The sequence below is a fragment of the Parvularcula lutaonensis genome (assembly GCF_014651915.1).
GTDB lineage: Bacteria > Pseudomonadota > Alphaproteobacteria > Caulobacterales > Parvularculaceae > Parvularcula > Parvularcula lutaonensis.
In genome coordinates, this window is record NZ_BMXU01000001.1 from 1 (window position 1) to 55,964 (window position 55,964).

57 protein-coding genes and 1 tRNA gene (1 of these 58 running past the window's edge) are annotated in these 55,964 nt (G+C 62.6%); 25 read left to right on the top strand and 33 right to left on the bottom strand.

The window, feature by feature from the left end; genetic code table 11:
- Positions 1-203: 203 nt before the first annotated feature.
- From IE053_RS00005 to IE053_RS00070, 14 genes are all read right to left on the bottom strand, one after another.
- Positions 204-425, bottom strand: a complete 222-nt coding sequence (locus IE053_RS00005; RefSeq protein WP_189570233.1) for a hypothetical protein — start codon at positions 423-425, stop codon at positions 204-206.
- Positions 426-1,436: 1,011 nt separating this feature from the next.
- Positions 1,437-2,096, bottom strand: coding sequence for a recombinase family protein (locus IE053_RS00010; protein WP_189570235.1), 660 nt, complete (start codon positions 2,094-2,096; stop codon positions 1,437-1,439).
- A 487-nt stretch (positions 2,097-2,583) separates the two neighbouring features.
- Positions 2,584-4,218 carry a tyrosine-type recombinase/integrase gene (locus tag IE053_RS00015; protein WP_189570237.1) on the bottom strand — a complete coding sequence of 545 codons (1,635 nt, stop codon included), beginning with the start codon at positions 4,216-4,218 and terminating at the stop codon, positions 2,584-2,586.
- A 21-nt stretch (positions 4,219-4,239) separates the two neighbouring features.
- Positions 4,240-4,315: transfer RNA gene (locus tag IE053_RS00020), tRNA-Thr, on the bottom strand.
- 48 nt (positions 4,316-4,363) lie between these two features.
- A complete protein-coding gene (pheT, locus tag IE053_RS00025; RefSeq protein WP_189570239.1) occupies positions 4,364-6,745 on the bottom strand; it encodes a phenylalanine--tRNA ligase subunit beta in 2,382 nt (793 codons plus the stop codon).
- A complete protein-coding gene (locus IE053_RS00030; RefSeq protein ID WP_189570241.1) occupies positions 6,742-7,137 on the bottom strand; it encodes an acyl-CoA thioesterase in 396 nt (131 codons plus the stop codon). The genes pheT and IE053_RS00030 overlap by 4 nt, the downstream gene beginning before the upstream one ends.
- Positions 7,134-7,748, bottom strand: a complete 615-nt coding sequence (locus IE053_RS00035; RefSeq protein ID WP_189570243.1) for a hypothetical protein — start codon at positions 7,746-7,748, stop codon at positions 7,134-7,136. The genes IE053_RS00030 and IE053_RS00035 overlap by 4 nt, the downstream gene beginning before the upstream one ends.
- Position 7,749: 1 nt before the next feature.
- Positions 7,750-8,808, bottom strand: a complete 1,059-nt coding sequence (gene pheS, locus IE053_RS00040; RefSeq protein WP_189570245.1) for a phenylalanine--tRNA ligase subunit alpha — start codon at positions 8,806-8,808, stop codon at positions 7,750-7,752.
- 276 nt (positions 8,809-9,084) lie between these two features.
- The gene (rplT, locus tag IE053_RS00045; RefSeq protein ID WP_189570247.1) at positions 9,085-9,444 is read right to left on the bottom strand and encodes a 50S ribosomal protein L20; all 360 of its coding nucleotides are present in this window, start codon (positions 9,442-9,444) and stop codon (positions 9,085-9,087) included.
- A gap of 14 nt (positions 9,445-9,458) precedes the next feature.
- A complete protein-coding gene (rpmI, locus tag IE053_RS00050; protein ID WP_189570249.1) occupies positions 9,459-9,659 on the bottom strand; it encodes a 50S ribosomal protein L35 in 201 nt (66 codons plus the stop codon).
- Positions 9,660-9,763: 104 nt separating this feature from the next.
- The gene (locus IE053_RS00055) at positions 9,764-11,098 is read right to left on the bottom strand and encodes a hypothetical protein (protein ID WP_189570251.1); all 1,335 of its coding nucleotides are present in this window, start codon (positions 11,096-11,098) and stop codon (positions 9,764-9,766) included.
- Between the two features lie 63 nt (positions 11,099-11,161).
- Positions 11,162-11,713: a Smr/MutS family protein gene (locus tag IE053_RS00060; RefSeq protein WP_189570253.1), complete on the bottom strand. Its 552-nt coding sequence runs from the start codon at positions 11,711-11,713 to the stop codon at positions 11,162-11,164.
- Complete coding sequence (mltA, locus tag IE053_RS00065; protein WP_189570255.1) at positions 11,710-12,831, bottom strand: murein transglycosylase A; 1,122 nt, start codon at positions 12,829-12,831, stop codon at positions 11,710-11,712. The genes IE053_RS00060 and mltA overlap by 4 nt, the downstream gene beginning before the upstream one ends.
- A gap of 24 nt (positions 12,832-12,855) precedes the next feature.
- Positions 12,856-13,512: a Tim44/TimA family putative adaptor protein gene (locus IE053_RS00070; RefSeq protein WP_189570257.1), complete on the bottom strand. Its 657-nt coding sequence runs from the start codon at positions 13,510-13,512 to the stop codon at positions 12,856-12,858.
- A gap of 167 nt (positions 13,513-13,679) precedes the next feature.
- Here IE053_RS00070 and IE053_RS00075 point away from each other — a divergent pair, with 167 nt between their 5' ends.
- Both IE053_RS00075 and secB read left to right on the top strand, forming a co-directional pair.
- Positions 13,680-14,072: an FxsA family protein gene (locus IE053_RS00075; protein WP_189570259.1), complete on the top strand. Its 393-nt coding sequence runs from the start codon at positions 13,680-13,682 to the stop codon at positions 14,070-14,072.
- Between the two features lie 85 nt (positions 14,073-14,157).
- Positions 14,158-14,667, top strand: coding sequence for a protein-export chaperone SecB (secB, locus tag IE053_RS00080; RefSeq protein WP_189570261.1), 510 nt, complete (start codon positions 14,158-14,160; stop codon positions 14,665-14,667).
- A 23-nt stretch (positions 14,668-14,690) separates the two neighbouring features.
- Here the strand turns inward: secB and IE053_RS00085 are convergent, their stop codons facing one another.
- From IE053_RS00085 to IE053_RS00100, 4 genes are all read right to left on the bottom strand, one after another.
- Positions 14,691-15,572: a CpsD/CapB family tyrosine-protein kinase gene (locus tag IE053_RS00085; RefSeq protein WP_189570262.1), complete on the bottom strand. Its 882-nt coding sequence runs from the start codon at positions 15,570-15,572 to the stop codon at positions 14,691-14,693.
- A gap of 63 nt (positions 15,573-15,635) precedes the next feature.
- Entirely contained in the window at positions 15,636-17,273 is a 1,638-nt protein-coding gene (locus IE053_RS00090) for a hypothetical protein (protein WP_189570264.1), read from the bottom strand.
- A gap of 301 nt (positions 17,274-17,574) precedes the next feature.
- Positions 17,575-18,216 (bottom strand): head GIN domain-containing protein, encoded by a 642-nt coding sequence (locus tag IE053_RS00095; protein ID WP_189570266.1) that lies wholly within the window; start codon positions 18,214-18,216, stop codon positions 17,575-17,577.
- Positions 18,217-18,326: 110 nt separating this feature from the next.
- Complete coding sequence (locus IE053_RS00100; protein ID WP_189570268.1) at positions 18,327-19,460, bottom strand: baeRF3 domain-containing protein; 1,134 nt, start codon at positions 19,458-19,460, stop codon at positions 18,327-18,329.
- Positions 19,461-19,710: 250 nt separating this feature from the next.
- On the opposite strand from IE053_RS00100, the gene IE053_RS00105 reads away from it, so the two are divergent.
- The 3 genes from IE053_RS00105 (at position 19,711) to IE053_RS00115 (ending at position 23,922) form a co-directional block, all read left to right on the top strand.
- Positions 19,711-20,949: a thiamine pyrophosphate-dependent enzyme gene (locus tag IE053_RS00105; RefSeq protein WP_229785987.1), complete on the top strand. Its 1,239-nt coding sequence runs from the start codon at positions 19,711-19,713 to the stop codon at positions 20,947-20,949.
- A 32-nt stretch (positions 20,950-20,981) separates the two neighbouring features.
- Positions 20,982-21,989, top strand: coding sequence for an alpha-ketoacid dehydrogenase subunit beta (locus tag IE053_RS00110; protein ID WP_189574565.1), 1,008 nt, complete (start codon positions 20,982-20,984; stop codon positions 21,987-21,989).
- Between the two features lie 325 nt (positions 21,990-22,314).
- Positions 22,315-23,922, top strand: coding sequence for a 2-oxo acid dehydrogenase subunit E2 (locus IE053_RS00115; RefSeq protein WP_189570272.1), 1,608 nt, complete (start codon positions 22,315-22,317; stop codon positions 23,920-23,922).
- On the opposite strand, the gene IE053_RS00120 is transcribed toward IE053_RS00115, so the two are convergent.
- From IE053_RS00120 to IE053_RS00130, 3 genes are read right to left on the bottom strand one after another with little or no spacing between them, the layout of a single operon-like run.
- A complete protein-coding gene (locus tag IE053_RS00120; RefSeq protein ID WP_189570274.1) occupies positions 23,919-24,458 on the bottom strand; it encodes a hypothetical protein in 540 nt (179 codons plus the stop codon). The genes IE053_RS00115 and IE053_RS00120 overlap by 4 nt on opposite strands.
- A 5-nt stretch (positions 24,459-24,463) precedes the next feature.
- Entirely contained in the window at positions 24,464-25,357 is an 894-nt protein-coding gene (locus tag IE053_RS00125; RefSeq protein WP_189570276.1) for a hypothetical protein, read from the bottom strand.
- 4 nt (positions 25,358-25,361) lie between these two features.
- Entirely contained in the window at positions 25,362-26,510 is a 1,149-nt protein-coding gene (locus tag IE053_RS00130; RefSeq protein WP_189574568.1) for an isovaleryl-CoA dehydrogenase, read from the bottom strand.
- A gap of 303 nt (positions 26,511-26,813) precedes the next feature.
- Here IE053_RS00130 and IE053_RS00135 point away from each other — a divergent pair, with 303 nt between their 5' ends.
- A complete protein-coding gene (locus tag IE053_RS00135) occupies positions 26,814-28,415 on the top strand; it encodes a carboxyl transferase domain-containing protein (protein WP_194570774.1) in 1,602 nt (533 codons plus the stop codon).
- Between the two features lie 11 nt (positions 28,416-28,426).
- Positions 28,427-30,385, top strand: a complete 1,959-nt coding sequence (locus IE053_RS00140) for an acetyl/propionyl/methylcrotonyl-CoA carboxylase subunit alpha (RefSeq protein ID WP_189570278.1) — start codon at positions 28,427-28,429, stop codon at positions 30,383-30,385.
- Positions 30,386-30,398: 13 nt separating this feature from the next.
- On the opposite strand, the gene IE053_RS00145 is transcribed toward IE053_RS00140, so the two are convergent.
- Entirely contained in the window at positions 30,399-31,574 is a 1,176-nt protein-coding gene (locus IE053_RS00145) for a hypothetical protein (RefSeq protein WP_189570280.1), read from the bottom strand.
- A 57-nt stretch (positions 31,575-31,631) separates the two neighbouring features.
- On the opposite strand from IE053_RS00145, the gene IE053_RS00150 reads away from it, so the two are divergent.
- Together IE053_RS00150 and IE053_RS00155 are read left to right on the top strand one after the other, a co-directional pair.
- Complete coding sequence (locus IE053_RS00150; RefSeq protein WP_229785990.1) at positions 31,632-32,390, top strand: SDR family NAD(P)-dependent oxidoreductase; 759 nt, start codon at positions 31,632-31,634, stop codon at positions 32,388-32,390.
- Positions 32,391-32,392: 2 nt separating this feature from the next.
- Positions 32,393-32,812 (top strand): DUF4149 domain-containing protein, encoded by a 420-nt coding sequence (locus IE053_RS00155; RefSeq protein WP_189570282.1) that lies wholly within the window; start codon positions 32,393-32,395, stop codon positions 32,810-32,812.
- Between the two features lie 406 nt (positions 32,813-33,218).
- On the opposite strand, the gene IE053_RS00160 is transcribed toward IE053_RS00155, so the two are convergent.
- From IE053_RS00160 to fabA, 6 genes are all read right to left on the bottom strand, one after another.
- Positions 33,219-34,040 carry an enoyl-ACP reductase FabI gene (locus tag IE053_RS00160; protein WP_189570285.1) on the bottom strand — a complete coding sequence of 274 codons (822 nt, stop codon included), beginning with the start codon at positions 34,038-34,040 and terminating at the stop codon, positions 33,219-33,221.
- Positions 34,041-34,273: 233 nt separating this feature from the next.
- Positions 34,274-35,155: a hypothetical protein gene (locus IE053_RS00165; RefSeq protein ID WP_189570287.1), complete on the bottom strand. Its 882-nt coding sequence runs from the start codon at positions 35,153-35,155 to the stop codon at positions 34,274-34,276.
- Between the two features lie 79 nt (positions 35,156-35,234).
- Positions 35,235-35,699: a hypothetical protein gene (locus tag IE053_RS00170; RefSeq protein ID WP_189570288.1), complete on the bottom strand. Its 465-nt coding sequence runs from the start codon at positions 35,697-35,699 to the stop codon at positions 35,235-35,237.
- A gap of 45 nt (positions 35,700-35,744) precedes the next feature.
- Positions 35,745-36,488 carry an ankyrin repeat domain-containing protein gene (locus IE053_RS00175; protein ID WP_189570290.1) on the bottom strand — a complete coding sequence of 248 codons (744 nt, stop codon included), beginning with the start codon at positions 36,486-36,488 and terminating at the stop codon, positions 35,745-35,747.
- A gap of 5 nt (positions 36,489-36,493) precedes the next feature.
- Positions 36,494-37,714 carry a beta-ketoacyl-ACP synthase I gene (gene fabB / locus IE053_RS00180; protein ID WP_189570292.1) on the bottom strand — a complete coding sequence of 407 codons (1,221 nt, stop codon included), beginning with the start codon at positions 37,712-37,714 and terminating at the stop codon, positions 36,494-36,496.
- Between the two features lie 95 nt (positions 37,715-37,809).
- Positions 37,810-38,343 carry a 3-hydroxyacyl-[acyl-carrier-protein] dehydratase FabA gene (gene fabA, locus IE053_RS00185; RefSeq protein ID WP_189570294.1) on the bottom strand — a complete coding sequence of 178 codons (534 nt, stop codon included), beginning with the start codon at positions 38,341-38,343 and terminating at the stop codon, positions 37,810-37,812.
- Between the two features lie 94 nt (positions 38,344-38,437).
- On the opposite strand from fabA, the gene IE053_RS00190 reads away from it, so the two are divergent.
- Positions 38,438-39,022 carry a thymidine kinase gene (locus IE053_RS00190; protein WP_189570296.1) on the top strand — a complete coding sequence of 195 codons (585 nt, stop codon included), beginning with the start codon at positions 38,438-38,440 and terminating at the stop codon, positions 39,020-39,022.
- Positions 39,023-39,341: 319 nt separating this feature from the next.
- The gene (locus IE053_RS00195) at positions 39,342-39,959 is read left to right on the top strand and encodes a glutathione S-transferase family protein (RefSeq protein WP_189570298.1); all 618 of its coding nucleotides are present in this window, start codon (positions 39,342-39,344) and stop codon (positions 39,957-39,959) included.
- Positions 39,960-40,028: 69 nt separating this feature from the next.
- On the opposite strand, the gene galU is transcribed toward IE053_RS00195, so the two are convergent.
- Complete coding sequence (gene galU / locus IE053_RS00200; RefSeq protein ID WP_189570300.1) at positions 40,029-40,892, bottom strand: UTP--glucose-1-phosphate uridylyltransferase GalU; 864 nt, start codon at positions 40,890-40,892, stop codon at positions 40,029-40,031.
- A gap of 429 nt (positions 40,893-41,321) precedes the next feature.
- Here galU and IE053_RS00205 point away from each other — a divergent pair, with 429 nt between their 5' ends.
- The 11 genes from IE053_RS00205 to IE053_RS00255 all read left to right on the top strand — a co-directional run bounded on the left by IE053_RS00205 (position 41,322) and on the right by IE053_RS00255 (position 49,749).
- Complete coding sequence (locus IE053_RS00205; protein WP_189570301.1) at positions 41,322-42,629, top strand: class I SAM-dependent methyltransferase; 1,308 nt, start codon at positions 41,322-41,324, stop codon at positions 42,627-42,629.
- A gap of 87 nt (positions 42,630-42,716) precedes the next feature.
- Positions 42,717-43,532, top strand: a complete 816-nt coding sequence (locus IE053_RS00210) for a TIGR00282 family metallophosphoesterase (RefSeq protein WP_189570303.1) — start codon at positions 42,717-42,719, stop codon at positions 43,530-43,532.
- Positions 43,533-43,554: 22 nt separating this feature from the next.
- Positions 43,555-44,007, top strand: a complete 453-nt coding sequence (locus tag IE053_RS00215) for a DUF2147 domain-containing protein (RefSeq protein WP_189570305.1) — start codon at positions 43,555-43,557, stop codon at positions 44,005-44,007.
- Positions 44,008-44,126: 119 nt separating this feature from the next.
- A complete protein-coding gene (locus IE053_RS00220; protein ID WP_189570307.1) occupies positions 44,127-44,546 on the top strand; it encodes a DUF2147 domain-containing protein in 420 nt (139 codons plus the stop codon).
- A gap of 9 nt (positions 44,547-44,555) precedes the next feature.
- Entirely contained in the window at positions 44,556-45,437 is an 882-nt protein-coding gene (locus tag IE053_RS00225; protein ID WP_189570309.1) for a LysR family transcriptional regulator, read from the top strand.
- A gap of 66 nt (positions 45,438-45,503) precedes the next feature.
- Complete coding sequence (locus IE053_RS00230; RefSeq protein WP_189570311.1) at positions 45,504-45,860, top strand: hypothetical protein; 357 nt, start codon at positions 45,504-45,506, stop codon at positions 45,858-45,860.
- 80 nt (positions 45,861-45,940) lie between these two features.
- The gene (locus IE053_RS00235; protein ID WP_189570313.1) at positions 45,941-46,687 is read left to right on the top strand and encodes a YebC/PmpR family DNA-binding transcriptional regulator; all 747 of its coding nucleotides are present in this window, start codon (positions 45,941-45,943) and stop codon (positions 46,685-46,687) included.
- A gap of 120 nt (positions 46,688-46,807) precedes the next feature.
- Positions 46,808-47,245 (top strand): FKBP-type peptidyl-prolyl cis-trans isomerase, encoded by a 438-nt coding sequence (locus IE053_RS00240; protein ID WP_189570315.1) that lies wholly within the window; start codon positions 46,808-46,810, stop codon positions 47,243-47,245.
- A gap of 152 nt (positions 47,246-47,397) precedes the next feature.
- Positions 47,398-48,468 carry a GIN domain-containing protein gene (locus IE053_RS00245; protein ID WP_189570317.1) on the top strand — a complete coding sequence of 357 codons (1,071 nt, stop codon included), beginning with the start codon at positions 47,398-47,400 and terminating at the stop codon, positions 48,466-48,468.
- Between the two features lie 103 nt (positions 48,469-48,571).
- Positions 48,572-49,135 (top strand): elongation factor P, encoded by a 564-nt coding sequence (gene efp / locus IE053_RS00250; RefSeq protein WP_189570319.1) that lies wholly within the window; start codon positions 48,572-48,574, stop codon positions 49,133-49,135.
- Positions 49,136-49,218: 83 nt separating this feature from the next.
- Entirely contained in the window at positions 49,219-49,749 is a 531-nt protein-coding gene (locus tag IE053_RS00255) for a hypothetical protein (protein ID WP_189570321.1), read from the top strand.
- Here the strand turns inward: IE053_RS00255 and IE053_RS00260 are convergent, their stop codons facing one another.
- Positions 49,750-51,222 (bottom strand): ArnT family glycosyltransferase, encoded by a 1,473-nt coding sequence (locus tag IE053_RS00260; protein ID WP_189570323.1) that lies wholly within the window; start codon positions 51,220-51,222, stop codon positions 49,750-49,752.
- A 187-nt stretch (positions 51,223-51,409) separates the two neighbouring features.
- Between IE053_RS00260 and IE053_RS00265 the strand changes: the two genes are divergently transcribed.
- From IE053_RS00265 to IE053_RS00275, 3 genes are all read left to right on the top strand, one after another.
- Positions 51,410-52,141 (top strand): glycosyltransferase family 2 protein, encoded by a 732-nt coding sequence (locus IE053_RS00265; RefSeq protein ID WP_189570324.1) that lies wholly within the window; start codon positions 51,410-51,412, stop codon positions 52,139-52,141.
- Between the two features lie 94 nt (positions 52,142-52,235).
- Positions 52,236-52,646, top strand: a complete 411-nt coding sequence (locus tag IE053_RS00270) for a hypothetical protein (protein WP_189570326.1) — start codon at positions 52,236-52,238, stop codon at positions 52,644-52,646.
- Positions 52,647-52,753: 107 nt separating this feature from the next.
- Positions 52,754-54,463: a GGDEF domain-containing phosphodiesterase gene (locus tag IE053_RS00275; protein ID WP_189570328.1), complete on the top strand. Its 1,710-nt coding sequence runs from the start codon at positions 52,754-52,756 to the stop codon at positions 54,461-54,463.
- A gap of 210 nt (positions 54,464-54,673) precedes the next feature.
- Here IE053_RS00275 and kdsB read toward each other — a convergent pair whose 3' ends face one another.
- The 3 genes in view from kdsB to galE are tightly spaced (each overlapping or abutting the next) and all read right to left on the bottom strand, a layout consistent with a single transcriptional unit that may run on beyond the window.
- On the bottom strand, positions 54,674-55,423 hold the full coding sequence (gene kdsB, locus IE053_RS00280) for a 3-deoxy-manno-octulosonate cytidylyltransferase (RefSeq protein WP_189570330.1): 750 nt from the start codon (positions 55,421-55,423) through the stop codon (positions 54,674-54,676).
- Positions 55,420-55,836, bottom strand: coding sequence for a VanZ family protein (locus IE053_RS00285; RefSeq protein ID WP_189570332.1), 417 nt, complete (start codon positions 55,834-55,836; stop codon positions 55,420-55,422). Before IE053_RS00285 ends, kdsB begins: the two co-directional genes overlap by 4 nt.
- Positions 55,817-55,964, bottom strand: the end of a protein-coding gene (gene galE / locus IE053_RS00290) for a UDP-glucose 4-epimerase GalE (RefSeq protein WP_189570334.1). The gene runs 833 nt beyond the window's last position; 148 of the gene's 981 nt are visible here — the last part of the coding sequence; the start codon falls outside the window, past its right edge — the gene reads right to left on this strand; its stop codon occupies positions 55,817-55,819. The genes IE053_RS00285 and galE overlap by 20 nt, the downstream gene beginning before the upstream one ends.

The window sequence follows — 55,964 nt, forward strand, 5'->3', positions numbered from 1 at the left end:
CTGATCTGGCCTCCACCATGTGAAGGTTCCGGCCAGATCAGCCTTCCATCGGGAGCAACGCCGTGGTTACATAAAGGGTGGCTGCGCCATCGGGGTCTCGTCAGGTCTCGTGAGATAGCAGGCATTTCAGGACCTCTCCTGCTGACGCATTCCCAACGGGTAGAACATCCTCGTTGTGTCTCTGTGTGTTCCGCATGATCGTCTCACCGAACCTTCGCCGGGTCGAACCTGCCGAGCAGCTCGGCGGATACCCCTAGGGTCTTCGCGTAGTACCGTGCCTTACCCAGAGTGATCCTATTGGGATCGTTGGTGTCGATCTCAGCGTGGAGGGCCGTCACGGCCTCACGGAGAGCGGTCAGTGCATTCTCGCAGTCAGCCAGCATACTGGCAGCTTGATGGGCGTAGACGCGTTCTGCGTCGGTCATTGTCATATCCTTTGTGTGGGTGGGTGAGGCCTCAGAGGGGCAATTGCCCGCATATATCTGTGCCCCATTCGGATGCTTCCCCGTGCTTACCCTCAGGTTCAACACGAGGTGTTTCCTGGACTTCAGTGGGGACAAACGCGCGGTGCTTCCCAAGACCTACTCGGGGAATGCGCGGAGCGTTCCTGCTTCGCTGTGGGGGGAAACACTGAGTCTACCGGTTGACCTCATAGCCGACTGTGATACGTCGGTATTCTCACCTGCTGTCTCAAGGAAACCCGTTAATTATGTTGTTCCGTATAGTTCTCGCCACCGTCCTGTTCGCGAGTTCCACTGCGTCCGCTCGGGTTATCATCGTGGATGTCACCGGAGAGATTGGACAGCTCCGAGAAGCGACCTTCACTGGCACCGATGACGATCGATCATGGGACAATAAGCAGGTGTCCTCATCGTCTTGGTACCCCGGCCAAACGTTTCACCTTGGCCAGCGCTTCCGGACGCGAATGAGAATAGACACTGAAGCTGGTCGCGGAGTGCTTTCGAAGGACGGTGTCCAGACGACTTACCTCGGCGGCGTAACCAGAGCGTCAGTAGCGGCAGGGTCGTATCGCTTCGACCTTGATAAGGACACCAATCCGCGTGCTGACGGTACGTACAGCGTCAGGCAGACTAACTCCACGGGTCTCCTAGTCTCTGATGGGTTTCACGACGCAGAAGGTGTCTTCAACTCCAGTAGCCTATTCTTCTTCGACCGCGATGGCTCGTCGTTCTCCGGGTTCGAGCTTCCTGGTGTCTCTAACGAAATTTTCTCGCTAATCTCTTCGATGACGCTGACGTTTGTTTTCGAGAACAGCGATCAGCTGTGGCTGCAAGGATCAAACCTGTCTGCCGTAGTGACAGAGCCAAACCTTCAACCAGTGCCTATTCCAGCCTCCGCGGGGCTCTTCGGTGTGGCCCTCGCGTTCATCCTGAGGAAAGCTTGGCGTAGCGCCAAGCCTGCCTCAGCGTGAAGCTTTAGGACACCCTATCCAGCACCCTCGACACGGCCTTAGCCGTCCAGCGTCCATCCCGTGAGGTCGGCTGACCAGCCTCGTTAAGTGCCTCCGCGATCTTCCCCAAGCTCATCCCTTGGTTCCGCATAGGGACAATCATCGGGCCAACCTTTCGGGCAAAAACATCGGCAGACGCGCGGGCAGCTTCGTTCGCCTCTCTGAGCGACCCCCTGTCGCCCCCGAGCTTCACCCCGCGTGCCTTCGCCTCGGCCAATGCTGCCTTGGTCCGCTTCGATATGAACTCGCGCTCCTGCTCTGCGAGGGCTGAGTAGATGTGGAGCTGGAAGGTGTCAGCATACGGCATAGATGCCACTCGGAACCGCACCCGTTTATCCTCTATGAGAGACGCGATGAACGACACCTTGCGGCTCAGTCGGTCGAGCTTCGATACCAGCAGCTCGCTCCCCGGCGTGCGCCTCACGAGGTCCAGCGCCTTGGCTAGCTCAGGGCGGTCATCGTGCTTACCACTCTCGACATCCTGAAATTCTCCAATGATCTCCCAGGGTTCTTCCGAGTACGTCTCTAGGAACAAGCTGATGTCCCGCTCCTGAGCCGCTAGGCCATGGCCTGACTGCCCTTGGCGGTCGGTAGAGACGCGGGTGTAGATTACATAGCGCTGCATCACGGGGTCCTCTCGGTGAGGCACTGAGATGAGTCAGTATGCGTCTATTGTCAATCCACATGGAAGGTTGTGCGCGACAAGAAAGAGGCGGCTAGCTAGCCCGTCGCTCAAGTTCGCTAACGATGGCTGACCGGGAGTTCGCAGCGTTCAAGCTGGCTCTAACGCTTGCGATGAAGCATCCAGCGACTGCGAGGGACAGGGGTCCGTCCAGCCATCGCGTTCCGAAGAATGCTATGTGTCCGCCATTGAACAAAAGGATGCAGAGACTGGCAGTCGCCCCCGCTATGCCGATGCCTGAGGTGACGTCCTTCTTGTGAAGTCGCTTCACCAGTGAGCCTACTGTTTCCTGTCCCATCGCAATCCCCCAAAGACGAATTAATTATGGGGCTGGCTCACGAAACGGGAAGGGGTACGGGGGAATTTGCCCAATGGGTCCCATCCAATGATCAGGACCAAGCATACCTCCCGGATTTCAATGACCCCACTCTCACAGCTCCTCGTAGTTCTCTCCGAGAACCCGCCAGCGTTTGTCGTCCAGAAGCGCTGAAACCTTCTCCATCGATTCCGCTAGGCCGTCCTGCATGCTTTGGTCAGCATACACCCGAGCCCATACTTTCTGGACCTTGTCTCTCCGCAGTCGCTCGACATGTTGTCCGACCCCAGACTGAATAACAGCGGTGGTGAAGGTATGGCGCGTTGAATGGAAGACTACTCTTCGTCGTATTCCTTGGTTCAGCCGTTCAGTGTCCGGGTGATCCTTTAGGGCCCTTCGGACTACCGTATTAAGCCTTCTACTGATGTTCTGGGTAAGCTGGCGTTCGTACAGAGCAGGCTTATCGATGTCGTGAGCAAACAGCTCTGCGGGTGAAAACAGGCGGTCGTCCTGACACTTGCCTTCTGCTCTTCTTAGGAGAACTTCGCGTACCTGAGGGCAGATAACTGGCATCCAGTCGGCAGCTGCATCGGTCTTCGTTCCAGCTGCGATCACGCGGTCAAGCGTATTCCCTTCGAATCTGAGGTGGTTCACAGTTAGGTTGGCGGCCTCGCTCAGCCTGAAGCCAAGTCTTGAACCTAGAACGAATAGGTCCGCATACGTTTCACTGATTTCGGCCATGTGCTGTTGGACAGCCTGATATTCGGAAACGCTGAACGGTCGGGTTTCGATCTCCGCCTTCTTGCTAAGGCCAATCTGCAATCCTTCCCAGATGTTCGGGAGGTCGCCTCCGTCAGCGGCTTTGACGCGTTCCTCATAGCGAGCCCACTTCCAGATACTCGAAAGGGCTGTGAGGTACTTCGCGATTGTCTTATCGGCAAGTGGTCGACCAGAGCGGCGTCCAGACGTCCGGGCTAGCTTCCTTTTAAAGGCGTGTGCGTCGTCCCCGGTCAATTCCCCGATCAACACACCCGGTTGATGTCGGCGCTCTGCCCATTCGATGAACGCCCAGAGCTTCTTCAGTTTCTCTTCGAGCGTCCGCTTGGTGATAGCTTCCGGCTTGTGTGCTCGGTCTTGTTCCCATCGTTCGTACAGAGCAGGAATTTCGTTCAACCGAAGCTCTCCCCGGGACTTGGCCTTGACCGCAGCATAGAAGGCATTCGCGACGCCATCCCCTGCCATGTGTTCGAGGGCTTCGCAGTACTCTGAGAGAAACGGGTGATCATCCGCCACGACATCAATGAATCGCTCCGGGTGACGCTTCCAGTCGCTCTCGGTGTTCGGATCAAAAAGAGCGGAGACGTCCACCTCGCCATCGGGAGTAGGCTGGCGTTCCCACCTGTTGATACGTTCGCTGCCACCCTCATACACGACGGCGTCGGCCAAGGGGATTTCTCGGTGGACTGGCTCCAGCGCTTCCCGAAGGATCTGTTCGAGAACCACCAGTTTGACCCGCTCCGCCTTCTGCCGATCAGACTCCCCGGTCGTCTTCACGATCTCGGTCTTGAGCTTCCCTGTCGTTGTACGCGGATGAAGCTTCTGAAGCCACTTTGGTAGCCTAACCCGAACAGACCAGTTGCGGGTGTTCGGACGCCGTCGCAGTTCTGCCCTCAAACCAAAAACCCCCATGAAGAACTGTACCCAATTGGGAACAGATTCGATGGGTACAGCCGACACTTCTTCCTGCATAATCAGAGACTTAAGGGATTATGGTGCCGCATGCCGGACTCGAACCAGCGACCTCCTCATTACGAATGAGATGCTCTACCAACTGAGCTAATGCGGCCTAGGCGGGCGGAGCTAGCGCATGGCCGCTCCGCCTGCAAGCGGGGTTTTAGCCCCGCAAGGTTGCGCCGAGTTTTTCGGCGGCGGCGACGATCTTCGCGGAGACAGCTTCGATGTCCTTGTCCTTCAGCGTCTCGCTGCGGGGTTGCAGCACCACCTCGATGGCGAGGCTACGCTGGCCTTCCGGCACACCTTTGCCGCGGTAGACATCAAAGAGCCGGACGTCGTCGATGAGCTGCTTCTCCGAACCCTGGATCGCCTTGATGAGGTCGAGAGCGGGTTTGTCCTCGGGGTAGAGGAAGGCGAAATCACGCCTGACGGGCATCAGCTCGGGCAGGTCCAGCGCCGGCTTCGTCGCCGACTTGTTCTTCGGTGCCGGGACCTTGTCGAGCTCGACTTCGAAGACCGCAACCGGCCCCGTGAGGTCGTAGGCCTTGGTCACTGATGGGTGCAACTCGCCGAAGCGGGCGAGGGTGTTCTTCGGGCCCAGGCGCAGTTGCCCCGAGCGTCCCGGATGGTAGCCTTGGACCTCGTCGGAAAAGACCATCAGCTTGTCTGCTGGCGCGCCGATGGCCTCGAGAACGGCGATCGCCATTTCCTTTGCGTCGAAAACCGACGGCGCGGCATTGCTGCTGCGCCAGTCGCGCGGACCTGCGCCCCAAAGGAGGCCGGTGGCGACGGTCCGCTGGCCCTTCGGCGTGTTATCCGTATACGCACCGCCAACCTCGAACAGGCGGACGCTTTCCGCGCCGCGAGCGGCATTCTTCGATGCCGCGAGCAGGAGGTTGGGCAGCGGGGTGGGACGCATGACCGAGAGGTCGGCGCTGATCGGGTTGAGGAGATGGATCTCCTTCGGCTGGGCCGCGAAGTGCGCGGCACCCACTTCGTCCGTGAACGCCCAGGTGACGGCTTCGAGCAGCCCGAGAGAAGCCATTGCCTGCTTCGCTGCTGCGACGCGGGCTTCTGACAGCGAAGGGTTGCGCCGCGGGGCGTCGCCCAAGCGGGGGAGGACCTCCGTCGGCAGTTTGTCGAGACCGTGAATACGCGCGACTTCCTCGGCAATATCGGCCTTGCCCTCGACGTCCGGACGCCAAGTCGGCACGCGCACGGACCAGGACCCGCCGCGCGAAACCTCGAAGCCCAGGGCTGAGAGGATCTCCTCCTGGCGGCTTTCAGGGACATCCATGCCGGTGAGCCGCCTTACCTCCGTCGGCGGATAGTCGATGACCTTTTCTTCGACAGGCGGCTTGCCGGCTACCGTGATGGTCGAAGCTTCGCCGCCGCAGGTGTCGAGAATCAGCTTGGCTGCGCGCTGCAGGCCGTCTTCGATCGACGCAGGATCGATGCCGCGCTCGAATCGGTAGCGTGCATCGGAGGTGAGACCCAGCTTGCGGCCGGTCTTGGCGATCGTGAGCGGGTCAAAATAGGCGCTCTCGACAAGAACGTCCGTCGTCGTCTCGTCACAGCCCGATGAAGTCCCGCCCATGATGCCGCCAAGGCCGAGAACCTTCTCGTCATCAGCGATCACGCACATGGTTTCGTCGACACTGTATTCCTTGTCGTTGAGAGCCTCGAAGCGCTCGCCCTCTCGGCCCATGCGAGCGTGGACGCCGCCGTTCAGCTTCTTGATATCGTAGACGTGGAGCGGACGGGCGGCGTCATAGCTGAGGTAGTTCGTGACATCGACGAGCATGTTGATCGGGCGAAGGCCGATGGCGGTCAGTCGCTTTTGGAGCCACTCTGGAGACGGACCGTTCTTGACGCCGCGGATAACGATGGCGCCGAAGGCCGGGCACGCCTCTGGAGCCTCCGTGGTGACGGCGACGGGTTGGTCGAACGTGCTGCCGACCTCGGGGATTTCCAGCGGCTTCAGCGTGCCGATGCCTGCTGCAGCGAGATCGCGCGCAATGGCGCGGACGCCATTTGTGTCCGGGCGGTTCGGCGTGACCTCGAAATCGATGACGGGGTCGAGCGGGCCCACGAGGTCCGCGAGTGGCGTTCCGACTTCGGCGTCCCCGTCCAGCTCCATGATCCCGTCATGGTCGTCGCCGAGCTCGAGCTCGCGGCTGGAGCACATCATGCCAAGGCTTTCGACACCCCGGATCTTGGCTTTTGTGAGCGTGGTGTCGATGCCGGGTATGTAGGCACCGACCGGCGCATAGGCGACCTTGATGCCTTCGCGAGCATTAGGGGCACCGCAGACGATCTGCATCTCGCCATCCTTGGTGTCGACCTTGCAGACGCGCAGGCGATCAGCATCAGGATGCTTTTCCGCATGTTTGACGTAGCCCACGCTGATGGGGGCCAAGGCTTCGGCGGGATCGATGACCTCTTCTACCTCGAGGCCAATCTTGATCATGGTCTCGACGATTTCGTCGAGGCTCGCATCGGTATCGAGGTGATCCTTCAGCCAGCTAAGTGTGAATTTCATTCCGGACTCTCCGTAGGGAGCGGTGTGGGTTGGCCCTCTTTGTCGAGGGCGACGAATGTGAAGTCGGCCTGGGTGACCTTTTCGAGATCGAACGTACCCTGACGTTCGACCCAGGCCTCGACGCGGATGGTGACAGAGGTGCGGCCCTCGCGCACGATCCTGCCATAGCAATTGAAGAGGTCTCCGACCCGGACGGGCCTGACGAAGTGCATGGCATCGACCGCGACTGTCGCGACGCGACCACCCTGGGCGCGGCGCACGGCCAGGACCGAGGAACCGAGGTCCATCTGGCTCATCACCCATCCGCCGAAAACGTCACCGGCAGAGTTGAGGTCAGCAGGCATCGGCTGCACACGGACGACGAGCTCGCCTTCGGGTTGTTCGTCGCTCATGTGGCCTCGCCATCGATGTCGCGTGTCTGCCAGTAAACCTCGCTGGGGTCGTCGCCTTCGGGGCAGGAGCGCACGCGCTTCGGCTGTGCACTACCGAGAGAGGCCTGCTGCCAGCATTCATCGAACACGGAGCAATAACATAGGACCAATGACGTTTTCTCGGTCCTATCCGCCAGCTTGGTGCTGAGAAGCTCGCTCAGTGCTTCGCGGTTCTCTTCCGTGTCCTCCCAACGGAAGGAGAGGACCGGCTTGCTTTCACCTGCGATGAGAAAGCCCTCCATGCTGTACCAGCTGAGATCCGCGCTCCGGCCGAGTTCTTCGGTCAGGACCTTGCGGGCAAAATCGGAATAGGTACGAAGCGGTTCGCCGTCATAGCGAAACTCCGCAAACTGAACGAAAGCGGTGCCGTGGCCGGAATTCCTGATCGTGAAGCCGAGGCGCAGGTCGTTCGTGCCAAGGCTGAAGGAGGGCTGCGTTTCAAGGATTGGCATGAAGGTGGCGGCCTGGTTCTGGCGCTGCAGGCGCGCCTCGTCCCAGGCTATGAAGACCGCCACGACACTGGTCACCAGTGCCGCGACAGCCACGATGGTGTTGGTGTTGGCCTTTTTCACGTCAGACCTCTTCGGGCGCGAAGCCGTAATGCTCGATCCAGCGCTGGTCGCCGGAGAAGAAACCACGCAGGTCGGGTATGCCGTATTTCAGCATGGCGAGGCGGTCGATACCCATGCCGAAGGCGAAGCCCTGATATTCGTCCGGGTCCAGACCACATGCCTTCAGGACATTGGGGTGGACCATGCCCGAACCCAGGATTTCCATCCACTTGTCGCCTTGGCCGATCTTCACCACCGCGCCGTCGCGTTCGTAGCGGACATCCATTTCTGCGGAAGGCTCCGTAAACGGAAAGAAGTGGGGACGGAATCGGGTCTCGAGTTCCTTGACGCCGAAGAATTCGCGACAGAACGCCTCGAGGGTGCCCTTGAGGTGGCCCATATGGGTCGACTTGTCGATGACGAGGCCCTCGACCTGATGGAACATTGGCGTGTGTGTCTGGTCACTGTCGCAGCGGAAGGTGCGGCCCGGCGCGATGATGCGAATAGGCGGCTTTTCGGTCATCATGGTCCTGACCTGGACCGGGGAGGTATGGGTACGGAGGACCATCTTTTCGCCGTCTTCTCTCGGTGGGAAGAAGAAGGTGTCATGGATCTCGCGCGCGGGGTGCTCCGGCGGGAAGTTGAGCGCCGTGAAGTTGTGGAAGTCGTCCTCGATGTCCGGGCCTTCGCGCACCTCGAACCCCATGGCGGCAAAGATCTCAGCCACCTCATTGAAGACTTTCGTCAGTGGATGGAGGCGGCCGCGACCGGGGGCGCGCACCGGCAGGGTCACATCGACCCTTTCGGCTTCGAGCTGCCGGGCGAGGGCGGCTTCCTCGAGCACGTCCTTCCGCTTGGCGATCGCTTCGGCGATGCGGTTCTTGAGGCCGTTGAGGGCCGGGCCCGCAATCTGGCGCTCCTCTGGCGACATCTTGCCGAGCGTCTTCATCTTCTCGGAGACGACGCCTTTCTTGCCCAGCGCGGCGATGCGGATGTCCTCCAGCGCACGCTCGTCAGGAGCGGCGGAAATCTTGGCATTGAGGTCGTTTTCGAGTTCTAGGATGTCGGCTTCGAGGGTCATGGTCGCACTTGCGTTCAGAGCTGTCCGACGGCGTGTGCCAGCGCGCGCCGCCGCAATCAACCGAGCTTGCCTCTCAATCGGCCACCGTCATCGGACCTTCCGGAGAGGTCGCTCGGCACGCGGCATGATCGACCGACTTTGGCATCCGTGCGTCCATTCTTGGTTGTCGGGCACAATGGTTCATGCCCGCAACCAGGCCAGTCTTCTTGGCGCACGAAAAAGCCCGCCTGGCGGGGCCAGACGGGCTTCGGTGTTCTTGAGCTTCGGAAGCAGCGCTCAGGCAGCGAGGGCCTTTTTCGCTTCTTCGGCAATCGCTTCGAAGGCCTGCGGCTCACGGGCGGCGATATCGGCGAGCATCTTGCGGTCGACTTCGATGCCAGCCTTGGTCAGGCCGTTGATGAACTGCGAATAGGTCAGGCCGTGAAGGCGGGCCGCAGCGTTGATGCGCTGGATCCACAGCTTGCGGAACTCACGCTTGCGGTTCTTGCGGTCGCGATAGGCGTACTGGCCGGCCTTCTCCACTGCCTGGTTGGCGATGCGGAAGGTGTTCTTGCGGCGACCGTAATAGCCTTTGGCGGCCTTGATGATCTTGCGGTGACGGGCGTGGGACGCGGGGCCCCCTTTGACGCGTGACATGTCTCAGAGCCTCCTTAGCGTGCGTAGGGCATGTAGATCTTGACGATGCGCTGATCCGGCTTCGACAGAGGTTCCATGCCGCGCTTCTGGCGGATCTGCTTGTTGGTGCGCTTGATCATGCCGTGGCGCTTGCCGGTGTGGGCGGCCATGACCTTGCCCGTGCCGGTGATCTTGAAGCGCTTCTTGGCGCCCGATTTTGTCTTCATCTTGGGCATTTTCGTCTCCTTGTACTCAGGCGCGCCGAGGCAATGCCGTGGGCCAGGCACGCGCAGGAACGCGGCGTAAAGCAGAAGGTGGGAACTGAGTCTAGCCTGTTCGGCTAGCGCAGGACCGGGAACGCGAAGTTCAGGCCGAAGAGGGTCATCAGCATCACCACGGTGCCCATGGCGAAGTTGCGGCGCTTGTGCTCCGGGTGATCTTCCGGCTGCGAGAAGGCGAAGAGGAAGACCGGGATCAGCGCGATATTCGTCGCGATGACGAAGATCTTGAAACCGTCCGACGGGAAAGCGTCGGCGAGGCTCGAGCCATTGCCGGAAACGGTCTGGGCGAAGAGCGGCAAGCCGACGGCGAGATCGACCGAGACGACGATCCCTATGAACGCCTTCGCAAGGTCTTCCGCCGTGTCGATCACTGCACGGGTCAGGCGCACGGCCTCACGGGTCAGGGCGAAGCCGTATTCCCGGCCGGCGATGAGGCCGAGGAACACCCAGGTCGTCGACATCGGGATATCCGACAGCTCCTTGAAGAAGAAGAGGAGCGAAGCGTAGGCGAAGTCGATCAGCGTCGCAGAGCGGATGTCGATGACATTGGTCTTGGTGCGCAGGATGCGCTGCACCGGGCCGCCCGCATTGGCGAAGGTGAGGGCAAGGAAGAAGACGATCACCGCCACCGCGCCGAAGCCCTGGATGACGGACAGCTCCCGCGGCAGGAAAACGAAGATGTTGGCAAAGTCCTGGATCAGCCAGATCGACCAGAGATAGCCCGTGGTCGCCCACTGGGTGACGACCCAGTAAAGCCCGCGCCCCCTGTTGAACGCCAGCAGAAGGGCCACGGCCTCCACCGCAAGCGTGATGCCGATCCCGATCCACATGACGCTCGCGCGCTCGATCGTGCCGAAGAGATAGTATTGCGAGAGGAAGAAGGCCGTGCCGACCACGCCGATGAGGCCCATCGGCACGTGGCTCGCGAGGTCATTCTCCTCGAACCATTTTTCGAGGGTCTGGCTGATGAGCAGCCAGATGCCAAGCCCGACTGCGAAGGCGAGGCCATAGCCGATCAGCGACTTCTCGATCATCGAGCCAAGCCCGCCCACCGAGGCGAAGATGGTCAGCACCATGAAGGAAGTCGAAACCGGGATCCCGAGCCGGGTGATCAACACCAGCACCAGGGGCGGCAGGCAGTGATACCACTCGATCGCGATTGGCGGATATTTCGATGTGTTGGCGAGGCGGCCATAGGATGGGTCGCCACCATTGACGATCCAGCCATAGGTGAACGTCGCCACGAGGATCGCTGCGGCGAAGCCGAACAGCACGGTCCAGTGATGGCGACGGTTCGAATTGATGAACGTGCCGAGGGTTTGCAGCGCATCGTTCCCGACGACCGCATAGGCCGCGAGCGAAAATCCAACGATGGCCCAGATCCCGAGATCCATGGCGCCAGCCTCTCTTTTTGCGGCCCGCATAGGCCGCGTCAGCGAAGCTTTTGTGACAGCGGATCAGCTGCGGTGTTTCTCTTTCGGATTCTTGAGAAAAACGTAGAAGGCGCCGCCCCCGCCATGGCGCTGGTGGGCGGGTCTGACCGAGGTGATAGCCCCGCCATAGAGACCCATCTCGATCCCCGAGAGGAAGTTCTTCCGCAAGACGCCGCGGCCCTCTTCGCCATCCTTCGAGCCCTTGCCGGTGATGACGAGGAGCACGCGGTGCTTCCTGCTGACGGCGCGGGAGATGAAGGCGGAGGTGGCGCGGTCAGCCTCGGACTGGCGCATCCCGTGAAGGTCGAGGACGGCGTCGATCTCGATCCGCCCGCGGGCCACACGGCGCTCGCGCCGCGGGTCTCCTGCCTGGAAGGGCGATTGCTTGGGCGGCGTGGGCTGCGGCGTGGCGTGGCGGCCATCGTCGGCTTTTCGCGGTGAAAGCGCGAGGGGTGTTTCCGGCTTCGGTTCGAGCTCGGGCAGCTTTTTGTCAGGCAGCGGGGCTACGGTCCGCGCCACTGTGTTCCAGAGCGTTCGCTCGGCATCGGTGAGCTGGCGGCTCTTCTTCCGGCTCATGCCCCCGGTTCGGCGATCGGCAGGGCCGCTCCTTTGGGGATGAGGACCACGATGTCGGCGTCGAGCTTCAGCCGCCCCGCCGTCTCTCCTGCCTCGTCGCCGCGGCCGAGGAACAGATCGACCCGGTCCGGCCCACGGATCGCGCCGCCGGTATCCTGCGCGACGGTCAGCTTGCTGATCGAGAGGACGTCGTCTTCGCCGGAAATGAAGACCGGCGCGCCAAGCGGGATCGCGAACCGGTCCACCGCCACCGAATAATCCGCCGTCAGCGGAACGCCTGCGGTGCCAAGGGGGCCTTCGTCACCTTCAGCAGGGCCGCGGTCGGTGAAGAACACATAGGAGGGGTTGCTTGCCCGGACGCGCGCGGCGTCCTCTTCCGGTGCAGTCGCCAGCCACTGCCGGATCGACTGCATGGTGACGTCTTCGAGGGCCATGTGCCCTTCCTCGACCAGCGTCTTGCCGATCGCCTTGTAGGGATGGCCGTTCTGGGCGGCGTAGCCGATCCGGCGCGCGCCCTCGGGAAATTCGAGCACACCCGAGCCCTGGATCTGCAGGAAAAAGAGGTCATCGGCGCGCATGTAGCCCAGGATTTCCGCCTCCGCAGGAGGGCTCAACTCGATCGCCTCACGGTCCGCATAGGGAACAAGCCTTCCGTCTTCGATCCGTCCGGCGATACGGCGACCCTTGAGGTCATCGCGAAAGGCCCCGAGATCGACGGCGACAAGATCCTCCGGCCGGGCGAGCACGGGCTGGTCAAAGGCTTCGGTCCGCGCCGCCGACGCCTCGAAGACAGGCTCGTAATAGCCGGTGACGAGGGCGTGCCCGCCATGCAGCTTCACCGCATCGAAGCGGCTCGTGAAAAAGACGCGGGCATCCCCTTCCGTCGCAATAAATTCCGCCTCCTGACAAACGGGCTGCCAGTCTTCCTCGCCTCCGAGAACAGGGTTCTTCTCCGTCAGCCAGTCACAGCTCTTCACGAATGTCCGGACGGCCGGAAGAAGGGGGCTCTCGCCGAAGCCTTCGATCTCGGTCACGGCCATCCGCTCGAACGCCGGGGGCTCTTTCCCGAAGGGAGCGCAGGCCGTCAGCACAAGGAGGAAGGGGAGGATCTTGCGCATGGCGGGAGCCCTCTTCGCTGGAGTTTACTCCGTGTCGGTACCGTGGGTTGCCACGAGGGTCCAGTTCGGGTCGTTCGAGCGGACCGGACGGGAGAACGTCCATTCGTCGATCACGGTGATGACTTCTTCGGGATTGCCGTCGATCACCTCACCCTTCGCGTCGCGGACAGCGCGCACCTGCTCCGACTTGAAACGCAGCTCGGCACGCAGTTCGCCGCCATGCTCTTCCATCGACAGGACCTCCGGCGTCTCGACACCGACAAAGGTCAGGTCGACCGACTGGCCATGGGCCGTCCGCCCTTCGATTGCCACTTCGAAGCTCTTCAGGACCTCCGGATCGACGAAGCCGCGCACGGTGGAAAGGTCGCCATCGGCATAGGCCTGGACGATCATCTCATAGGCAGCGGCCGCGCCTTCGAGAAAGCGCTTCGGCTCGAAGTCGGGAATGCTCTTCCGCGCCGTGACAGCCCATTCGGGCAGGTCTTCACTTGGCGTCGTCGGCTCGGCCTCGAGGCCAAAATCGTCCTCCTGCTCCTCGGACGGGTCACGAGACGGGACCGGCCGGAGCACGGGCCGCTCATGCTCTTCAGGCTCATGTCCCCCGCGTGTGCCAAGGACATTGAACAGCCGGTAGGCCAGGAAAAGCGCCAGAGCGGCGAAGATGATCAGGGTCGGTTCCATGGGGTGCTTTGTTGCAGCGCAGCGGGTGTGGTTCTAGTCCCTTAGCCATCAAACACATATGAATGAAAACCGGCACTGCCAGTTTTCTGCCTGCGTGGCGATGTCTCACCGCTTGGCACGAGGCCGGGTCGGCCCCACCTCTGGGCCAACGCTTTCTGGAGAACACCTTGGGACTGGTCCTTTTCATCCTGCTGATCGGGCTCCCGATCGTTGAAATCACCCTGCTTATCCAAGGGGCCATGATCATCGGCGTCCTTCCGGTCATCCTGCTCACCATCGGCACCGCCGCCCTCGGGACTTTTCTCATCAGGCAGCAGGGGCTGACCGCGATCCGGGCGCTCCAGCGCGACCTGAAGGAAGGCAGGCCGCCGGTGGCTTCCGTGGTCGATGGCGCAGCCTTGCTGGTCGCAGCGCCTTTGATGATGACCCCCGGCTTCGTCACCGACGCCATCGGGTTCCTGCTTCTTATCCCGCCGCTGCGACACGCCGCGGCGCGCATGGCGCTGCGCCGGATCAGGCGGGCGCAGGAACGCGGCAACATCGTCATCATCAGGCGCTGAGGGGCGGTTCTCGGGCTCGTCACTTGCCCCCGGAGCAAGCCGCGTGTAGCGGGCCCCTTTCACATGAATTCCCGACGGAGCCTCCATGTCCGAGACCCCCGAAACCCCGCAAGACGGTAACGATCAACAGCCGGCCCAGAACGGCGGCCAGCCGATGATGCGCCTTCTCACCCAATACCTCAAAGACCTGAGCTTCGAGAGCCCGGCCGCCCCGGCCAGCCTCTCGACCCAGGCGGCGCCGCCGAACATGGAAGTTTCCGTGGACGTCAATGGCCGTGCGCTCGGAGAGAACCGCTTCGAAGTCGAGCTCAGCTGCTCGGCCACGGCCCGCCGCGACGGCAACATCGTCTATGTCTGCGAGGTGAACTACGCCGGGCTCTTCCATATTGAGAACGTGCCTCAAGACCGCATGGAGCCGATCCTCCTGGTCGATGCCCCGCATCTTCTCTTCCCGTTCGTGCGCCAGATCGTGGCACAGTCCACCCGAGACGGCGGATTCATGCCGCTGCTTCTCGAGCCGCTCGACTTCGTCGGGATGTACCAGCAGCAGCGCATGAAGGCGGCGCAGGCCGCTGCTCCGGAGGGCGTCGCCTAGGACGCCTCCCCAGGTTTTTCGCGTCAGTCGGCCGTGCGGGCGAGACTGACGCCTTTCGCCTTGTTGAGGATGGCGCTGAACCGCTTCTCTTGCGGGATCAGGTTCACCGCCTCCTGCACCTCCTCGAATTTCGACTCGCCAGCCGCCGCGACGAGCACGACGCCGTCGAGCGACGGCATGATGGTCATCACGTCGTCCGAGCCGAGGATCGGCGGCAGGTTGAGAATGACCACCGTGTTCGGCGCCACGTTCTTGAACGCGTTGAGGGCGTGGGTCAGTCGCTTTGACGCCAGAAGTTCCGCCGACTGTGCCGTGGCCCGGTCGGACAGGAACAGCAGGAGGTTGCTGTCCGGAACCCGCGTCAGATAGTCTTCGGCACGGCCTTCGCCGCGGAAGAAACCGATCCCCGAGCGGAACTCCCGCGCATCGAGATAGCCCGCCAGCAGCGGGCGCTGCAGGTTGAGATCGGCAAGGACCACCGTCTGCTCCGAACGACGGGCACAGGCGCGCGCGAGTTGGATCGAACAGACGGTCTTGCCATTGCGTGCCGTGGGCGAGGTGATGCCAATCACCTGGCCGTGGTGCTTCTCCAGGGTCTGGAGGACATTGGTCCGAACAATGCGAAAGGCGCTGTCAAAGGCCGTGCGCTGGCCTTGGTCGATGCCAAAGCGATCTTCGAAACGCTGGAAATCCGCATCGGAAAGCGCGAAGCGCGACAGGTCGCGGTTGCGGTCCGAGGCACGGCGGCGCGGTCGGTCTGAGAATTCGTCGGCCTGGATGACGACGCCCGAGCGGTCTTCCCACGGCTTCTCGTCAGGTTCCTGGTGGGGCTGGCCGAAATCGGGCCGCGCCACCTTGGCCATCGCTTCTTCGAGCGGGCTCTTAGAGACCGGGTTTTCACTCATAGGAACCATCCCGGGCCGCGATCGCGACCCTGTTCAATACGCTTCTCACCGACACGGCCCGCATCAGACGAGCACCTTGTAGGCAACAAAACTGGCGATCGCGGCAAGAACGATCGAGAGCGCCGTAAGCCCCAGGAACACGGCCCGGCGGAACTTGGCCTCTTCCTCGTCAACGATTTCCGGGACTTCGACGACGGCGACGCCGGGCAGGAGTTGTCCGAGCTGGCGGCCCGTGTCGACGCGCGGGAAGAGGAAGATCGGAGCGAGGCCGATGGCTGCGGCAAGACCGCCGGCGACACCGGTGAGCAGCAGCGCGGCGCGGGGCTTGTCCGGGGCACTCGGCACGTCGGGCAGGGCCGGCGGCTCGACGACGATGACCCGTTCGGCTTTTTGCTGGGTCTCGAGGGTTTCGCTCCGCTCGACGGTGGCACGGCCCGCTTGCGTGTTGGAGAGAAGGCCCAGAAGGCGTTGCTCTTCCGAAGCGAGGTCATTGAGGACAGCCGCGACGGCCGGGATTTCGGCAAGGCGCTGCTCGGCTTCCGCAAGTTGTGCGCGCATCTCTTCGAGGCGCTCCTCATCGGCTTCGATATTGGCGAGGATACGGCGCTCGTTCGCCTCGAACTGGAGCCGCGGCAGGCTCAGCTCGCCGCCTTCGCGACGGACGCGGGCGATGTCTTCCTGCAGGGTATCGCGGCGCTCGCGCAGCTCGGCGAGTTCTTTCTGGGAAAGCCCGTCGCGCTCGGCGATCTGGCGGTTGAGGTCGCTCAGGAGGCGTGCAGCGCGGCGCTCGAAAGCGGCCGGTTCGAGTCTCGCCTCGAGGTCGAGAACTTCGTTCGTAACGAGGATCACCTCGGGGTAGTTGTCTGTGTATTGGGCCCGCAGGGCGGCAAGCTGGCGGCGTTTGTTGCGCAGCTCGATACGCTCGGCATCGGCGCGCTCATTGGCGTCGATGATGATCGGTTGCTGCATGCGCAGCAGGCTGAGATCCTGGTTGGCCGCCTCGATCCGTTCCTCGGTCCGGGCGATGTCCGTGGTCAGCCGGGCAATCTGCGCCTGGATCAGCCCCTGGTCGCTCGGCGTGCGGCCGGGATTGGCTTCCCGGACATCGGCAATCTGCTTGCGGACATTCTCGATCTGGCGTCGGAGGTCGCGCTCTTCCTCCCGGAAGAACTCCGCCGTCCCCTCGACCGCCTCGATCCGCGATTCCACGTTCTCGGCGAGGAAGTCCGTCACCAGCTTGTTCGCGACACGGAAGGCGGTCTGCGGGTTCTCGTGCACGAAACCGATCTCGAAGGTGATGGTCGAAGGCTGCTGGTTGCGCCTGTTGCGCTGGGAATTGACGCTCTGGATCGAGATCCGGATGTCGTTCCGAATGTCATCCACCTGTTGGGAGAATGGCCTCGTGCTGTCGCGGTCGAAAAGCTGGAACTCCTGGCCGAGCTCGACGATGTTGTTGCGCGCTCGCATCTCGGCGCGGATCGTCTGCAGCCGGTCTTGGGCGATGGAGCGGATGGCCGACGGCACGAGAGCCTGGGAGACCTGTTGGTCCTCGACCATCAGGACGGCGGTCGACTGGTAGCGGGCGGGCACCTCGTTGAGGACGATCAGCCCGATCGTCAGCAGCACGCAGAAGGGGATGAAGACCCAGAAAAAACGGCGCAAGCCGAGTTTGATCAGATCCCCGATGCTGTAGCGTTCCATGTCGGTCCTCGTCTCTCGGAAGCCTCTGGTGTCAGTCCTCGTGGAGAGGTGCAATCCTCATGCCGCGAAACGGCTGACCCGTTTACCCCCAACGGTTGGAAAGTATTCGCCAACCTGAAGACGACCATACGCCTAAAATTGCTTACCGTCATTTGCGAAGCAGCAAAATGACTGCCTTTCCATTCATGAAGTTGGAGTGGCGAGGTTCACGTCCTCGTCCGGACACGCCGCTGGCGCGAGCAGGCCGCCCGCCTGACGGGAGCGGCATGTCTTGTCTACAGCGATCGGTTGCGGCGCTCGGTTAGTCCCGGAAGCGCACCGAGCCGCCGCTGGAAGCCTTGGTGTCGCGCCGTTCGGGCTTCCCGCGCACCGTGATGTCGGCGCCGCTCGAAGCGCGGGCCTTGATGCTGCGCGTTGCTGTCACCTCGATGTCGGAACCGCTCGACGCTTCGGCCCGCACGTCGGCACATTCGAGGTCGAACGCCATCAGGTCCGCCCCGGAGGATGCATCGGCATCGAGGCTGTCGCAGCTTCCCTCGGCTTCAAGGTCAGAGCCTGAACTCGAGGACAGTTCGATATCACCGCCATCGATACCCGAAATCCTGAGGTCCGAGCCTGCTGACGAGCCGGCATGGGTCAGCTCCGGCAGAGTCACCCGGTAGACGAAGCGGGCGGAGCGGCCGAAATTGAGGCGCATGCCCCGGCTCTCGCGACCGAGGATCAGGGTGTCGCCTTTGACCTCCACGCGGGCGGTATCGAAGTCTCCCTCGGTCTCGAGCTCGATCGAGTAGTCCGGTCCGACCTCGACGATGACATCAACGCCGGAGGTGGACTTCACCCCGTCAAAGCCTGTGAGGTCCCAGCTCTTGGTTTCGGCATAGGCCGTACTGGCAAGGATCGAAGCCGCCGAGGCGGCGCAAAGGGCAGTCCTGAAAGCGACCATGGCAGCGCCTCCTCCCGTTCCGAGACTCAACAATGGGAAGCATGTGAACCGGCTGCAATGAAGCCAAAGATGGACTTTCTGTCACATTGCAGCCGGCAGGTCGCCCAGGATCAGTCGTAGCGCGTGATCGCGATCGGGCCGTCGGCCGTGTGCTCGCGGGTGAGGATGAGCCGTCCACCATGCCGGACCGTGTACGAAACCGCTTCCGAGCGGGTGGCGAATGCCTCGTCCGCGTCTTCGGGCAGGCTCAGGCGCTCGTCGTCGCCGGGTAGGAATCCGGCGTGATCGGGGTGTAGCAGGATCGTGTCGATCCGGCCTTCAATGGCTGCCCGGCGAAGTTCGTCGCTGCCGCGAAGCGCGTTGCTGGTATCGAGTTCGCTGACCGTCTCGTGGTCAAGGGCCGCCTGACGCTCGTCCATCAGCGAAAAGGCCCGCTCGAGAAGCTCGTCTTGCTTGAGGGCCTCGCCCGCTGCCTGGATACCTTCGTCAAGAAGGTTCCGATGGCTGAAATGCTCCTTGAACGCGCCGATACGGGCAGGGTCCCCGGCAAGGATCAGAGGATCGTCTCCGCGAACGATGTCTGCGACCTGCTTACCGAAGGCTGTCAGCACCTGGCGAATTTCATCCTTGCGAAGATCATCTGCCGCGACGCCGAGGGCATGGTAAATCGGCTGCGCCCCGGAGCGGCGGACGGAGCTGGCGCTGTGCCAGACGATGTCGTCCATCGGCTCGCACTGCTTCAACGCATCGCTCAGTGTCATGACTTCTCGGGGCGTCTTGTCCTTCACGATGCCATCGACCACGTGGAGAAGCATCGGCTGCTCGACATCAAGCACGGCAATCCAGAACCGGTGGCTGGTGGCGGCGTCGGCAAGGACGGGTAGGGCCAGGGCGGATGTCCCCAACTGAAGCCGCGGCTGGGGACGCTTGGACAGTTCGACGAATGTCGTCTCCTCCCCCGTGGTGAAGATCGCAAAGCCGCCGGGGGGCAGGTCCGCCTGGCCAAGGCTCGCAACGATCTCGCGGATCGCGCCGCGCATGACTTCCGGCCCCGCATCCGCGTCTTCGAGGCGCGAGAGCAGGTTCCTCTTCACGATCTCGAACTTCTCGTGATCTCCATCGAAATCCGGCGTCGGGTAAAGGAGTGAAAGCACGCGGTCCTTGGCGAGTTTTCCCTCAGAGTCGGGTTCCGGCAGGAATCCTTTGATCTTTTCGAGGAGCTCTGTGGTTTTGGATGATTTCATGGTCAATCTCCTGCTGATTGGACGGATCATTTCTCGCGCGTAACACCCGTACCGCCCCTAAGGTTCGTGCTGCGGTGCGGAACAGTTCTATGCTTCCTCAAGGCTTTGCATCGGACGAAAGTCGCGCAGGTCGCGTGGATTTCACACGCTCTACCGGCTGACGAAACAGCAACGATCTGGCAAACCGGCACCATAAAAAATCCTCTTGAGGGAGGCCCTTGGTATGGACGGCTTTGCGAGAACGGACACTGTGACAGATCAAAGAGACCAAGGCCGCGGTTTTCGTGTTCCCAAGCCACCGGCGCGTCCGGGCGAGACGCCTGATTTCTCCGGAATCAATCTTGGCGAGCCCGGCAAGCTCCCGTTGCTCGATGCGGAAGCACCCGTGGAGGCCTTCGAGCCTTTCCATCACGACCTGCTTCGGGTCCTCGACATGGATGGCAAGGCGCATGGCGACTGGGCTGGCCTCGTCACTGATGACGACAAGAAAACAGCCCTCAAGGCGATGATCCGTACCCGTGCTTTTGACGCGCGGATGATGCGCGCGCAGCGCCAGGGCAAAACCAGCTTCTACATGCAGTGCCTGGGCGAGGAAGCGATCGCCGTCGGGGCAACCCTTGCAACCAGGGACGGGGACATGCAGTTCCCGACCTATCGTCAGCAGGGGATCCTTTTCGCCAAGGGTGTCGACCCCGAAGTGATGATGAACCAGATCTATTCGAACAGGAAGGATCCGCTCCAGGGCAAGCAGCTCCCGGTCCTTTATTCGTTCAAGGAGTATGGTTTTTTCACGATTTCCGGGAACCTCGGCACGCAGTGGCCCCAGGCGGTGGGCTGGGCCATGGCCTCGGCCATCAAGAACGACGACAAGATTGCGGTCGCCTATATCGGAGACGGCGCCACCGCCGAGGGCGACTGGCACCAAGGCAACCTCTTCGCATCCGTGTACAGAGCGCCGGTTCTCCTTTGCGTGGTGAACAACCAGTGGGCGATCTCGACGACGGCGGCCTTCGCTGGCGCTGACAAGAATACCTTTGCTGCCCGGATGGCGAGTTACGGTCTCCCCGCGCTCCGTGTGGACGGCAATGACCTGCTCGCCGTTCTCGCAGCCTGCCGCCTTTCGGCGCAGCGTGCGCGGGCAGGGCTCGGCGCGGTGGGGATCGAATTCCTGACCTACCGGCGCGGCGCGCACTCGACGTCGGACGATCCGACCAAGTACCGCGCCAAGGAGGAGGTCGAGGGCTGGCCTCTCGGTGATCCTATCGACCGCCTGAAGCAGCACATGATCGTCACGGGTCTGATGACCGCCGACGAGATCGACACCCTTGAGAAGGATGCCGAAACCGAAATGCGCGAGGCAGAGAACCGTGCCGAGGAAAACGGCCTCGTCCACGCCGGTCAGGGCGCCGAACCCGCCGCGATGTTCGAAGGCGTCTATGCCGAGATGCCCGGTCGCCTCCGTGAACAGATGAAAGAGGCAGGTTTCTGATCATGTCCGAGACGCTCTCCAACACCAAGACCATGAATATGATCGAAGCCATCCGCGACGCCCACGACGTCGCGATGGAGCGGGATGATGATGTCGTCGTCTTCGGTGAGGATGCGGGCTATTTCGGTGGCGTCTTCCGCTGCACGGCGGGACTCCAGGAGAAATACGGCACCTCGCGCTGCTTCGATGCTCCGATCGCGGAAAGCGGCATTGTTGGCGCCGGTATCGGCATGGCGGCCTACGGCCTGAAGCCTGTGATAGAAATTCAGTTTGCGGACTACATAACTCCGGCCTACGACCAGATCAGCCAGGAAGCAGCCCGCATCCGCTACCGGTCGAACGGCCAGTTCACCTGCCCGATCGTCATCCGTACACCCACCGGCGGCGGCATCTATGGCGGCCAGACACACAGCCAGTCGCCCGAGGCGATCTTCACCCATGTCACGGGCCTCAAGGTCTTGATCCCGTCCAACCCCTACGACGCCAAGGGCCTCCTCATTGCCGCGATCGAGGACCCGGACCCGGTCATCATTCTTGAGCCGAAGCGCCTCTATAATGGCCCGTTCGAGGGCTATCACGACCGCGCGCTCAAGGGCTGGAAAGACCATGAAGACGGCCAGGTGCCCGAAGGCTACTACACCGTCGAGATCGGCAAGGCGAAGACCGTCCGTGCAGGGAACGCCGTCACGGTCCTCTGCTACGGCAACATGGTCCATGTCTGCCAGGCGGCGCAGGAGGAGGCCGGCGTCGATGCCGAGATCATCGATCTCCGCTCGCTCCTGCCCCTCGACCTTGAAGCCATCGAAACCTCGGTGAAGAAAACCGGCCGCTGCGTCATCGTCCATGAGGCGACCAAGACCTGCGGCTATGGCGCCGAGCTGATGGCCCTCGTGCAGGAGCGCTGCTTCTACCACCTCGAAGCGCCGATCACCCGCGTCACCGGCTGGGATACGCCGTACCCCCACGCCCAGGAATGGACCTACTTCCCAGGCCCGACGAGGGTCGCGGCGGCGCTGAAGAAGGTTGTTGAAGCGAAGTGACAGTGGCGGAGCGTTCCCCATTTGGACAGCTCATGCGTAGGCTCTGTCCGGATCTTGGCCTCTGCGGAACGGTACGTAGAGGCAAGCCACTTCACGTCAGTATGCTGATTCCTCGCGAGGGCCGGATCTCAGCGGATGAGTTTGCCTGCTTGGCAATCCTCGCTGACGGTGGGAACCCATTCGACTCCAGAGCTAAGTCATCCAGACATCGCAGCCGGATAGCCCAGTACTTCGTTGAATGCTTCGATGCAGAATGGGCGCATGTCTCCGAGCTAACCTATTCCGACGCTGATCTGGCACGCCCAGATGAGGAAGAGACCACAGAATGAGCATCCACACCATCAAACTGCCCGATGTCGGCGAAGGCGTGACGGAAGCGGAGTTTGTCGAGCTCCATGTGAAGGTCGGCGATATGGTCGAGCCTGACCAGAACCTCGTCGACGTGATGACCGACAAGGCCACCGTCGAGGTGCCGAGCCCCCGCGCGGGCAAGGTCGTGTGGATCGGCGCGGAGCCGGGCGACACCGTCGCCGTCGGTGCCGAGATCATCAAGATCGAAATGGATGACCAGGCGGCCGAAGAGGCTCCGACTACTGAGTCTGCCCCTGCTCCCAAGCAAGAAACGAAAGCGGAGCCCGCTCCGGCGCCTGCGCCGTCCGGCGGAACCTCCGAATACGTCATCAAGCTTCCCGATGTGGGCGAGGGCGTGACCGAGGCCGAAATCGTCGAGTTCCACGTCAAGGAAGGCGACACGGTCGAGCCTGACCAGAATCTTGCCGACGTGATGACCGACAAGGCCACCGTCGAGATCCCGAGCCCCCGCAAGGGCACCGTCTCCTGGATCGGCGCGGCTCCGGGCGACACGGTCGCTGTGGGCGCGGAGATCATCAAGCTCGCCGTTGAGGGCAAGGGCGGCGAGGCGAAGCCCGCTGCTGCCGATGTCGCGCCAGTCGTCGATCAGCCTGCGGAGATTGCGCAGTCCGGCGCGGTCAAGGGCGCGGATCCTGTCCCCGCCGCCGTCTCGACCGCGCCGAAGCGCTCCGGCGGCAAGGTGCTCGCCGCGCCTGCCGTCCGTGCACGGGCGATGACCAAGGGGATCGATCTTGCCGAGGTGCAGGGCACCGGCCCCGAAGGCCGCGTCACCCATGAAGACCTCGACGCCTTCGTCAAAAGCGGCGGCCAGGCCAGACCTTCGCACGCTCGCCCCGTTGGCGGCACGGGCTCGGGACCCAACACGTCTACGGAAGAAATCAAGGTCATCGGCCTCCGCCGCAAGATCGCGGAGAAGATGCAGGCCGCCAAGCGCCACATCCCGCACATCACCTATGTCGACGAGGTCGACATGACGGCGGTGGAAGAGCTGCGCCAGCACATGAACAAGACGAAGCGGGACGACCAGCCCAAGCTGACGGTCCTGCCCTTCATCGCGAAAGCCATCGTCCGTGCGCTGGAAGACTTCCCGCAGATGAGCGCCCATTACGATGACGAAGCGGGCATCGTCACCCGCTACGGCGCGGCCCATATCGGCATCGCAACGCAGACGGACAATGGCCTCATGGTTCCTGTCCTGCGCCATGCCGAGGCGATGGACCTCCACGAGATGGCGAACGAGATCGCACGGCTGTCGAAAGCCGCCCGCGACGGTTCCGCCAAACGGGAAGAGCTTTCGGGCTCATCGATCACCATCACCTCGCTGGGTCCGATCGGCGGCATCACTACCACGCCGATCATCAACCGCCCTGAGGTCGCCATCGTCGGCCCGAACAAGATCCAGACCCTGCCACGCTTCAACGCGTCGGGTCAGGTCGAGGCGCGCAAGATCATGAACCTTTCCTCGAGCTTCGATCATCGCATCATCGACGGCTACGAAGCGGCGGAGTTCGTCCAGCGGATCAAGGGTTATCTCGAATTCCCGGCGACGCTCTTCATCTAGCGAAGTGCGCGCAGCACCGTCCCGTAATCGGTGTTGTCCTGCTCCATGAAGCCGAGCTTGCTCGCGATCTCGGAGCATTCCTCGTAGCTCGGCGACTCGAGCGCCAGCGTGTCGAGGCGCTTGCCTGCGACCATGACGGAAGTCGCCTCCACCTCGGACGTGCCGCACTGGAACAGCCGGCGGTGCTTGCGCACGTCGACGATAGCGATCGACCCGATCGCGGCCTCGAGCAATGCCTTGCCAAGCTCCGTCTCCTTCGCCTCGCCAAGGAGGCCATCGAGGGTGCGAGAGCCTGATACCGGCTGTTCCACGGCCTTCACCCAACGTTCGCAACCGCCGCGGTTCTCGAGCAGCTCCTTGACCTCGAACAGCTTGCCGCCGCGGATCTTGGCGCTGATATGTTCAGCCGGGGTCAGGAAATAGACGTCGGACCGGTATTCGGATTTCAGCTCCTGGCCAAGCAGGCTCGTGATCCGGGCCACCTTCTCGGCGCCGGATTCAGGCCAGATCCTGTATTCCCAACGATCGTCTCTCATGGCTCTCAAGCGGGTGGTTTGTAACCGTACCGCTCGTAGTCTTCACCATAAGCCTTAAAAAAATGAGCGATGACCGCAGCGTCTTCTGCAAGAACCTTCCGGTCGAGGGCAGGAGCCTTGCCGCGCCGGGGCAGGGCGATGCCCTCGTAGAGCACGCGCCGGAAGCCTTCCGGGTCGGCCGCCTTCGGCACATAGTGACCTGAAGCGCCGAGCGCTTCGAGCGCGCTCTTCGGCGTGCGCGGCAGGCCGAACCGCTCTTCGATCGCCGGCAGGGCCTCGGCGGTCTCCTCGAGCCGGATCAGTTGAGGCGCGCCTTGGGGTAGCTCTTTTTCGTAGAGGTTGAACTGCCGCGCCTCGTGCCCGTCGAGGCGGCGATGGTCCTCGCCCGCCACCCACGCGAGGAACGCCGCAAAAGGCATCTGCGCCTCCGGGCCCGCAAGCCCCTGCGACTTGGCGATCCTCCGCCTGATCCCGTGCCGGTGATCGCCGGGTGAGAGGGCATCTATACCCTGCAGGGCCATATAGCTGGAAAAGGCCCGGTCTGCGGGGTCACGGACAAGCTTCAAAACCGGCCGTTCCCGGATCGCCCGTTCAAGGTCGGCCATGTAGCCAGGGCGCATCAGGAACACTTCCTGCTCGTAGCGGTGGACGAACTCGTGATGCGCTTTCGCCTCGCTCAGAAGGCCAGCGTGCTGGAAGAACCAGGCAACCCCCAGCGTCGATCCTGCCTTCTGCGACGTGATAAGGATGAAGGGTACGTCGGGGTGGTAGAGAGGAACCCGCTGATGCTCGCGCAGCCCGTCATGGGGAAACAGCGCCCGCCAGCGCACTGACCAGCGGGCCAGCGCTTTCTCGTCGAGGCCGAGAAGGCGCGCCGTTTTCCCTGGAAGGCTCGGCAAGTCTTCAGGCCGTCAGCTTGAAGAGTTCACGACCGATCAGCATGCGGCGGATCTCCGACGTGCCGGCGCCGATTTCGTACAGCTTCGCATCACGCAGGAGGCGACCGGTCGGGTACTCGTTGATATAACCGTTGCCACCAAGGAGCTGGATCGCATCGAGAGCGACCTGTGTTGCTTTTTCTGCTGCATACAGAATGGCTCCGGCTGCATCCTGCCGGGTCGTCTCGCCGCGGTCGCAAGCGGCGTTGACGGCGTAGACATAGGCGCGGCAGGCATTCATCGTCGAATACATGTCGGCAATCTTGCCCTGGACGAGCTGGAATTCGCCGATCGGTTTGCCGAACTGTTCGCGCTCATGGATGTAGCCGAGGGAGACATCGAGCGCGGCGCGCATGATGCCCAGCGGGCCTGCGGCGAGAACCGCGCGTTCGTAATCGAGGCCGGACATCAGCACACGGACGCCCTCACCGACGCCGCCCATGACCTGTTCCTCGGGCACTTCGCAGTCCTCGAAAACCAGTTCGCAGGTATTCGAGCCGCGCATGCCCAGCTTGTCGAGCTTCTGAGCTGTCGAGAAACCCTTGAAGCCCTTCTCGATCAGGAAGGCGGTGATGCCCCGAGCGCCAGCTTCGGGATCGGTCTTGGCATAGACCACCAGTGTATCGGCATCTGGGCCGTTGGTGATCCACATCTTGTTGCCGTTGAGGATGTACCTGTCGCCCTTCTTCTCTGCACGGAGCTTCATGGAGACGACGTCGGAGCCCGCGCCCGGCTCGGACATGGCCAGCGCACCGACATGTTCACCGGAGATAAGCTTGGGCAGGTACTTGGCCCGCTGTGCGTCGCTGCCATTGAGGGCGATCTGGTTGACGCAGAGGTTCGAGTGGGCGCCGTAGGAAAGGCCGATCGAGGCCGAGCCGCGGCTGATCTCTTCCATCACCACCGCATGGGCGAGATAGCCCATTCCCGCGCCCCCATATTCTTCGGGTACCGTGATGCCGAGCACGCCAATATCACCGAGTTCTTTCCAGAGATGGGCTGGAAACTCGTTTTTCCGATCCGTCTCGGCGGCGATCGGCGCGATGCGGTCGTCGACGAAACGCGCGACCACGGTCCGGACCTCTTCGATCTCCTCAGGCAGGCCGAAATTCATGCCTTGGAAGCTGTTGGCAAGCATGGCGGGTCCTCCAGAATATTCGTCATTTCTTGCGCCGCTTGTGGCGCTTTGGAGCAGGCGTGGCAACTGTTCGAGGCGTGGCTTCGCGCCGCCGCATGGCGCGGCAGGAAGCTGCGCATTGCGCATGAACCGCGCCGGTTCAGGCCATCGAAACGGCCTCCTGAGGCTGCATTCTCCTATAGGCAAACCTGACCCGCAATGGCGGCCTGTCTCGCTGGCATTTCGCGCTGAATGCTTTAGTTCAGCCCGGAAAAAGCAAGACAAGAAGAGGGAGCGCCGGTGCCGATCATCGAGACGCAGCTCGACACCGCGAGCGAGGAGTTCCGCCGCCGCCTGGGCGAGATGGAACCCCTGATCGAGGAACTGAAGGCCAAGGTCGCCGAGGCGCGCGAGGGCGGTGGCCCCGAGCGCAACGCCCGGCACAAGAAGCGCGGAAAGATGCTGGCACGGGAGCGGATCAACGCGCTCATCGATCCGGGATCTGATTTTCTTGAGATCGGCCAACTCGCTGCGAACGGCATGTATTCTGGCGATATCCACTGCGCCGGGATCATCTCCGGCGTCGGCCAGGTCGAGGGGCGTCAGTGCCTGATCGCCGCCAATGACCCGACGGTGAAGGGCGGCACCTATCACCCGATGACGGTGAAGAAGCACCTCCGCGCCCAGGAAATTGCCGACGAGAATCGGCTGCCCTGTCTCTACCTCGTCGAATCGGGCGGGGCTTTCCTGCCGATGCAGGACGAGGTCTTTCCGGACAAGGACGATTTCGGCCGCATCTTCTACAACCAGGCGCGGATGAGCGCCAAAAGCATCCCGCAGATCTCCGTCGTCCACGGATCATCCACGGCGGGCGGTGCCTATGTCCCGGCCATGTCTGACGAGACAGTCATCGTTAAGGAGCAGGGGACCATCTTCCTCGCGGGCCCGCCCCTCGTGAAGGCCGCTACCTCCGAAGTGGTGAGTGCCGAGGAACTGGGCGGCGGCGATGTCCATACCCGCATCTCCGGCGTCTCGGACCACCTTGCCGACAACGACCGTCACGCCCTAGCGATCGCACGGGAGATCGTCGCGACCCTGCCGATGGGACCGAGCTTCGAACATTTCGAGTTCGACGATCCGCTCTACCCGGCCCACGAGCTTCGCGGCACGGCGGAGACGGACCTGCGCCGCCCGTTTGATATCAAGGAGATCATTGCGCGGATCGTCGACGGCTCGCGCTTCCACGAGTTCAAGGCCCGCTACGGCGAAACCCTTGTCTGCGGCTTTGCAGAGATCGAGGGCATGCCGGTCGCGATTCTCGGCAATAACGGCGTGCTCTTCGCGGAAAGTGCGCAGAAGGGCGCCCACTTCATCGAACTGGCCTGCGCCCGGAAGATCCCGCTTCTCTTCCTTCAGAACATTACCGGCTTCATGGTCGGCAAGGAGGCCGAACACGGCGGCATTGCCAAGCATGGCGCGAAGCTCGTCACTGCCGTCTCCTGCGCCAATGTGCCGAAGATCACCGTCATCGTCGGCGGCTCCTACGGCGCGGGCAATTACGGCATGTGCGGCAGGGCCTACGGCCCGCGCTTCCTCTATATGTGGCCCAATGCCCGCATCTCCGTTATGGGCGGCAGCGCGGCGGCGAACGTTCTCGCCACCGTCCGCGAGGATGCCATGGCCGCGAGAGGCCAGACGTGGACGGAGGAAGAGCGCAACGCCTTCAAACGTCCGATCGAGGAGCAGTTCGAGGAGCAGGGCTCGCCCTACTACTCCACCGCTCGCCTCTGGGACGACGGTATTATCGACCCGGCGGACACCCGCCACGTCGTCGGCATGTCTCTCCGCGCAGCGCTCAACGCCCCGATCGAGGAAACGCGCTTCGGCGTGTTCCGGATGTAGGAGGTCCACGGATGTTCAAGAAACTCCTTATCGCCAACAGGGGCGAGATCGCCTGCCGGGTCATCAAGACGGCGCGCCGCCTCGGCGTAAAGACCGTGGCCGTTTATTCAGACGCGGACAAACACGCCCTTCACGTGCGGATGGCGGACGAAGCTTACCACCTCGGCCCGCCCGCAGCTTCGGAGAGCTATCTCCTCTCAGGCAAGATCATCGAGGTCGCCAAGTCCTGCGGGGCAGAGGCGATCCACCCCGGCTACGGCTTCCTGTCAGAGAATGCAGGCTTCAGCCGCGCCTGTGAGGAAGCGGGCATCGCCTTCGTCGGCCCCAAGCCGCACACGATCGAAGCCATGGGATCGAAGGCGAAAGCCAAGGAGCTCATGGGCAAGGCCGGCGTGCCGATGCTCCAGGGCTATCAGGGTGAGGATCAATCCCTCGCCACCTTCAAGGCCGAGGCCGAGCGTATCGGCTACCCCGTCCTTCTGAAGGCGGCTGCCGGCGGCGGCGGCAAGGGTATGCGGATCGTCGAGCGGCCCGAGGACCTTGAAGGCGAACTTGAAAGCGCCAAGCGCGAGGCAAAATCAGCCTTCGGCGATGACCGCTTTATCGTCGAGAAATTCCTGGCAGCGCCGCGGCATGTGGAGGTGCAGGTCTTCGGGGACAGCCATGGCAATGTCGTCCACCTGTTCGAACGTGATTGCTCCGTCCAGCGACGTTACCAGAAAGTGATCGAGGAGGCTCCTGCTCCCAACATCCCTGATGCCACGCGCGCCGCGTTGCACAAGGCTGCCGTCGATGCCGCGAGGGCCGTTGACTATGTCGGCGCGGGTACCGTCGAGTTCCTTTATGACGGCAAGGACGGCGTCTACTTCATGGAGATGAACACCCGACTGCAGGTCGAACATCCGGTAACGGAGGAAATTACCGGCATCGACCTCGTCGAATGGCAGCTTCGCGCCGCCGCTGGTGAGCCGGTCCCCCTCAGGCAGGACGAGATCCAGCAGCGCGGCCACGCTGTCGAAGCGCGTCTTTATGCCGAGGATCCCGAAGAGAACTACCTGCCGCAAATCGGCCGCCTGACGCGCTTCGATTTCGGCGAACTTTCCGGTGAGAGCGGCGCACCCCTGCGGCTCGACACGGGCGTCGCGCCCGGCGATGCGATCACCCCCTTCTACGACCCGATGATCGCAAAGGTTATCACCTATGCCGAAACCCGTGAGGACGCCGTGGCAAGCCTCGCCAATGCCCTCGCAACGGCGGATATCGGCGGGCTCGTCACCAACCGCGACTTCCTCGTCCGTATCCTGCGGCACCCTGAGTTCCGTGAAGCTCCGCCTACGACAAAGTTTCTGTCCGAGCACGACCTCGCCACGGGAGAGAACGACATCTCGGACGCGGCGCTCATCGCTGCCGCTATCGTCGCGGCGTCCGACGGGGGCGATCCCGAAGACGCGCTCGGCTTCCGCCTCAACGCGGCCAAGGCACTAGCGATGACGCTCGTACGCAACCGCAAGCCGGTGGATGTCACCGTGCGCAAGGACGGCCGCGACTGGACCGCAAGCTTTGACGGCGAGGATGTGCCTGTCGAGGTCGCCATGGCCGGCGAAAGCTTCACCGTCATTTCCGGCGAAAGCTCGAAGGATGTCGAGTGGGGGTGGTCCGATGGCCATGCCGTCTTCCTGACGGCGGGCGGCGAAACCCTCCGTGTGCCGCTCTTTGATCCCTTTGTCGAGGCAGGCGCGGCGGATGCCGAGGCGGCAGCCCTTTCCTCGCCCATGCCTGCCACGGTGACAGGCGTCATGGTCAGGGAAGGCGACACTGTCTCCGCGGGCCAGCCGCTTGTCACCCTCGAGGCGATGAAGATGGAGACCGTCATCAAGGCACCCCATGACGGGACCATTTCGGCGGTGCACTTCGCAAAGGGTGAGAGTGCACCGAAGGGCGCGCAGCTCGCGGAGATGGCCACAGGGTAGGACGCGCTGCGTCCTATTCCAGCCTGTTCCGGTCACGGAAGGTGATGATCTGGAGCTTGTCTTCCCCGACATGCTCCGCCACCGCGCGGTCGAGCTCGAGGCGGCTGAACCGGAACCACTCATTGTCCTCGAGCACGCGCCGCGTTTCGCCCGCAACTCCGCCCATGGCACCGATATAGCCCGAGATCGCGAAGACAAGGCCCGAGCCGGCGGCAAGGAGGAATTCCTCGCTCGCGCGCTCCGGGAACAGCCGCGCGGAGACCAGCGCGCCGACCACGATGACAGCAATCGTCAGGACAAATCCGCCTGCGGAATAAAGGGTTGCGTTTCGGTTCGCCTGGTACATCTGGTTCCGCACAAGGCGCTCGGAAAGCAGGAGCCTTTGGGCCAGCCAGTGATAGGCCAGGGTCCAGATCGCCGCCTCTTCCTTCAGCTCCTCGACCTGGTTCATCCGCTTGTTGCGCTCGACATTGAGTGCCTGGCGCTTGGCCACCTGGAAGTTCTGGTTGAGCTGCGAGAACCGGCTGGTGATCGTGTTGTCAAAGCCCAGCAGGTTCCTCTGCTGGGCGAACTTGTAAGGCCACTGATAGATCAGCGTCAGCACGAAGACGCCAAGCAGGGCCGCCATCGGCCAGGCCAGCACCTGCGCCGAACGCGGGCCAATCATCGGGATCTCGATTGTCTCGCTCGGCATCAGGTCGTGGATACCGAGGGCGACCATCGCCGACAGAAGGGCGATCAACGGCGTGTACCAGAGAAGCAGGCGGCGTGCATTGTCATTGAGGACCCGTCGGAAGTCCGATGACCATTTGACGAAGCCCGCATCCTCGCTGCCCACATGGACGCCGAGGGAGGCTTCGAGTTCCTGCAGCTCGACTTCCTCGTAGAACAACGAACCCGGCGGGAAGAGCGAGAAGGGGTGGCGGAAATAGGTCTCGGAGTGCCCGACCATCTCGCGCGCCTTGTCGAGATTGAACTCCGATGCCGACACCACCGGTAGCTTCGGCCGCCCGATCTCGCGAAACAGGAAGGTGTAGGGCCTTGCCGGGGTCAGCTCGACCTTGGCAGCTTCGGCGTCACGCCCAGCCTCCGCGACAAGGCTGCCCGACGCTTTGCGCGCTGCGGTTCCGCCGAAAAGGCGGGCAACGAGGCGTGGGAAGAAGAGTAAAATTCGAATAAGCGCTGCCATGCTTAACAGATTGACATCTTGCGGGCATGAAACAAGGCAGAGCGTCGGAGAAAACGCATGACGGATACCATGAATGGCAGGCTCGCGCTGGTCACCGGCGCTACCTCCGGCATCGGCAAGGCCACGGCCGAGCGGCTGGTTTCACTGGGTGCCGAAGTGATCGGCACGGGCAGGCGGCTCGAAAGGCTCGAAGCGCTGAAGGACGAACTCGGTGAGCGCTTCCGCTACGCCCGGCTCGATATGACCGATGTGGATGCGGTGAAGACCTTCGTGGGCGATCTGAGCCGTACGCCGGATATTCTCGTCAACAATGCTGGCCTCGCGCTCGGGCTTTCAGGGGCCGATGAAGCGAGCCTCGAGGACTGGGACAGGATGATCGACACCAACATCCGCGGACTCGTCCACATCACCCGCGCACTCCTGCCGAAGATGAAGCCGATGGAGCGCTCGGACATCATCAACATTTCCTCCGTAGCCGGAAGTTACCCTTATCCCGGCGGCAATGCCTATGGCGCGACCAAGGCCTTCGTGACGCAGTTCTCGCTGAACCTCCGCGCTGATCTGATCGGCTCGAAGGTGCGGGTGACGTCGGTGGAGCCGGGGCTGACGGAGACGGAGTTCTCTGAAGTGCGCTTTGCCGGGGACAAGGAGAAGGCTGCCAAGGTTTATGAGAACACGGAGCACCTGACCGGCGAGGATATCGCACGGGTGATCTGCGACGTTCTTGCCCTGCCTGCGCATATCAACATCAACCGGGTCGAGGTCATGCCGGTCTGCCAAGCCTTCGGCGCTTTCAACATCGCGCGGGGGTGCTAGGGATGGAGCTGACTCAGGAAGTCATCCGGAACCTGCTGACCGCCTGCGTTTTCGGCAGCATTATCTTCTTCCCAACTGTTGTCGCGCCAGTGGTGTTCCGCGTCCTCGATGGCGACCAGGCAAGCGACGTCCTGCGCCAGCTTTTCCCGCGCTACTACCTGTTCCTGATCATCACCTCGGGCCTCGGGGCACTCGCCTCTTGGGGCGAGCCGATGCAGGCGGCGGGTCTCGCGTTCATCAGCCTGACGACGGTCTTTGTGCGGCAGGTCCTCACCCCGAAGATCAACGAATGGCGCGATGCCGAGATGGACGGCGACGCAGCTGCAGGCGCGAAGTTCAAGCGCGGCCACCGGATCTCGGTGGTGCTGAACCTCGTCCAGCTCCTGATCGCGGGTGCCGTTCTCGCGAGGGTGGCGGGTTAGTCAGTGCACGTCATCTAGATCGTCACGGCGATTGCAGTGCTCGCCCTCATTGCGGCCTGGCCGTTGCGTCTCGTTTTCGGCGACGGCGGTGAGCAAATCGTATTGTACTTCGGCGCTGGCATGGCAGTGACTTATCGAGTTATCGCCTTTTGGCGTGGGGAGGGGAGAGTATATCTCTGCCCTCCTCTCGATCCTTTACACGGCAGTCGTTTGCGTAGCCTTGCATTCGCTGAATATCCGAATGTCGTACGAGATCTTCGGCTCCCGCAGTCCTGACTTTCAATCCAAGGGAGAAATGGTCGTCCTGTGAGTATCAGTGGCCGCAGCGATCGTTGGGGTCACTGCGGTGCTGATAATCGTCATTACTTAGACTAATGTTGTTTGGTTTTTGTCTCGCAGGGATTGACTACTCCGACTTCATCACTTCCTCATCGGGAAAGCCCACAATATGGAACCCGGCATCCACATGAAGCACTTCGCCTGTGATCGACTTTCCGAGGGCTGACAAAAGATAGAGCGCGCAGCCCGCAACGCCTGCCGGGTCCGTGTCCTCGCGCAGGGGAGCCCACTTACGGCCTTCGGACAGCAGCGACCGCCCGCCCGAGATACCGCCCAGCGAAAGCGTCTTGATCGCACCAGCCGAAATCGCGTTGCAGCGGATGCCTTTCGGTCCGAGATCCCGCGCGATATAGCGGGTGGAGGCTTCAAGCGCCGCTTTCGCCACACCCATCACATTGTAGCTCGGGATCACGCGCTCGGAACCGAGATAGGTCAGCGTCACCAAGGAGCCACCGGGCGCCATCATCGGCGCGGCGCGGCGCGCGGCATCGACAAAGCTAAACGCGGAGATGTCCATCGAGCGGGCGAAGTTCGCGCGGGTCGTGTTCTCGACAAAGGAGCCCTTGAGCTCATCCTTGTCCGAGAAGGCGATGGCGTGGACGAGGCCGTGCATCTCGCCCCATTCGTCCTTGATGGTGCTGAACACCTTCTCCATCGACTCGTCGGAGGTGACGTCGCAGTGCAGCATCAGCTTGACGCCCAGCTCTTCGGCCAGCGGGCGCACGCGCTTCTCCATCGCCTCGATGTAGGTGAAGCCCAGCTCGGCCCCCTGCGCCGCCAGCTGCTGGGCGATGGCCCAGGCGATCGAGTTCTTGTTCGCGACCCCCATGACAAGGACCTTGTTGCCCTTCATCAGGTCACCGGTCGGGTAGGTGGTCTCGTCGCTCATCGGGTCTCTCCAAAGTCCTGTCCGCTGGGCAATACCGGAGTGCGCGGGTGAGGCCAAGTCGCGCCGGCGGTTCACTTGGACGCCAAGTTTCGGGACCCGATGTTCGCCGCGCTGGCGACCAATGTCATGCGCTGCATCTCCACCGCCTGCGCGAAGCGAGTGTCCAGGTCGCGTTCGGCGTGACGAAGCTCGAAGCCATTCCCGTAACTCCGGAAATGGACTTCGTCGCCTGATTAGGGACCTGAAGGGTCTGGGTTGAGGGCTGTTGCCCGCGCCTGGGCGATGACATCCGCAGCATCCTGGCCAGTTCGGTTGCGTCCGGACTGGTCGAAGGTGGCCGCGCCTTGCTCGACCATGTCGTAGAAGTCGCGCAGGCCTTGCGCGCTCAAATCATCCGACAGCGCCACATAGAGCTGGTCTAGTTGGCTCGTTGCGCCCGAGAACGCCGCAAGCACGAGTCCGAAGAAAACCTCGTCTGCCGCCGCATTGGCCGAGCTGTCGAGGGTCGCAATCGCTGGCACTGTGGTCATCGGGTCGAACTGCCCGCCCGCGGAAAACGCATCCGCCACCAGCCGGTAGCCAGACTCGACACCGCGGGAAGATATGTTCTGGACGACACCGCCCGCGCGGGCGAGGGCGACATTGAACGCCATTTCCGAAAGCGGGGTGACCGAAACGGTCATCTGGCCGCCGGTCTGCGGAATATCGATCGGTGCACGGAGGAGGGGCACGTCGTAGCGGTCGCCTGTGGTCTCGTCCTCGTAGGAGCAGTTGCTCGCTTCGATGATCGCCGGGCCGACATAGTCGTTAACGGTCAGGGTGAAGCGAACGTCTGCGGCGGTTGGCTGGGGGACGGGGTTGCCGTTGGTGCTGAAGTTCTGGCCCACCACGACACCCGCAGGACGGTAGGAGATATCTGTCAGGGCCGTGCCCACCGGCTCGCGGATGACCACGTCGCAATAGGCAAAGCCCTTGGCAACGACACCCGTCACCGTGGTCGAGACGCCCGGAATGTACTCGCCGCCGGGCTCGTCATCGAGAAGGTCTTCGTAGCAGCCGGTCAGGCCCAGCAACGCGACGGCCGCGATGCCAGTATTGCGAAACGTGCCGAACATTCTCTCTTCCTTTTCTGCCCCGTGCCCGGACTATCAAGAAAGTCTGAACCGCTGGCATCGCCGGAGAGAAGAAGTCGCATCACCTTGGTAAGGTTAAATTCGGTCTTGCTGCGTGGCCACCGAACCAGCCCCGGCGCCTTTTCAGGAAGAGCGCTACACTGACGATCAGGCCGGCGGCATAGGAGGCGATGCAGGCATCGACCACATAGGTCATCCAGCTTGCATGGACCCCGTAAAGGTCTGGCGCCCAGACATCGGGCGGCACCTGCCAGAGCGCCTGCGCCAAGTCCTGTACGACGCAGCGATTGCCTGCGACAAGGCGCTGCGCCTCGACCCCCAGGGGCAGGCTCGCGATGCCCCAATAGATCCAGTCCGCCCGGTCCTTCCATGCCCGCCACGCCATCACTGGCCCGCTGGCGAAGACCAGCGCTGTAAGAGCCGTATGGAGGCTGAGGAGGAGGTGGATCGCCCAAGCGTTCTCCGCCGGCATTTCGGGCGGCGTCATGAAGGGCCAGATGGTCGGCAGCGCCTCCGCCCCGGTCATGCCTGTGTCCCGCACCGATCGCGCAGCCCGTTCCGCATGGCCATGTCAGTCCTCGGTACTCGACAGCGGACGGTAGCCGCCCATCAGGTTGCGCTCCATGCCATTGCCCCAGCCCGCGCCGTGGTCGGAGGTCAGCTCCGACACTTGCTTTTGCGAAATTCGGTGGTCGCCATAGGCGAGAAGTGCCAGAACCGAGCCTGGCCTGAGATGCATGCTGGCCCAGCCGAGCGGGGTGTCGCCATGGGCGTCACGGCGCTCCTTGTCCGCTCCCCGGTCCAGCAGCAGGCGAATGATCTCCGGGTCGGCATAGGCGGCGGCACGGTGGAGTGGCGTCTCGCCCCGTGTCCGCACGTCCCGCATGAAGGCATCGGTGGGCATGTTGTCCGCCGTCTGCGCATTGGGGTTTGCCCCATGGTCAAGCAGCACGCGCACCGTATAGATGAAATGCGGCCTGTTGGCCTTGCAGAGCGCCGAATGAAGCGCCGTCTCCCGAGAGCGCGGAAGCTGGTGGTTGGGGTCTGCGCCAAGGCCGAGCAGGAAGTCGCAGACCTTCCAGTGTCCGAAGAACGCCGCGCTGTTGAGCCGCGCGCCGAGCGTCTCGAAAGGGATGGCGCCGCCCCGGTCATGGACCAGGCGCAGCGCCGTTGTGTCATTGTAATAGATGAACCAATCGATCGGGTTCGGAAACGGCGCTGCCAGGCTCTCCCGCCAGCCATCCTGTTTCATCAGTTCCGTGACGAGATCGGTCCGGCCATCAATGATCAGCCTCAGGATCTCGTCACGGGTCAAGGCCGTCAGCCCTCGTATTTCGCCACGGCGAGGGAGGCATTGGTGCCGCCGAAGCCAAAGCTGTTGGTCAGCGCTGCCTGAAGGTCGACACCTTCTTTCAGCTCCCGGATAATTGGCAGCCCGACAAATTCTTCGCCCAGCTTTTCAATGTTGGCGGAGGCGGCAAGAAAGCGCTCTTTCATCTGAAGAAGCGTGAACACCAGCTCCTGAGCGCCGACGGCGCCAAGCGAGTGCCCTGTGAGCGACTTGGTCGAGGCGAAGGGCGGGACATCGTCGCCGAAGACTTCCTTGATCGCGGCCGCTTCGCGGGTGTCGCCAATCGGCGTCGAGGTGCCGTGGGTGTTGATATAGCCGATCTTCTGCCGGACGGTTTCGAGCGCCTTTTTCATGCAACGCACGGCGCCTTCACCCGACGGCGCAACCATGTCGTAGCCGTCCGAGTTGGCCGCATAGCCGACGATCTCGCCCCAGATCTTCGCGCCGCGGGCGACTGCACGTTCGAGCGACTCGACCACGACGGTCGCCGCGCCACCCGCGATGACGAAGCCGTCTCGTGCGGCATCGTATGCACGCGAAGCAAGCGTCGGGGTGTCATTGTAGTCGGAGGACATCGCACCCATGGCGTCGAACATGTTGCACAGGGTCCAGTCGAGATCTTCGCCGCCGCCGGCAAAGATCACGTCCTGCTTGCCCATGGCCACCTGCTCATAGGCGTGGCCGATGCAGTGCACGGACGTCGCACAGGCCGAGCTGATCGAATAGTTGAGCCCCTTGATCTTGAATGGCACGGCAAGGCAGGCGGAGTTGGTCGAACTCATCGCCTTCGGAACGGCTGTCGGGCCGATCCTGCGCGGGCTGCCGGTCTCGCGTGTCTTGTCAGCGGCCATGACGATCGTCTCCGTGGACGGACCGCCCGAGCCCATGACGATGCCCGTCATCTCGTGGCTAACCTCGTCTTCAGTCAGGCCAGCGTCCTCGATCGCATCGCGCATGGCAATGTAGTTCCAGGCGGCACCCTCGCCCATGAAGCGGCGGGTCTTCTTGTCGAGCACTTCCTCGACATCGACATTCGGCTTGCCCCAAACGCGGGACTTGAATCCGTGCTCGGCCATCTCATCGGAAAAGCTGATGCCGGAGATGCCCTCACGGAGGCTCTTTGTCACTTCTTCGAGAGTGCTGCCAATCGATGAGACGATTCCCATCCCGGTGATCACGACGCGGCGCATAGGTTTCTCCTTACAATAGCCGGAGAGGGCGCCCGCAACATGCCGGCGCCGGCCTCCCTCGGGGTACGGCCCTCACCGGGCCTTTCATCAATGCCTCAGCCGAGGACTGAGCCTTCGAGCTGTTCCATCGGGAACAGGCCGACCCGCAGGTCCTTGGCCTCGTAGATCTGGTGGCCATCGACAAACATTTTACCGTCCGCGATCGCCAACACCAATTTGCCGCGCATGGCGCGGCGGATATCGATTTCGTAGCGCACGAGCTTGTTGTCCGGGCGGACCTGGCCAGAGAATTTCACTTGCCCGGCGCCCAGCGCCCGGCCGTGCCCCGGGCTGCCGCCCCAGGTCAGGAAGAAGCCCGTCAGCTGCCACAACGCATCGAGTCCGAGGCAGCCCGGCATGACCGGGTCGCCGGGGAAGTGGCACTCGAAAAACCACAGGTCCGGCTTGATATCGAGTTCGGCGATGACCTGGCCTTTGCCATAGCTACCGCCTTCATCGGAAATATGGGTGATCCGGTCCGCCATCAGCATCGGCGGAACGGGAAGCTGCGCCGTGCCCGGACCCCGAAGCCCGTTGCGGCCGCACTCAAGAAGCTCTTCGTAAGTGAAGGAGGATTTGCGCTCGGTCATAGCCCGCGGCGTAGCGGCGCTGCGGGGCAGGGGTCAATCGGGGAAGCGGGGAAGGCGGGTCTCCTCGCGCGGAATCGGCTAGAGCGGCATCACCATGTCCAAGCTCTACTTCACCTACAGCGCCATGAATGCCGGCAAGTCGGCGATCCTCCTGCAGGCGGCGCACAACTACCGCGAGCGCGGGATGCAAGTCATGCTGTGGACCTCGGGGCACCATGCCGTGGACGAAGCTGCGACGATGGGGAAGATCGAGTCGCGCATCGGGCTTCACGCTGAGGCCCACATCTTCCGTCCGGAGACGGATCTCTTCGCCGCTATCGGCAAAGAGATCCGGGCCAATGGCATCGACGCTGCCTTCCTCGACGAGGCACAGTTCCTGTCCGAGGCGCAGGTGTGGCAGCTTGCGAAAGTCGCCGACGAGCTGCGCATCCCGGTCCTCTGCTATGGTCTGCGCACGGACTTCCAGGGTCAGCTCTTCGAGGGTGCGGCGACCCTCCTCGCCATTGCCGATGATTTGCGCGAGGCGCGCACGATCTGCCATTGCGGCAAGAAGGCGACGATGAACCTGCGCCGGGACGATCACGGTGACGCCGTGCGTGAAGGCCAGCAGGTCGAGGTCGACAAGTCGGAGTACGTCTCCCTCTGCCGCAAGCACTGGCTCGAGAGCATGGGCCGGTAGCTGTCCGGAACTTGCCTCGGAATGCGCTGGATCGTCTAACATCAGCTTTCAGCAGGAGAAGGGCGACTGGTGCCGTTTCCACGCCGCCTGCTGGTCTTCGGAAGTCCGGCCGAGGGAGTGCGCTCCTGAGGCTGATGGTCCCTTACGGGCGTGAGCTGATGTTCGGCCGTTCGCAGGAGAGAGGCGCCGGAGGCGCCGCGCGGTGATCCCTTCACGGACGGTCGCCCCTGGGGAGCGCCGCGGATGACCTATGTCCGCTCTGCAGTCCCCGCTATCCCTCGCGCATGAGGCTGCTACACCTCTGCCAAAGGGAGGTCCCATGACCATCAAACTCCACCACCTGCGCGTCGGGCGCAGTGTTTTCACGGCCTGGCTGCTCGAAGAGCTTGGCCTCGACTACGATCTTGAGATCTACATCCGTAACGAGATGGGCCGTGCGCCGCCCGAGTTGAAAGACGTCCACCCCCTCGGCAAGTCTCCGGTCATCGAGGTCGACGGCTTCACCCTCGCCGAGAACGCCGCCATTGCCACCTATCTCGTGGAGAGCCACAACCCGGACGGCAAGTTTCTTCCGCCCAAGGAAGGCAAGGCGCGGGGGCAGTGGCTCCAGTGGCTCCACTACCCCGAAGGCTCGGCTTTCGCTCCTCTCCTCATCCAACTCCTCCTGTCGCGTACGGAGGACCCCAAGCCGATGCTGATCTCGATGTTTGCAGCCGGGGAGACGGCTCTGCACCTTGGCTACATCCGCGACCAGCTCGGCGATAACGACTTCATCCTCGGCGATGAGATGACGCTGCCGGACTTCGGCGTCACTTATATCTGTCACATGGCCGACCGTCTCGGTCTGCTGGCGGACTATCCGACGCTCAAAGCCTATGCAGAGCGCAACACCGCGCGCCCTGCCTTCCAGAAGGCAATGGAAAAGACCGGAGGCTGAGGCCCAGGCCGCACCTCCGGCACCTTAACGCATGAAATGGTGCGGAGGTTCGGATGGGACCGGTGCGTCCTAGTTCTGGACGTAGTCCTTGATGGCTGCGCCGATCTCCGGATTGTCCATGCCAAAGGCGATGTTCGCCTTCACGAAGCCCTCGATCGAGCCGCAGTCATGGCTTTCGCCCGTGAAGGTGGCGGCGATGAACTTCTGCTTGCCGAGCAGCTTGGCCATGGAGTCGGTAAGTTGGATTTCGTTTCCTGCCCCCGGCTTCTGGTCTTCGAGAAGGTCGAAGATCTCCGGCTGCAGGATGTAGCGACCGGTGATCGAGTAGTTCGACGGCGCCTCGGCGGGGTCGGGTTTCTCGACCATTCCGGTCATCTCGACCGCGCCGTTCGACCATTCACCCTTGGGCGCAATGATGCCGTATTTGTTGACCTGGTCCCGAGGCACCTCCTCGACGGCGATGACGTTGGAGCCGTCCTCATAGCGGTCCATCATCTCCTTGAGGGCCTTGGGCGCGCCCTTGATGATGACGTCAGGCAGGATCACGGCGAACGGCTCGCGGCCCACGATGTCCCGTGCGCACCACACGGCGTGGCCGAGGCCGAGGGCCTTCTGTTGCCGGGTGAAGGAGGTGCGGCCAGGTTCAAGGACGCTTTCGAGGGTCGCTTCGAGGATCTTGGTCTTGTTCTTCTTCTCGAGGGCCTGTTCCAGCTCGACCTGGTGATCGAAATAGTCCTCGATGGCGCCCTTGCCGCGACCGGTTACGAAGCAGAGATGTTCGAACCCGGCCTCCAGCGCTTCCTCCATGATGTAGTGGATCAGCGGACGGTCCACGACGGTCAGGAGTTCTTTCGGGATCGCCTTGGAAGCGGGGAGGACCCGCGTTCCGAAACCGGCGACGGGAATGACGGCTTTTCTCGGTCGAATGCTCATGGCTGCGTTGTAACGGCGCAAGCGCCCCTGCCAACCGCTTTTCCGCTTGCGATGCAGTTCTTCCGACCTCACGTTCTGATCAACGGAAGCAATTGTAAAGGAGGTGATCGGATGTCGAGTCAGATGATCCGTCGTTCGTGTGGGGTTCGTGGTCTTGGCGAGGGCTTTGAGCAGCCTCGGGCCTGATCCGTTCCACCTTCTGACATTTTGTCCGATGCCCGCGTGGGCGACGACACTGACGAAGCCGCGGGCAGCCCCCGCGGCTTTTTCCGTGCCCGCCGCTAGAAGCGGGGCAAAAATGGATCTCAGGTTACGGTGGGGATAACAGATTTATCCGTTTACCGATCTTAAACCCTTATCTTAGCGGGTCTTTTACCGTGGTTTGGCAGCTTGCGTCCCGTATTCGAGTATTCTGCCGGGAACGAGACCATGGGAATAGCAGCGGCCATCAGTTACTGCCGGGCCTGCCACGGAACAACGCTGACCCATGCGTTCGAGATCGGCGATGGTGTCGAGTGGGTCTATTGCGGCGATCATGACGGGCGATCGGGATGCGGTCTTCTTCAGCGTGCCGAAGTCTATGAAGAACGCCCCGCGCCTCTCGCCCTCGACACATCGTGGACGGATGAGTTCCGCCTGAAGGCGGCCGCCCATCAGACTCTCGAGATGCTGTCGACCCGCGAGGGGACGGCCCTGGACATTGGCTGCGGCTCGGGCACGCTGGCCCGCGCCTATCCCCGCTGGATCGTGCCGATCGGTCTTGACCCTTCGCTGCCGGAAACGGGTCCCCAGGACTGGGGTGTCGGTATCAAGGAAGACTTCCTTTCCGCTGACGGCCAGAACGCCCTCAAGAAGATCGGCGTCAAGAAGTTCGATATCATCACCGCGATCTCCGTACTCGGAGAGATGGACGACCCGCTTGCCTTCTTCCTTCGTGCCAAGACCTGGCTCGCCAAGGACGGCGTCATGGTGCTCGAGACGCCCTATGCGGCCCTCGCTCTCACCCGGACTCTTGCCGGTACGTTCCATCAGCGTGCGGAGGCTGTATACACCCTCGCCGTTCTCCAGCGCATCGCGCAGGCCACAGGTTTCTCGATCGTCCGCGGGTGCATGACCGAGACCCAAGGCGGCTCGCTCCGCCTGTTTCTCACCCATGACGATTATTCCGGTCACGATTACGCGCCTTGGCGCGAACAGCTTGCTCGCCTCTGGGATGAGGAAAGCGCCCTGTCACTGGTGGGGCCGTCCGCGTACCGTGCGTTCGAGATGCGCGTTAATCAGCGCACAGCAGAAGTCTATGGCTTCTCCGAGGCTCTCGCGCGCCATGGCCTCCATGCCTACCTTCTCGGCACCGGTCCGCGCATGGACATGATCCTCGATGCTTCGGGGTTCGACACCGAGGTCATCGCCGCCGCCATCGGCCTGCCTCAGGTAGCGACGCCCTTTGAGGTGATCTCCGAAGAAGAAGGCCGGGCCTGCCCGCCGGATGTTCTGATCGCCGATGGCGCCTACAAGCGCGAGGTCCTCGAGAACTGGCACCAGTTCGTCATGGATGGCGGCCGCATCGCCTTCCTCGAGCCAGAGCTTCTGATCGTCGACGGCACCAACTACCCCCGAGAGCTTGGCCGCACCCTTGCCGTCACCGACGGTCCGGGCAGCGTCGACACACTGCGCGCAGCCCTCTCGGCCATGCGCAAGCCCGCACAGCTGGTGGTGGTGTCGAAGAACCGCGCCTGACCGGCTCGCCATCCACTGCGGCCTTCGGGGCCCGTGCTTTCCGGTCGCGCCTCTGCTAGGGCGCGCCCGCTGTAGGAGAGCTTTGGCGTGCGGTTTCTGTATCTTGGCGACATCATGGGCCGATCCGGCAGAACGGCCGTGGTCGAGCGCCTTCCTTCCTTGAGGGTTGAGCTGAAGCTCGATTTCGTCGTCGCCAATGCGGAGAACGCCGCGGGCGGTTTCGGGCTGACCGAGCAGATCGCCGGCGACCTCTTCCGGGCAGGCGTCGACTGCATCACCACCGGCAACCACGCCTACGACCAGCGCGAGGAGATCCACCTCTACGAGAACGACCACCGGGTCCTGCGGCCAGCCAACTTCCCGCGCTCGAATCCGGGCAGGGGGGCAGGCCTCTACCAGAGCGAGGCTGGCCACCAGGTCCTTGTCATCCAGGTCCACGGTCAGCGCTTCATGAACCCGATGGACGACATCCCCCCTGCGATCGAGCGCGAGATGGAGGGCATCAAGATGGGCCGCGAGGTCGACGCCATCATCGTCGATGTGCACGCCGAGGCGACGTCCGAGAAGTATTCCGTCGGCCATTGGCTCGACGGTCAGGTGAGCCTCGTGGTGGGCACCCATACCCACGTCCCGACATCAGATACGCAGATCTTCCCCGGCGGCACGGCATTCCAGTGCGACGCAGGGATGTGCGGCGACTATGATTCAGTCATTGGCATGGAGAAGTCGGGCCCGGTGAACAGCTTCCTGACCAAGATGCGGGGGCCGCGCATGCAGCCGGCTGCCGGCCCTGCCACGATCTGTGGTATTATGGTCGAGACAGACCGCCGCAGCGGTTTGGCAGTGAAGGCCGAACCTCTCCGTATCGGCGGGCGTTTGTCCGAGGCCATCCCGACGATCTGAACCCCTTTCGCGAGAGAAACCCATGCTTCTTTCCATCCTCCTGCTCGCCCAAGCTGCCACCAACCCTCTCGACGTGACGGGCATCTGGTACACCGACGGGCAAGAGAGCCAGGTCGAGATCAGCGAGACCGAGACGGGCAGCGTCCGCGGCGAGATCATCTGGTATCTCGGTCACGAGGATGACGTGGTCTTCGATGAAAAGAACCCCGATCCCGATGCACGCGACGAGGAGATCCTGGGCCTTCCTATCCTCGAAGGGTTCCAGCGCGGCGATGATAAATGGCGCAAGGGTGAGATCTACGATCCGACCTCCGGCAAGACCTACCGTTCGGCGATCTACCGCATCGATGCCGAGACGCTCGGCGTGCAGGGGTGCGTCGGCTTCATCTGCCGCGAGTTGAAATGGCAGCGCGTGCCCAGTTCAGAGGTCATGAGGATCGACCGGGCTCCTATCACGGCGACCGCTGAGCGCTAGAGCTGTTGCTTTAGGGGCGCATCTCTCGTCCTTCTCGTCCCACCCGCTTGCGCTTTTCCGCAACGCACGCACATTCGCGGGACGCCTTTCGCAGCGCAAAATCCGAGGATCTGTTCCAAGTGTTGTTTCTTCTTCTGATGCTGCAACTCAGCCCGCTGGACGTTGATGGGGTCTGGGCGACCGAGAACGGGCGAGCCCATGTCGAAATCGTCGAGACGGAAGACGGAAGCATCCGCGGCCAGATCATCTGGTATGCGAGCTTTGAGGAGGATCAGGCCGAAGGTGAAACCGGGATCCTCGGCGTGACCCTGCTCGAGGATTATGAGCGCCGGGACGACGGCTGGCGCAACGGGACGATCTACAACCTGAAGAACGGAAGGGCGTTTCGCTCAGCGATTTTCCGCACCGGCGAGGACACCCTGAACGTTCAGGGTTGTCTTGGGCCTTTCTGCCGGGATCAGCACTGGACCCGGGTTCCCGAGGACCAGATCGTTCGGCTGCAGCGAAAACCGGTGGCCGATACCGCTGGGAAGGAATAAGTTCCCGGCATGGATGCTGCCCGCGACATGGCGACGTTCCAGGTGCTTGCCCGCACCGGGACAATTTCTGCCGCTGCCCACGAACTCGGTGTCGCCCCTTCAGCCGTTTCGCGCCGCCTGAAAGCGTTGGAGGCGAGGCTCGGAATAGAGCTGGTGCGCCGGTCGACCCGCGCCATGGTGCTGACCCCGGCCGGAGAGGCCTATCTCGCCCGATCGAAGGACCTCCTTCAGAGCATCGATGCCCTTGAGGAGGAGATGCGTAAAGAAAGCCTCGGTGTTGCTGGTCCGATCAGGCTCGCGGCGCCGCTCAGCTTCGGCCTGTGCGCCCTGCCGAAGCGGATCGACGGGTTCCTGCGCCAGAACCCGGACGTGACCATGGAGATCGATCTCCGGGACGACCAGGTCGATCTCGTACGCGAAGGCTTCGACCTGGCTCTCAGGATCGGGGACCTCCCTCCCTCGACGTTGATCGCCAAGAAACTGACGCCGATCGAGATGACCGTCGCGGCCTCGCCTGAATTCGTCGAGAAGCACGGGCCGTTCAGAAAGCCAGCGGATCTCGAGGGACTGCCCGGCCTCATTTACGCCAATGCGCCTCGGAGCGATGTCCTGAACTGGACTGAAGATGACGGGAGCGAGGGCCGGGTGCAGCTCTCGCGCGGCATTGTCGCCAACAATGGTGACATCCTTGCCGCCCTCGCCGCGAAGGGGCACGGCATCTACGGTGCGCCTCGTTTCATCATGCAGGAGTATCTCGACGCCGGGACGTTGGTGGAGATCCTGCCCGAGGTCGACTGGCCGACAAACACGCTGCACGCGATCTGGCCACCGACGGCGCATCTCCCTGCGCGAGTCCGGGCTCTCATCGACTATCTCGGCGAGGCATTTTGAGGGTCGTCAGGGACTTAACAAACAGTTAAGCTCCGTCCCATGGGGCAGTAAACTTGGGACACTTCCATGAACGACATCCTTTCCGACCTGTCGGAGGCCTTCGGCTATGCGCTGAACGCCGATCCGCTGACGGTTCTTCTTCCTCTCGCCATCGTCGCCATTGCGCAGGGGCTCCGCGCCGACGGTATCGGCGCGGTTTTCTCGAACACCACGCGGGGGCTCGTCTGGTTCTCGCTGCTCGTCGTTCTCGTGGGCGGGCTGATGGCCGATGACCGTTTCGAGGTCGCCGGCTGGCAAGCGCGGGCCGAAGACGCCTGGAACGAGTTGATGGGCATCCGCTTCATGGAGGTGATGGGCTTCTGGCTCCTCCTCTTCGCAGGGATCGTCGTCGTGTCGATCGTGCGATCGATTGTCCGCCGCTAGCTCTGGCGCGATAGCCACTTAACAGAAGGCCCCGGGCGTCTTAGAGGCTCGGGGCTTTTTCTATTTCTACCGGAGGTATCATGGCCGGCCACTCCAAATGGGCCAACATCCAGCACCGCAAGGGTCGTCAGGACGCCAAGCGTTCGAAGCTGTTCTCGCGCCTGTCCAAGGAGATCACCGTCGCCGCCAAGATGGGCGCGCCTGACCCGGCTTTTAACCCGCGCCTCCGCCTGGCTATCGCGAACGCCAAGGGCCAGTCGATGCCCAAGGACAATATCGAGCGGGCCATCAAGAAGGGTTCTTCGGGCGAAGGCGATGACTACGAAGAGATTCGCTACGAGGGCTTCGGCCCCGAAGGCGTCGGCATCATCATCGAAGCGCTGACCGACAACCGGAACCGCACCGCTTCGGAGGTCCGTTCGACCTTCACGAAGAACGGCGGCAATCTTGGTGAGACGGGATCGGTCAGCTTCGGCTTCGACCGGGTCGGGCTGATCGAATACAAGGCCGAGATCGGTTCTGAAGACGATGTTCTCGAAGCCGCTATCGAAGCGGGTGCCGAGGATGTCGTGTCCAATGACGAGACGCACACGATCTACACGGCAGCCGATGATTTCGCCGAAGTCCAGAAAGCGCTTGAAGAGCGCTATGGCGAGCCGGACACGGCACGGCTGTCATGGCGGCCCCAGAACATGATCGAGGTCAGCTCGGAGAAAGCCGAAACGGTCGTGAAGCTCGTCGACGCCCTCGACGATCTCGACGATGTCCAGATGGTCTACGCCAATTTCGAACTCTCCGAAGAGGATGCCCAACGCCTCGCTGGCTGAACCAGCACCCGGCAACAAAAAGCCGCAGACGGGCAAGGGTGGATCAAGAGAAATGCCGCGACCCCTTGCGTGGGCGCGCCGCATCATCAAGTGTCCGGCCACGCGAGAGAAAGAATTTCTATGAGCCAGGCCAAAAACGGCGACACCGTAAGCATCAATTACACCGGGAAGCTGGCTGACGGCACGCTGTTTGACAGCTCCGAAGGCCGCGAGCCGCTGCAGTTCCAGCTCGGTGCGCACCAGATCATCCCGGGCCTCGAGCGCGCGATCGACGGCATGTCGGTCGGCGAAAAGAAGACCGTGACGATCAGCCCCGAAGATGCCTATGGCGAACGCGACGAAAGCCGCATGCAGGCGGTACCGCGCGCGCAGCTGCCCGCTGACCTTCCGACCGAACCCGGAACCCAGCTTGCCATGCAGACCCAGGATGGCCAGACCCTACCCGTGACGGTGGCGGAATCGAACGAAGAGACCGTTGTTCTCGATGCCAACCATCCCCTGGCTGGTCGCGAGCTGACCTTCGACGTGGAACTGGTGGATATTAAGGCTGCGGCCTGAGCCCGACAGGCGAAAGCGCATGAGAAGGCGGAGCATCCCTCCGCCTTTTTTTGTGCCTGGCCCAGCCCGGCGCCTTTTTCCTGCTGACTACGGTTGTAATCGAAGCGCCTCGTCCTTATCTCGTTTTTCGATAAGGGAGGAGGACACCTGTCATGCGCATGATTTCGACCGGAATTCTTGCATCCATCGCCTTCACGGGCTTCGCCCACGCCCAGAGCTTTTCGGGCGCGGACACCATCGTCATCGAGGACTTTTTCGGCACCGTCGAACTCGAGCTTTCAGGCGGGGGTGCCATCACCGTGGCCAGGTCGGGGGCGAATGCCGACGAGCTGACGATCAGCGGCGGCGACACTGCCGTCATCCGCGGCGATCGCGAAATCGACCACCAGCGCTGGTGGCGTGCGTACCGCAAGGAGCGCGGCGACTGGCGAGGCCGACGCGCGCGGGACGAAGACCCTGCCTTCGACAAACTGCTCGAGGACCGTCCGAAGCTGATCATCTCAGCCCCGGCAGGCACCGATATCGAGATCCGCGATAGCGCCATCAAGCTGATAGCCGAAGGTGACGCTGGTGATGTGGAGATCAATGAGAACGTCCACCTGCTGGTCAAGCTCGGCGACATCGAAAGCGGCCATCTCGGCGTTCATGGCAGCGGCTACATGGAAGTCGGGAACGTCGCTGGCGAGCTCGATGCCGGTGTGCATGGCTCGGGCGACCTGATCGCAGGAAATATCGGCTCGGGCGAAGTGAATGTTCATGGCTCAGGCGATCTCGAGGTGAAGAATGTCGCCGGTGATCTCGACGCTTCGGTGCACGGCTCGGGCGACATCGAGGTCGAGCGCGTCGCCGGCGCGGTTGACGCCAGCGTCCACGGCTCGGGCGACCTCGTGATCGGGCGCGTTGGCCGCGGTCTTGAAGCCAGCGTCCACGGTTCGGGAGATCTTGAAGTCGGCCAGGTGACCGGAGGCGACATCGAGGTCTCGATTCACGGCTCCGGCGATCTCGAAATTGATGGCGGTTCGGTCCGCCAGCTCCGTGCCGCCGTGCGCGGTTCGGGCGAGTTCGAGTTCGACGGCACGGCTGAGTCCGCGCGCCTGCGCTCGATGGGCTCGGGCGGCATCCGCGTCGCCAAGGTTTCCGGCGAGATCGACGCCGACGGCAAGAACATCCGCGTGGCGGGCAAGAAGGTTGGGGACCGCGATCGCGATCGCTGGGACGACTGATCGCGTCTCGCGCGCCGGGGTGCTTGAAGCTCCCCGGCGTTGGTGCCACACGCTCGGCTCAGACGAACACTGGCCGCAAGGCCCCCGAGCGAAGGCACCTCCGATGAAGATCAACGGCAATGAAATCCGCCCCGGCAACACCATCAAGCACCAGGACACGCTCTGGCGGGCGGTGAAGGTGGAAGCCGTGAAGCCGGGCAAGGGGCCGGCCTACGCCCAGGTCGAGCTCAAGAACCTGATCGACAGGCGCAAGCTCAACGAGCGCTTCCGCAGCTCCGAAACCGTGGAGAGAGTGCGCCTTGAGCAGAAGGAACACACCTTCCTCTACGCCGAGGGCGACATGCTGACCTTCATGGATTCCGAGAGCTACGAGCAGGTGCAGATCCCCGAAGACCTGGTCGGCGAGCAGCGCGCCTTCCTTCAGGACGGCATGGCTGTCGAGGTCGAGATGTATGAGGGGCGCGCTATCGGTGTCGCGCTTCCAGAGCACGTGACGCTGACCATCACCGAGACCGAACCGACGGTGAAAGGGCAGACGGCGTCCAGCTCCTACAAGCCGGCAATCCTCGAGAACGGCCTGCGGGTGATGGTGCCGCCGCACATTTCAGGCGACACGGCGATCGTCGTGAACACCCAGACGATGGAGTACGTCAAAAGGGCCGATTAACCCTTCTCTGCCCTTCCCGCTCCCTTCACTGCCGAAAAGTGTTAAACTCGCGCTCAGGGAACATTGCGAGGGAGGGCAGCCCGATGAGTCTGGGGTTGCTAGGCATGGCCGCAGCGCTGGCCTTGGCCGCGCAGGACACGGCCGCGCCTGAAGAGCCTCCTGAAGAGGAGGCCGCCGAAGAGGGCGGGACGCCTGTCGGTAACGACGGCGAAGAGGAGCCTGTCGGCCAGGTTCCGATGGAGGTCGAGACCGTCGAGGTCGAGGAGGAGAGCCTCCCCACCGTGGAAGAGCTCGCCTTTCCCGAATTGAGCGGTGATTTTGACGGCGATGGCAGCGAGGACACGGCCACGGCCCGCGAAAGCGATGCCGGGGTGCAAATCGCCCTCGAGCTTTCGAGCCAGAAGGACACTTTCGTCGAGGCGCTGGGCGCGGATAGCCTGCGCAGTGTCGAATGGGACGTGCTCAGGGCGGAAGAGCTCTGCGAAGAGGCTGGCGACTGTCCAGATACGGAAGAAGCCGCGCGGGACGCGATCATCGTGACCTTGGACGGCAACGACACCTTCGTCCTGCGCTGGGACGGTGATGCGCTGGAGACAGTGTTCCTCGACGCGTGATCAGCGACGGACTTCGTAAAGGTCAAGAGTCCGGGCGGGCCTTCCCCTTGTTGTGGCACGCAGGTCGATGAAGATCGATCCTACCGGAACAGCCTCTCCGAGTGCGGAATAGTCCTGTCCGGGGTCGCCATAGCGTTCCGTGACGAGGAGGCGGCGCGCACCTTCTCTCGGTGCGAAGGGCATCACGTATTCATAGGTGTTGTCGCTGCGCCCATCGCGGTCGAAGACTTCGAAGGTGACGCCTGCATTCCTCAGCTCCCAGACGAGATGTGCGGCGATCTCCCGGTCATCGACGATGAACCCGTCATAGCCTTCGCTCCGCACAAGGATCGCTTGTGCCGTTTCGGGCCAGGCGCGCGTGCGCTTGTAGGCGTTGGAGAAGCCGAGCGCATCGGCGCGGTCGAAATCGCTGGAGACGACCGCCATCAAGATCCAGACAGCGCCGTGAATGATGATCGACGGGATCAGCACCCAGCGCGTGAGGCCGAGGCGCGAAAGCCACACGGGCAGCAGGATGCAGGCTGCCGGATAGGCAGCCATGGCCCAGTTCGCATGGGCCCTTGAGAGGAGCGCCTGCACCGAGATCACCACGAGGGGCGGAAGCACAAAGCTCAGAAGGAAGGCTTCCTTGCCTCTGTCCCGGAAGCCAAAACGGACCATAGCGAAGATCAGCACAGGGAAAAGGATAGGTCCCAGAACGCCAAGCTGGTTCACAAGGAATTCCACCATTTCTCCAGGATGGATGAGGGAGCCGTTCCAATTCGCATTATCTGCGGTGTGCTTCACTGTCTGGAGGCCATTGGCGAGATTCCAGAGGACATTCGGCGCCGCGACGATGACTGCGCCGAGGAGCCAGAGGACTCGTTCTCGCCAACCGAATCCGTCCCTGAACCACGTCGATGCGAGGAGCGCGATACCAGTGCCCATGAAGAGATAGAGCGCTGCGTATTTCGACAGGAATGTCGCTCCTGCTGCTGCTCCGGCAGCGAGCGCGAGAAGGGCCTTCTTCCCCGTGGTCTGTGCGGTCAGGGCAAGGAGTAACAGGCTGGCCGACAGGAAGAAGGTCATCGGGATGTCGGTCGCCATGACCGTCCCGCCATAAATGACGGCGGGCATGATCGACCAGATCAGGAGTGCCTGAAGCCCGGCGCGATCTCCGAAAAGGCGGCGCCCCGTCTCAAAGAGAAGGAGGCCCGTTCCGCCGAGGAGGATCGGGGATAGCGCCCGGACCCCGAACTCGGTCTCGCCGAACAGGCTCGTGGAAAGCCGGATCATCCAGGCAACCATTGGCGGCTTTGAATAGTAGCCCCAGTCGAGATCCCGGCTCCAGAACCAGTACTGGGCTTCGTCGGCCCCGAGATTGGTGTCGATGACCGCGAGGTGCAGCAGCCGCGCGATGACGAAGACCGAGGTCAACATCACAGCGGTCGCGGCCGGGCGCTGGTCAATCATCGAGAGTGCTCGGCGAAACATGAGTGATCCTGGGTGTTGAGAAGCAGATATGGCCCGTCAGGGTTGAAAACACTCGGCAGTGCTCGACCTCAAGGCGACGCAAAGCCGTTTTTTTGCAGCGCAGGCCTAAGAAAATCCTTTCGCAATCGCTAACTCATTCCGAACCGGAAAACCAAGGAAGCTGAACGTGCCATCCCAACGCCCCCGCATGACGAGCAAGCCGTCGATCAGCGTCGTCGTGCCGTTCATGAACGAGGCCGGCAATATTGCTCCGCTGATAGCCGAGATCGACGAGGCGCTGGCCGACCTGCCTGCCGAGATCCTCGCCGTGGACGATGGCTCGACTGACCAGAGCCTCGAGGAGCTCGACGCCGCCAGGGCCGAGCACCCGCGGCTGCGTGTTCTCAGGCATGTGAACAATGCCGGCCAAAGCCGCGCGATACGGACGGGGGTCCTTGCGGCGCGGGCGGACGTGGTCGCGACGCTTGACGGGGACGGCCAGAATGTTCCCGCCGACATTCCCGCGCTCTACCGTCAGTTGACCCGCAATGACGCTGACAGCAACCTCGCCATGGTGGCCGGCCAGCGTGAAGGACGTCAGGACCGGCGCTCCAGGGTCTTGGCCTCACGGCTGGCAACGGCCTTTCGGCACTTCGTGTTCGGCGATGACAGCACAGACACCGGCTGCGGATTGAAGGTTTTCCGCCGCGACGCCTTTCTCATGCTGCCCTTCTTCGATCACATGCACCGTTATCTACCAATTTTGATGCGCCGCGAGGGGTTTGTGGTAGAGTATGCCCCGGTGCAACACAGGGCGCGCCGGACAGGGGCGTCGAAATACACCAATTTGGGGAGAGCGGGGGTGGCGATCCGTGATGTCCTGGGCGTTTTGTGGCTCCAATCCCGCGCGCGCGCGACGGGCGGAGTCGAAGAATGGTGAGTGAGTGGGCAAGAACGACGTACCTCTGGCACCGGTAGCGGCGTTGGCCTACGCTCATTCAAAAGGGGAGGGGCGTGAGCCCTCAAGGCTGTCTATGTTCACGATGTTTCCGCTGCTGACGCTGAGCCTCCTGGTGTACGGCATCATGTCACTCGCCCTTGGCGGATCGGAGTGGACCGGCGAAGCGGTCTTCACCGTATCCATGATCTCGGGCGACCAGTGGCGTGTCTCCGGCGGCGACCTTTTCTTGATGTTCTCGCTGTTCCTCCTGTTCATTGAAATTTTGCGGGCGACAAAGACGGGGACGGATTCCATTCTCAACCACGCCTTTTCGGCGGTCCTTTTCGTCGCTTGCTTCGCCTGTTTCCTGATCGTTCCGAACTTTGGCTCCTCGACCTTTTTCCTCGTGACCTTGATGACTTTCATGGACTTCATGGCCGGGTTCATCGTCACCACCCTGGCTGCACGGCGCGATCTCGGGGTGAGCGGCGGCATCGGCGCCTGAGGTTTCGCCGCTTAAAACTCAGCGAAACCGACACTTCAGCGTTTTTTCATTCCGACCGACTACGAGGGTTATCCGGTGCGCAGCCGGGCATCTCGCAGGAAGTAGTCATGTCGTCTGAGAAATCGCTCTTTGCCGTTGGTCCCGATACGGTCCGTTTTGCCTTGGAGGCGGCCGGGCAGGCGATGTTCGAGTTCGATCCGGACACGGGCGCCGTCGCTTGGGCGGATCCTCGGCAGGCCGGCGAGCTGCTCGGCATGGAAGGCCCCGCAAGCGATACCTGCTACGAGCGCCTGATCGGCTCCGTCAGCCCCGAACAGGCTGCCGCGCGCGAGGCGGAGGTCCTCGCCGCGCGTGAAGCTCGCCGCTCCTATTGCGTCGAGTTCTGCGCCGGCACCGGCAGCGAGCAGCGTTGGTACGAAGAGCGCGGAACATGGATGCGCTTGGGCGGACGTGAGCGCATGGTCGGCGTCATCCGCCGCATCGATGCCCAGAAGAAACGCGAAGCCCAGCTTTCCTATCTTGCAGCCCATGACGAGATGACCGGCCAGCTCAACCGTGGCCGGACGAAAGAGGCGCTGCAGCGAGCGATCGACAATTCAGTCGACAGTTCTTTCTTCCTCGTCGCAATCGACAATGTCGGCGGGATCAATGTGAGCTTCGGCTTCGATGCGGCCGACCAGGTAATTTCAACGATTGCGGAGCGTCTTTGCGAAGGCGTCGGCGAAGGCTGCACGGTAGGCCGGGTTGCTGGCACCAAGTTCGGCATCATCGCGCCGGGCCGTTCGCCCGAGGAGATGCGCGAGCGTGCCATTTCGATCCTGAACCTTGTCCGCTCAGACATCATCAAAACGCGATCTGGCTCGATCGCAGCTTCAGTATGCCTCGGTGTTGCTCCGCTCACGGCGGAAATGGGTTCGGCGGACATCGCGCTCGCCCGTGCCGAGGCTGCGCTTGACCAGGCACGTCAGGCTGGCCCTTCGAGCTGGTCCGTCTTCAGCGAGATGACCGATCCCGTGTCCATGCGCCACCGCGATACGGAGATGTCGGACACGATCCTCACGGCACTGAACGACCGGCGGGTGACGGTGGCCTTCCAGCCCATCGTCACTGACGTCGATGCACCGTGGAACAAGTATGAATGCCTGATCCGCCTCGACAGTACCGACGGCGAAGAGATCAGTGCCCCGAACTTCATCGCTTCCGCCGAACGCCTCGGCCTCGTCCACCTTCTCGACCGTCGCGTGCTCGAGCTTGCGACGACAGCGTTGGCGCGGGAGCCGGACATCGAGCTTGCTGTCAACGTTTCCTGGGAGACCGTGAAGGATCCAGTGTGGGCTGACGGTTATGTCGGCCATCTGCGTGCCAATGCCCACGTCGCTGACCGTCTGACGGTCGAGCTGACCGAGACGCGGATCGTCGATGCCATCGAAGCCTCCGAAGAGTTCGTGGCGCGGATCAAGGCACTGGGCGCGAAGTTCGCGCTGGACGATTTCGGCGCGGGCTACACGTCGTTCCGGAACCTCAAGGCGTTGGACATCGATATCCTGAAGATCGACGGATCGTTCATCACGGGCTTGGCCCAGAGCAAGGAAAACCAGCTCTTCGTGCGGACGCTGATCGATCTGGCCCGGAACTTCAGCATGAAGACCGTGGCCGAATGGGTCGACAACGAGAACGACGCCCGCATCCTGAAAGCGCTCGGTGTAGACTACTTGCAGGGCTTCTTCATCTCGAAGCCGGTGCGCCGTCCCGACTGGATCATGCGCGAACGCCGTGACGATCAACCCGCCCTGCGTAGCCAGTCCGAAGCTTCCTGAATGCGCCGATATCAAGGCGTGGGGACAGTGGAGGGCGGCATCCTCCCGTGAAGGTCGGTGTGCGTGTCATGAATCGCGAACGTCGAGATTTCGACTGATTCTCCGAAGGCTGTAGTCACGCGGACTAATCCCGTCAGTTTACGGACGGCTATGCGCGCCTCCTCGGGCGAACCTTCGACGGGGTTCGCCTCGATGGGCGTCTCGAGTTCCTTACGATCCACTCTTCTGCCTGCTGACGAAAGCGGCATAGTCCTCGGCGGTGTCGATGCCGGGGGAGGCGCGCTCGACCATGATGACGGCAACGCGTTCCCCGGCCTCAAGGGCGGTGAGCTGCTCCAGGCTTTCCGTTACGGCAAGGCTGGACGGCTCCATGTTCGCGAACCGCGCGAGGCAGTCGGGGTGGAAGGCATAGAGGCCGATATGCATTTTCGGGCGATGCTCCCGCGTGCGCGGGAAGGGCATGATCGAGCGGGAGAAGTAGAGCGCGTCTTCCGCCGCGCCGCCGCGGTTGGTCGTGACTACTTTCACCGTATTCGGATTGGTAGCGTCGATGTCGTCTGGCCACGGACAGGCGAGAGTGGAGATAAAGGCCTGCCGCGGCTCGCGCATCGCGGCGTCGTGGCCTTCGATCAGCTTGCGGATGTTATCCGGCTCGACCTCAGGCTCGTCGCCCTGGCAGTTGATGACCATTGTCGCATCGCGGCCTTTGGCGGCTTCGGCGACACGGGCGGTGCCGGATGGGTGCGCGGGGTCGGTCATCACCACTTCGGCGCCGAAACCCTCGGCCGCGGCGACGATGTCGGTATGGTCGGTGGCGATGAGGACGTCGACGCCATCGACGCTCTTGCAAGCCTCCCATGTGTGCTGGACCAGCGGCTTGCCGGTCTCGGCGAGCAGCATCTTGCCCTTGAGGCGCTCCGATCCGAAGCGGGCGGGTATGACGATCAGAGGACGGCTCATCGGCTGGCTCCTAGAGGTGTGCGCGCGAGGATACTGGCGAGACCCCACCCGGCAAGGACGCCGAGAGTGTTGGCGAAAAGGTCCGCAAGGGAGGAGTCGCGACCGGGGACAAAAGACTGAAGTATTTCGAAAAGGCTGCCATACCCAACCGCTACCCCTGCAAGCAGAAGGGCCGGAATGCGGGCAAAGCCAAAAACACCCGCACCAGCCAGCGCGGTGTAGGCGACGAAATGGCCGACCTTGTCCTGCGCCTGCGGATCGCCCAGCAAAAGGCCGGCGATCCAGCGCAGGAAGAGCAGTCCTCCTTCCGGGTTCGGCTCGGTCGGTGTCAGGGAAAGGAAAGCGATCGCAAGGGCGAGCACGGGAACGGACCAGCGTGCAACGCGGCGCAGGTCAGGAAGCATCGTCACCATGGGTGCCGTGCTTCTTTTCCCAGTCAATTGCGGTACGGATTATTAGGTCGAGATCATTGTAGCGCGGACGCCAGCCAAGGATCGAGCGGATGGAGGCCGTGTCGGCGATAAGCTGGGCGGGATCGCCT

Excerpts from the sequence above, each read along its gene's own strand:
- IE053_RS00195 (WP_189570298.1), top strand. The coding sequence starts at position 39,342 with ATGACCATCAAACTCCACCACCTGCGCGTCGGGCGCAGTGTTTTCACG.
- IE053_RS00030 (WP_189570241.1), bottom strand. The coding sequence starts at position 7,137 with ATGAGCGACGAACAACCCGAAGGCGAGCTCGTCGTCCGTGTGCAGCCG.
- IE053_RS00205 (WP_189570301.1), top strand. The coding sequence starts at position 41,322 with ATGGGAATAGCAGCGGCCATCAGTTACTGCCGGGCCTGCCACGGAACA.
- IE053_RS00225 (WP_189570309.1), top strand. The coding sequence starts at position 44,556 with ATGGATGCTGCCCGCGACATGGCGACGTTCCAGGTGCTTGCCCGCACC.
- fabA (WP_189570294.1), bottom strand. The coding sequence starts at position 38,343 with ATGACCGAGCGCAAATCCTCCTTCACTTACGAAGAGCTTCTTGAGTGC.
- IE053_RS00150 (WP_229785990.1), top strand. The coding sequence starts at position 31,632 with ATGACGGATACCATGAATGGCAGGCTCGCGCTGGTCACCGGCGCTACC.
- IE053_RS00090 (WP_189570264.1), bottom strand. The coding sequence starts at position 17,273 with ATGGAACGCTACAGCATCGGGGATCTGATCAAACTCGGCTTGCGCCGT.
- IE053_RS00085 (WP_189570262.1), bottom strand. The coding sequence starts at position 15,572 with ATGAGTGAAAACCCGGTCTCTAAGAGCCCGCTCGAAGAAGCGATGGCC.
- IE053_RS00055 (WP_189570251.1), bottom strand. The coding sequence starts at position 11,098 with ATGGATCTCGGGATCTGGGCCATCGTTGGATTTTCGCTCGCGGCCTAT.
- rplT (WP_189570247.1), bottom strand. The coding sequence starts at position 9,444 with ATGTCACGCGTCAAAGGGGGCCCCGCGTCCCACGCCCGTCACCGCAAG.
- IE053_RS00245 (WP_189570317.1), top strand. The coding sequence starts at position 47,398 with ATGCGCATGATTTCGACCGGAATTCTTGCATCCATCGCCTTCACGGGC.
- IE053_RS00130 (WP_189574568.1), bottom strand. The coding sequence starts at position 26,510 with ATGAATTTCGGCCTGCCTGAGGAGATCGAAGAGGTCCGGACCGTGGTC.
- IE053_RS00270 (WP_189570326.1), top strand. The coding sequence starts at position 52,236 with ATGTTCACGATGTTTCCGCTGCTGACGCTGAGCCTCCTGGTGTACGGC.
- kdsB (WP_189570330.1), bottom strand. The coding sequence starts at position 55,423 with ATGAGCCGTCCTCTGATCGTCATACCCGCCCGCTTCGGATCGGAGCGC.
- IE053_RS00070 (WP_189570257.1), bottom strand. The coding sequence starts at position 13,512 with ATGGAACCGACCCTGATCATCTTCGCCGCTCTGGCGCTTTTCCTGGCC.
- IE053_RS00120 (WP_189570274.1), bottom strand. The coding sequence starts at position 24,458 with ATGAGAGACGATCGTTGGGAATACAGGATCTGGCCTGAATCCGGCGCC.
- IE053_RS00115 (WP_189570272.1), top strand. The coding sequence starts at position 22,315 with ATGAGCATCCACACCATCAAACTGCCCGATGTCGGCGAAGGCGTGACG.
- IE053_RS00165 (WP_189570287.1), bottom strand. The coding sequence starts at position 35,155 with ATGTTCGGCACGTTTCGCAATACTGGCATCGCGGCCGTCGCGTTGCTG.
- secB (WP_189570261.1), top strand. The coding sequence starts at position 14,158 with ATGTCCGAGACCCCCGAAACCCCGCAAGACGGTAACGATCAACAGCCG.
- IE053_RS00255 (WP_189570321.1), top strand. The coding sequence starts at position 49,219 with ATGAGTCTGGGGTTGCTAGGCATGGCCGCAGCGCTGGCCTTGGCCGCG.
- IE053_RS00140 (WP_189570278.1), top strand. The coding sequence starts at position 28,427 with ATGTTCAAGAAACTCCTTATCGCCAACAGGGGCGAGATCGCCTGCCGG.
- IE053_RS00260 (WP_189570323.1), bottom strand. The coding sequence starts at position 51,222 with ATGTTTCGCCGAGCACTCTCGATGATTGACCAGCGCCCGGCCGCGACC.
- IE053_RS00170 (WP_189570288.1), bottom strand. The coding sequence starts at position 35,699 with ATGACCGGGGCGGAGGCGCTGCCGACCATCTGGCCCTTCATGACGCCG.
- pheS (WP_189570245.1), bottom strand. The coding sequence starts at position 8,808 with ATGACCCTCGAAGCCGACATCCTAGAACTCGAAAACGACCTCAATGCC.
- IE053_RS00240 (WP_189570315.1), top strand. The coding sequence starts at position 46,808 with ATGAGCCAGGCCAAAAACGGCGACACCGTAAGCATCAATTACACCGGG.
- IE053_RS00190 (WP_189570296.1), top strand. The coding sequence starts at position 38,438 with ATGTCCAAGCTCTACTTCACCTACAGCGCCATGAATGCCGGCAAGTCG.
- IE053_RS00235 (WP_189570313.1), top strand. The coding sequence starts at position 45,941 with ATGGCCGGCCACTCCAAATGGGCCAACATCCAGCACCGCAAGGGTCGT.
- galU (WP_189570300.1), bottom strand. The coding sequence starts at position 40,892 with ATGAGCATTCGACCGAGAAAAGCCGTCATTCCCGTCGCCGGTTTCGGA.
- IE053_RS00100 (WP_189570268.1), bottom strand. The coding sequence starts at position 19,460 with ATGAAATCATCCAAAACCACAGAGCTCCTCGAAAAGATCAAAGGATTC.
- IE053_RS00145 (WP_189570280.1), bottom strand. The coding sequence starts at position 31,574 with ATGGCAGCGCTTATTCGAATTTTACTCTTCTTCCCACGCCTCGTTGCC.
- IE053_RS00275 (WP_189570328.1), top strand. The coding sequence starts at position 52,754 with ATGTCGTCTGAGAAATCGCTCTTTGCCGTTGGTCCCGATACGGTCCGT.
- IE053_RS00110 (WP_189574565.1), top strand. The coding sequence starts at position 20,982 with ATGAATATGATCGAAGCCATCCGCGACGCCCACGACGTCGCGATGGAG.
- IE053_RS00005 (WP_189570233.1), bottom strand. The coding sequence starts at position 425 with ATGACCGACGCAGAACGCGTCTACGCCCATCAAGCTGCCAGTATGCTG.
- mltA (WP_189570255.1), bottom strand. The coding sequence starts at position 12,831 with ATGCGCAAGATCCTCCCCTTCCTCCTTGTGCTGACGGCCTGCGCTCCC.
- IE053_RS00265 (WP_189570324.1), top strand. The coding sequence starts at position 51,410 with ATGACGAGCAAGCCGTCGATCAGCGTCGTCGTGCCGTTCATGAACGAG.
- IE053_RS00010 (WP_189570235.1), bottom strand. The coding sequence starts at position 2,096 with ATGCAGCGCTATGTAATCTACACCCGCGTCTCTACCGACCGCCAAGGG.
- IE053_RS00230 (WP_189570311.1), top strand. The coding sequence starts at position 45,504 with ATGAACGACATCCTTTCCGACCTGTCGGAGGCCTTCGGCTATGCGCTG.
- IE053_RS00155 (WP_189570282.1), top strand. The coding sequence starts at position 32,393 with ATGGAGCTGACTCAGGAAGTCATCCGGAACCTGCTGACCGCCTGCGTT.
- IE053_RS00060 (WP_189570253.1), bottom strand. The coding sequence starts at position 11,713 with ATGAGCCGGAAGAAGAGCCGCCAGCTCACCGATGCCGAGCGAACGCTC.
- fabB (WP_189570292.1), bottom strand. The coding sequence starts at position 37,714 with ATGCGCCGCGTCGTGATCACCGGGATGGGAATCGTCTCATCGATTGGC.
- rpmI (WP_189570249.1), bottom strand. The coding sequence starts at position 9,659 with ATGCCCAAGATGAAGACAAAATCGGGCGCCAAGAAGCGCTTCAAGATC.
- IE053_RS00015 (WP_189570237.1), bottom strand. The coding sequence starts at position 4,218 with ATGCAGGAAGAAGTGTCGGCTGTACCCATCGAATCTGTTCCCAATTGG.
- IE053_RS00215 (WP_189570305.1), top strand. The coding sequence starts at position 43,555 with ATGCTTCTTTCCATCCTCCTGCTCGCCCAAGCTGCCACCAACCCTCTC.
- IE053_RS00160 (WP_189570285.1), bottom strand. The coding sequence starts at position 34,040 with ATGAGCGACGAGACCACCTACCCGACCGGTGACCTGATGAAGGGCAAC.
- IE053_RS00285 (WP_189570332.1), bottom strand. The coding sequence starts at position 55,836 with ATGGTGACGATGCTTCCTGACCTGCGCCGCGTTGCACGCTGGTCCGTT.
- IE053_RS00095 (WP_189570266.1), bottom strand. The coding sequence starts at position 18,216 with ATGGTCGCTTTCAGGACTGCCCTTTGCGCCGCCTCGGCGGCTTCGATC.
- pheT (WP_189570239.1), bottom strand. The coding sequence starts at position 6,745 with ATGAAATTCACACTTAGCTGGCTGAAGGATCACCTCGATACCGATGCG.
- efp (WP_189570319.1), top strand. The coding sequence starts at position 48,572 with ATGAAGATCAACGGCAATGAAATCCGCCCCGGCAACACCATCAAGCAC.